This is a genomic window from Streptomyces wedmorensis (assembly GCF_000716445.1).
GTDB lineage: Bacteria > Actinomycetota > Actinomycetes > Streptomycetales > Streptomycetaceae > Streptomyces > Streptomyces wedmorensis.
Genome location: NZ_JNWK01000027.1, coordinates 1 through 57,671 on the forward strand (window position 1 = coordinate 1; position 57,671 = coordinate 57,671).

The window sequence follows — 57,671 nt, forward strand, 5'->3', positions numbered from 1 at the left end:
TGCCCACAACGGGCGGGGTGCAGGCCCACACGGGCGGGGCGCGGGCGCAGCCCACAACACCGGGGCGCAGCCCACAACAGCGGGGCGCAGGCCCACAACGCCGGGCCGCAGGCCCGCATCGGCAGGGGCGCAGCCCACAACACCGGGCCGCAGCCCAGGGCGTGGGCCCCGTACGCAACGCCCACCACCCCAGTAGGCTGCCGATCATGCTTGTCGCCGCAGCCGTCTGCCCCAGCCCCCCTCTCCTCGTCCCCGACGTCGCGACCGGCGCCGCCCGTGAACTGGACGCCGCACGGGCGGCCTGCGCGGACGCCGTCGGCCTGCTGGCCGCCGCCCGCCCTGACCGGCTGTACGTCGTCGGGGCGGCGCCCGAGGGAGGCCACGGCGTCTACCCGGCCGGTTCGCCAGGCTCGTTCGCGGGATTCGGCGTGGACCTCGGCGTCCGGCTCGGCGAGGGCCGGCCCGCCGACGGCGACGCCCGCCTCCTCCCGGCTTCCCTCGCCGTCGCCGCCTGGCTGCTCGACCGCGCCCGATGGGCGGCCGCGCCGGTCGAGGGGCTGGCGGTGGACGAGACGGCGACGCCTGACGTGTGTGCGGGGCTCGGCAGGGGGCTCGCCGACTCGGCGGAGCGTGTGGCGCTGCTGGTGATGGGCGACGGCAGTGCCTGCCGGACGGTGAAGGCGCCGGGGTACCTGGACGAGCGGGCGGAGGGTTTCGACGAGGCGGCGGCCCGTGCTCTCGGTACGGCGGACGTGGCCGCGCTGCTGGCCCTGGACCCGGAGCTCGCGTACGAGCTGAAGGCGGCGGGCCGTGCTCCGTGGCAGGTCCTCGCGGGGGCGGCCGAGGGCGCGGGTCTCGACGGCCGGCTGCTCTTCGAGGACGCCCCGTACGGCGTGGGGTACTTCGTCGCTGCCTGGTCCTGACGCTGCGGCCACGCAAACGGCGGACGGCCGCGGAGCGAGGTGCTCCGCGGCCGTCCGCCGTGCGAAGGGACGTGTCGCTCCGGGGTGGTGACGCCGGCCGTCAGGCGGCCGGCGGCGGGGTCGTACCGCCGGTTCCGGGCGTGCCGCCGGTCCCGGGGGTACCGCCGCTTCCGGATGTAGCGCCGGTCCCGGGTGTGCCGCCGGTCCCGGGTGTAGCGCTGGTGCCGGGCGTGCCGCCGGTCCCGGAGGTACCGCCGCTTCCGGATGTAGCGCCGGTCCCGGGTGTAGCGCTGGTCCCGGGTGTGCCGCCGGTCCCGGGCATGCCGTCGTCCTTGTGACTCATCCGGTCCAGGGCCTCCTTGGCCTTGCCCGTACCGGAGTGGATCTTGTCGCTGTACTTGCCCTTGGTCTTCTCGTCGACCAGCCGCGCGGCCTTGTCCAGACCGTGGTCGATCTTGTCCCCGTGCTGGTGCGCGAGGTCCGCGACCTTGTCCTTGGCCGGGCTGAGCTTGGCCTTCAGTGAATCCAGGAGACCCATGGGGCACCTTCCCTCCGCGGACCCCCCGGGGGGTCCGTGTTCCGTGTCCTGCCCCCAGGACCCCGGGGGCCTACTGACGGGCGCCTTCGCCCGCTTCGTTGTCCGCGGCGGCCTCGGCGGACTGCTGCTTCGGGATCTCCACGACGTCGGCGGCGGCGGCTTCCGCCGTCTCAGCCCCTGCCGCGTCGACGCCCTGGGCGCTCGCGGCCTCGTTCTCCGCCGGCGCCGTGACGGCCTCGGCGGTTTCGGACGTCCCGGTCCCGGAGTCCGCGTCCGTGGTCTCGTCCGCCACCGGAGCGACGGTCACGGTCTCCTTCGACGAGGTCTCGACCACATCCTGCTTCTTCCGGCGAAACATTGCCAAAAGGCTCATATTCACTCCATAGCGTACTCGGGTGGGCGCGGCTCCGTGATGATCGACGGCCGGAACCTCGCAACAGGCAACGGAGCCCGGAGGGGGCCCGTCACGTAGCTCGTTCGGGGACGGGGTGTGAGGTTTGCGAGACTGGGGCGGTGAGAAGCGCAGCTCCCGCCCCGCGGGTCATCGCCGTCGTCGGTCCGACAGCGGCCGGAAAGTCCGATCTGGGTGTATTCCTGGCCCAGCAGCTCGACGGCGAGGTCGTCAACGCCGACTCGATGCAGCTGTATCGGGGGATGGACATCGGGACCGCCAAACTGACGCCGGAGGAGCGTGGCGGCGTCCCGCACCACCTCCTCGACATCTGGGACGTGACCGAGGCCGCCAGCGTCGCCGAGTACCAGCGGCTCGCCCGCGCCGAGATCGACCGGCTGCTCGCCGCCGGCCGTACCCCTGTCCTCGTCGGCGGCTCCGGCCTTTACGTGCGGGGGGCCGTCGACGCCCTGGAGTTCCCCGGTACGGATCCCGCCGTACGCGCCCGCCTCGAGGCGGAGCTCGACGAGAGCGGCTCCGGTGTCCTGCACGCCCGGCTCGCCGCCGCCGACCCCGACGCGGCGCGCGCGATCCTGCCCAGCAACGGCCGCCGGATCGTCCGGGCCCTCGAGGTGATCGAGATCACCGGCAAGCCGTTCACCGCCAACCTGCCGGGCCCCGACTCCGTCTACGACACGGTCCAGATCGGCGTCGACGTGGCCCGCCCCGAGCTGGACGAGCGGATCGCCACACGGGTGGACCGGATGTGGGAGGCCGGCCTCGTCGACGAGGTGCGCGACCTGGAGGCGCGGGGTCTGCGCGAGGGCCGCACCGCCGCCCGCGCCCTCGGCTACCAGCAGGTACTCGCCGCGCTCGCGGGGGAGTGCACCGAGGACGAGGCCCGGGCCGAGACGGTCCGCGCGACGAAGCGCTTCGCCCGCCGGCAGGACTCGTGGTTCCGCCGCGACCCCCGGGTCCACTGGCTCAGCGGGGCCGCCGATCACCGCGGGGAACTCCCGCGGGAGGCGCTGTCGTTGGTCGAACGAGCGGTTACAGCCTGATCACGTGATGGCATCGGGACGCCCTGCCCGTCATTCCGGCGGTCAGGAGCGTGCCATCATCGAGCATCGATCGACCAAGTGGAGTCCGAGTGGGGAGGGCGCGTGGCGATGGAGGCCGGCCCTCGCGACAGAGAACAGCACGACGCGGCCCTGGACGACCCGATGGCGGACGTCACGGGTGACGCGCCGGGGCACCCGACGGACGACACGTCGATCGTCGCCTCGGGCCTGAGCCCCGACGGCCCCGACGACGCCGTGGGCAGTTCCGTCGAGGTCGACGCCGACGAGGTCGAGGTCGAGCTGCGCCCCCAGCGCCGACTGCGGATCTGGCAGCTCGCCCCCATCGTCGCCCTGGCCGCCCTCGGCTCGCTCATGTTCGCCTTCCCGCTCGCCTTCGGCTCGGGCGACGGCGGCGCCGTCGTCGCCATGCTCGGACTGCTCATCAGTTCCTGCGCGGCGGGCTGGGGCATGATGGCCGCCCGCAAGGTCGGCTACACCTGGCCGGGCCTCCCGCAGCGCGGCTCGGGCGAGCGCCCCGACTGGCGTGTCCTCGCCCTCTACGTGACGACCATCGCCGCCCTCGTCGCCCTCGCCGTCTGGCGCGTGGCCCGCCTCCGCTGACCTCCCAGCGGCCCGCCTCCAGACCGCCCCGCTGACCTCCCAGCGGCCCGCCTCCGCCGGCAGCCCCGGTGACCGTCCCGCGGCCCGCCCCGCTGACCGTCCCCCGGCCCGCCTCCGCTGACCGGCCCGCGGCCCACCCCCCGGACGCCCGAGTCGCCCCGTGGGCCCGCCCCGTACAGTTGATCGCGTGACCAGCACGCAGACCCCGCAGCTCCCCGCCCTCCGGTTCCTCAAGGGCCATGGCACCGAGAACGACTTCGTGATCGTCCCCGACGCGGAGAACGCCGTCGACCTGCCGCCGGCCGCCGTCGCGCGGCTCTGCGACCGGCGGGCCGGCATCGGCGCGGACGGCGTGCTGCACGTCGTGCGCAGCGCCGCCCACCCCGAGGCGCGCCACCTGGCCGAGGAGGCCGAGTGGTTCATGGACTACCGCAACGCCGACGGCTCGGTCGCCGAGATGTGCGGCAACGGCGTGCGGGTCTTCGCCCGCTACCTGGAGCACGCCGGCCTCGTCACCGCCGGCGAGGTGGCCGTCGCCACCCGCGGCGGGATCAAGCGCGTCCACCTCGACAAGGACGGCTCCGTCACCGTCGCCATGGGCCGGGCGACCCTGCCCGACGCCGGGGTCACGGTCACCGTCGACGGCCGCAGCTGGCCCGCGCGGAACGTGAACATGGGCAACCCGCACGCGGTCGCGTTCGTCGAGGACCTCGGCCACGCGGGCAACCTCTACACCGAGCCGCCGTACGAGCCGGCCGCCGTCTACCCGGACGGCGTGAACATCGAGTTCGTCGTCGACCGCGGCCCCCGCCACGTCGCCATGCGCGTCCACGAGCGCGGCGCCGCCGAGACCCGCTCCTGCGGCACCGGCGCGTGCGCCGTCGCCGTCGCCACCGCCCGCCGGGACGGCACCGACCCCGCGGAGACCGGCACCCCCGTCACGTACACCGTCGACGTCCTCGGCGGGACCCTGGTCATCACCGAGCACCCCGACGGCGGCGTCGACATGACGGGCCCCGCCGTCATCGTCGCCGAGGGCGTCCTCGACCCGACGTGGTGGGCCGCGGCCCGCGGAATCGAAACTGTCAACGACTGATTCGTCGCTCGAATGGGTGATCCGATTCACGCTGAGCGAGAGCGTGACTGCGCCACGTGGTGGGGTCGGTAGCATCAAGCACCGGCCCCCAGGGCACGCCTGGCCCGCCCCCCGCCGGTCCACGTCGCCGGAGGTGCCCCATGAGCGCAGAGGCCACCAACCCCGTGAGCGCGGCGGACGCCGCCGTCACCGACCCGGCCGTCCGCAGACGCGGACGGGCCAGGATCGACCTGCGCAGGATCGGCCGGGCCGCCCTGCTCGGCGCGACCGCGGGACCGGCACCCCGTGACCGGCTGCCCGACGCCATCAGCCATGTGGCGGAGGCGCACCGCGCCCACCATCCCGACGCCGACCTCTCCGTGCTGCGCCGGGCGTACGTCCTCGCGGAGTCCTCGCACCGCGGCCAGTTCCGCAAGAGCGGCGAGCCGTACATCACCCACCCGCTCGCGGTGACGCTGATCCTCGCCGAACTCGGCGCGGAGACCACCACCCTGACCGCCTCCCTCCTCCACGACACCGTCGAGGACACCGACGTGACACTGGACCAGGTGCGCCGGGAGTTCGGCGACGAGGTCGCGTACCTCGTCGACGGCGTCACCAAGGTGGAGAAGATCGACTACGGCGCCGCCGCCGAACCGGAGACCTTCCGGAAGATGCTCGTGGCCACGGGCAACGACGTCCGTGTCATGTCGATCAAGCTCGCCGACCGTCTCCACAACATGCGCACCCTCGGGGTGATGCGGCCCGAGAAACAGGCCAGGATCGCCAAGGTCACCCGGGACGTGCTCATCCCGCTGGCCGAACGGCTCGGGGTGCAGGCCCTCAAGACCGAGCTGGAGGACCTCGTCTTCGCCATCCTCCACCCCGAGGAGTACGAGACCACCCGCGCGCTCATCGCCGGCAACCCGCAGGCCGGTGACGCCCTCGGCGCCGTCGCAGAGCAGGTCTCCGCCGTCCTGCGCGAGGCCGGGGTCGGTGCGGAAGTCCTCGTCCGGCCGCGGCACTTCGTCTCCGTGCACCGGGTCCGTCTCAAGCGCGGCGAGCTGCGGGGCTGCGACTTCGGGCGGCTCCTCGTCCTCGTCTCCGAGGACGCCGACTGCTACGCGGTCCTCGGCGAGCTCCACACCTGTTTCACCCCGGTGATCTCCGAGTTCAAGGACTTCATCGCGGCCCCCAAGTTCAACCTGTACCAGTCCCTGCACACCGCGATCGCCGCCCCCGACGGCGCCGTGGCCGAGGTCCTGATCCGGACCCACCGGATGCACAAGGTCGCGGAGGCCGGGGTCGTCGCCCTCGGCAACCCGCACGTCGGCCAGGACACGGCCGAGCAGCCGGACGCCGCCGACCGGCAGGGCGCCACCGCCCAGCCGGCCGCCGTCACCGCCGCCCCGTCGCCGGACGCCACCGCCGGGCCGGACGCCACCGCGTCCCGGGCCGACGACGGCGAGCGCGTCGACCCCACCCGCCCCGGCTGGCTCTCCCGGCTCCTCGACTGGCAGCAGGCCGCGCCCGACCCCGACACCTTCTGGTCCTCGCTCCGCGCTGACCTCGCCGAGGACGACGAGATCACCGTCTTCCGCGCCGACGGCGGCACCCTGAAGCTCCCCGCCGGGGCCAGCTGCGTCGACGCCGCCTACGCACAGCACGGCGAGGCCGCGCACGGCTGCCTCGGCGCCCGCGTCAACGGCCGCCTCGCCCCGCTCGGCACCGTGCTCGGCGACGGGGACACCGTCCAGCCGCTGCTCGCCCAGGACACCGTCTCCGGACCGTCCCCCGAGTGGCTCGACCACGCCCGTACGCCCGCCGCGCGGATCGCGATCACCGGCTGGCTCCGGGCCCACCCCGAGTCCGCCGCGCCCCCCGCCGAGACCGATCCCCGGCCACTGGTCAACGTCACCGCCGACCGCCGCACCGGTGCGGAGCTCCACGCCGACCTGGAGGGCGAGCCGGCGGCCGTCCGCCCCGCCGGCTGCTGCACCCCCGTACCGCCCGACGAGATCACCGGCTTCCGGGTCCGCGGCGGATCCGTCACCGCCCACCGCGCGCGCTGCACGGCCGTCGAGGCCATGCGCAGGCTGGGCCGCGAGCCGGTCGCCGTCCGCTGGGGCGACACCGCCCAGGGCCGGGTCACCCTCGTCGCCGAGTCCTTCGGCCGGCCCGGACTGCTCGCCGACCTCACCGAGGCCATCGCCACCGCGGGCGCCGCCGTCGTCTCCGCGACCGTCGAGCCGCCCAGCGAGCAGCGGGTCCGCCACACCTACACGCTCCACCTCCCCGACGCCGCCGGACTCCCCGCCCTCATGCGGGCCATGCGGGACGTGCCCGGGGTGTACGACGTGCACCGCGCCCGCCGGGGCACGTCGGAGTCGCGCCGGGCCTGACGCGCGCTGCCCACCCGCCGACGCCGGGCCTGACGCGCGCTGCCCACCCGCCGACGCCGGGCCTGACGCGCGCTGCCCACCCGTCGCGCCGGGCCTGACGCGCACTACCCGCCCGCCGCGCCGCGCCTGACGCCCGCGCATCCCGCCCGCCGCGCCGCGCCTGACGCACGTGCGTCCCACCCGCCGGCGCCGGGTCCGGCGCGACCGCGTGACCCCTTCGGGTGGCGGGCGAGCGCGCCGCCCGGGGGAGCGGGGAATCCCCTGGTAGCCGTAGGGCCAGTCCTCCGGAAAGGCCTGGCCCATGCCGCTCGTCCGAACGCCCCTGCCCCGCGCGCGGTGGCTCCGCTCCGCCGTCCTGGTCGCCGCCTCCGCCGGGCTCGTCGCCGCCGCGCTGCCCGCCCCGCCGCCGCTCGGCATCGGCGACCGGCTCTTCCCGCACCTCGGGAACCCCGGGTACGACGTGCTCGCGTACCACCTGGACCTCACCTACCCCGGGGTGAACACGAAGCCCCTCGCCGCCGTGACCAGGATCGACGCGCTCGCCACCGACGACCTGGAGCGAATCAACCTCGACTTCACCCACGGCGAGGTCTCCGCCGTCACCGTCGACGGCCTCCCCGCCGCCCACACGAGCAGCGGGGAGGACCTGGTCGTCACCCCCACCGTCGCGATCGACGCCGGCGAGACGATCGAGATCACCGTCACCCACACCAGCGACCCGACCGGCCCCGCCGACACCGGCGGCTGGGTCCGTACCGGCGACGGCCTCGCCATGGCCAACCAGGCCGACGCCGCCCACCGCGTCTTCCCCTCCAACGACCACCCCGCGGACAAGGCGTACTTCACCTTCCGGGTCACCGCCCCCGACGACCTCACCGTCGTCGCCAACGGACTCCCCGAAGGCCGCGCCCGCCACGGCGCCACCACCACCTGGACGTACCGCACCCGCCACCCCATGGCCACGGAGCTCGCCCAGATCTCCATCGGCCGCTCCACCGTCGTGCACCGCGACGGGCCGCACGGACTGCCCGTCCGGGACGTGGTGCCCACCGCGGACCGGAAACTGATGGAGCCCTGGCTGCGCAAGACCCCGGGACACCTGGAGTGGATGGAACGGCAGGTCGGCGCGTACCCCTTCGAGACGTACGGGGTCCTCGTCGCCGACGCCGACACGGGCTTCGAACTGGAGACGCAGACCCTCTCGCTCTTCGAACGCGGCCTCTTCACCGAACCGGGCTACCCGGCGTGGTACGTCGACTCGATCATGGTCCACGAGCTGGCCCACCAGTGGTTCGGCGACAGCGTCTCCCCCCGGACCTGGTCCGACCTGTGGCTCAACGAGGGACACGCCAGCTGGTACGAGGCGCTGTACGCCGAGGAGACCGCGGGCAAGTCCCTGGAACGGCGGATGAAGGCGGCCTACGCGGCCTCCGACGGCTGGCGCGCCGACGGCGGCCCGCCCGCCGCCCCCGAGGCCCCCTCGCCCGACCACAAGATCAGCCTCTTCCGCCCCGTCGTCTACGACGGCAGCGCCCTCGTCCTGTACGCGCTCCGCCAGGAGATCGGCACCGACGCGTTCCGGCGCCTGGAGCGTCGCTGGGTCGCCGACCACCGCGACCGCACCGCCACCACCGCCGACTTCACCGCGCTCGCCGGCGAGATCGCCGGCCGGGACCTCACCGCCTTCTTCCAGGGCTGGCTGTACGCGGCGAAGACCCCGCCGATGCCCGGGCACCCGGACTGGCGCAGCCGCCCGGCCGAAGCCGTCAGGACCGCCGCGAAACCCGGGTGACGGGCTTGGCCGGGCCGTGCCACCATCTTCAGGTCGGCGACGCCGCCGGCCCCGGGAATCTTCCGGCGGCCCCACGCGTTGCCAAGGACACAGACCCATCGCTTCATTCGACGTAAGGATCCAATGACCTCCTCTTCTTCCCCTTCCCAGGACGAGCAGAGCTTCGCGGAGACAAGCCGTACCGAGAGCCTTCGGGCCGATGCCCTGATGGAAGAGGACGTCGCCTGGAGCCACGAGATCGACGGAGCGCGGGACGGCGACCAGCTCGACCGCTCCGAGCGCGCGGCCCTGCGCCGTGTCGCCGGCCTCTCCACCGAGCTCGAGGACGTCACCGAGGTCGAGTACCGCCAGCTGCGCCTGGAGCGCGTCGTGCTGGTCGGTGTGTGGACCTCGGGGACGGTGCAGGACGCGGAGAACTCCCTCGCGGAGCTCGCCGCTCTCGCCGAGACGGCGGGCGCCCTCGTGCTCGACGGCGTGATCCAGCGCCGCGACAAGCCGGACCCGGCCACCTTCATCGGCTCGGGCAAGGCGCGCGAGCTGCGCGACATCGTGATCGAGACCGGTGCCGACACCGTCGTCTGCGACGGCGAGCTCAGCCCCGGCCAGCTCATCGCCCTCGAAGACGTCGTCAAGGTGAAGGTGGTCGACCGGACCGCCCTCATCCTCGACATCTTCGCCCAGCACGCCAAGTCCCGAGAGGGCAAGGCCCAGGTCGCGCTCGCGCAGATGCAGTACATGCTGCCGCGACTGCGCGGCTGGGGTCAGTCGCTCTCCCGGCAGATGGGTGGCGGCGGCGGTGGCGGCATGGCCACCCGTGGTCCCGGTGAGACCAAGATCGAGACCGACCGGCGCCGCATCCGCGAGAAGATGGCGAAGATGCGCCGGGAGATCGCGGAGATGAAGACCGGCCGCGACATCAAGCGGCAGGAGCGGCGCCGGAACAAGGTGCCGTCGGTCGCCATCGCCGGATACACGAACGCCGGCAAGTCCTCCCTGCTCAACCGGCTCACCGGCGCGGGCGTGCTGGTGGAGAACGCGCTGTTCGCCACCCTCGACCCGACCGTCCGCCGGGCCGAGACGCCCACCGGCCGGGTCTACACCCTGGCCGACACGGTCGGCTTCGTCCGGCACCTGCCGCACCACCTGGTCGAGGCGTTCCGCTCCACCATGGAGGAGGTCGCCGAGTCCGACCTCATCCTGCACGTGGTGGACGGTTCGCACCCGGCGCCCGAGGAGCAGCTGGCCGCCGTGCGCGAGGTCTTCCGGGACGTCGGCGCCGTGGACGTGCCGGAGATCGTCATCATCAACAAGGCGGACGCGGCCGACCCGCTGGTGCTCCAGCGGCTGCTGCGGATGGAGAAGCACTCCCTGGTCGTCTCGGCCCGTTCGGGCCAGGGCATCGAGGAGCTGCTCGCACTCATCGACGCCGAGCTGCCGCGCCCGCAGGTCGAGCTCGAGGTCCTCGTGCCGTACACGCACGGCGGTCTCGTCTCCCGGGTGCACGCCGAGGGCGAGGTCGAGTCCGAGGAGCACACCCCGGAGGGCACCCTGCTCAAGGCCCGGGTGCACGAGGAGCTGGGGGCGCTGCTCGCGCCGTTCGTTCCCGCCGCGCACTGACCGGCCGCGACACGCGGAGGGCGCTGTCCTCCTCCCCGCGAGGGGAGGAGGACAGCGCCCTCCGTCGTGATGCCGTCGGTCGGGTCAGCGGGCGAACTTCTTGCTGACCATCTCGTGGGCGGCCTTGGCGCCCTTGCCGAGGAGCGGGCCCGCGAGCCAGCCGTTGCCGCCGGCCGGGCCGATCGAGGTGTTCGACACCAGCGCCGTCTTGCCGTTCGGCAGCACGCGGAACCAGCCGCCACCCGAGGAACCGCCGGTCATCGTGCAGCCGATGCGGTACATCGTCGGCGTGGCCGGGGCGGTGGTGAGCCGCGTCGCCCGGTCCAGGCACTTGTGCATGATCATGCCGTTGTACGGGGGAGCGGCCGGGTAGCCCCAGGCGCCCACCGTGCCGGACTGCGCGGGCGTGGGCGCCGAGAAGTCCACGGGCAGCGCGACGCCGACCGTCTCCTCCAGGGACTTACGACCCCGCTCGGGCTGTACGTGCAGCACGGCGTAGTCGTACGGCCAGGCCTGGTTCGTGCCGCCGCGCTGGAGCCACTCGCCCGAGGTCACGGCCCAGTCGGCCCAGTACTGGCCGTACGGGTACACCTCGTGCGGCTGCGCGTTGTTGAGCGCGGCGGGGGACTTGCCCAGGTCGTTGAAGGCCGGGACGAAGGTGATGTTGCGGTACCAGCCGCCCTTCTGGCCCGCGTGGACGCAGTGGCCGGCCGTCCAGACCAGGTTCGACTTCCCGGGCCGGCGCGGGTCCTTCACGATGGTGCCGGAGCAGACCATGTGGCCCTGCGGCGAGTCGAAGAAGATCTTCCCGACCGGCGCCGCGTTGCGGTGGTACGGCGTCTTCTCGCGCTGGGCCTTGACGGGCCGCGGGGTCGGGTCGCTGCCACTGGCACCGGCCTGCGCGGTGATCGTCGGGTCCGGGCTCTTCGCCGACTGCATGCGCGCCGGGTCCCAGAGGCCCTCGATCACCGGGTTGACGAAGTCCTCGGCCTCACGGAGCCAGGTCTCCTGGTCCCAGTTCTTCCACTCGCCGTCCTTCCACTTGTCCAGGTCGACGCCGTGCTTCTTGAGCTTGTCGGCGAGGTCCTTGGCCAGGTCGGCGCCGGCGTCGTCCCCGGCCGGTGCCGAACTGCTCGTCTCGGCGGCCGGCTTGTCGGCTGCGGGAGTCTCGGTGGGGCCGCAGGCCGTGGCGGTCAGCGCGAGCGCGACGGCCAGGCCGAGGGCGGCGGGTAGGGCTCGTACAGGACGCATGAATGAATTCCCCGTTGGTCTCGCCATGTCAGTTTTGCCATGGACGTGTCATGAGCGGTGCACAGTATGCCGGTCGGCCCGGACAAGAGGGAGGCGGGACCCGAGGGCCCCGCCTCCGTGCCGTGCTCAGCGGCCGGCGTACTTCTTGCTGACCTCGTCGAAGATGGCCTTGGCCTCGGGGCCGAGGCGCGGACCCGCGAGCCAACCGGCCGACGACGGGCCGATCGAGGTGTTCGACACCAGCGCCGGCTTGCCGTCGGCGCCCTGGGCGACCCAGCCACCGCCGGACGAACCGCCGGTCATCGAGCAGCCGATCCGGTACATCGTCGGCTGCTCGGCCTTCAGGGACAGCCGGCCCGGCTTGTCCTGGCACTGGAACATCTTCTGGCCGTCGAACGGCGGCGCCGCCGGGTAACCGGTCGCCGTCAGGCTCGCGATCTTCGGCACCGCCGGCGCGTTGAACTCGACCGGAAGGGCCGAACCCACCGTCTCCTCCAGGGACTTGCCCGAGGAGCCCTTCTCCGGCGTCACCTGGATGACCGCGAAGTCGTACGGAGCGCCCGCGCCACCCGTGGACGCGCCCTGGGAGATCCACTGGTCGGAGGTCTTGACCCAGTCCGCCCACCACACGCCGTACGGGGCGATCTGCTCCCGCGTCGCCTTCTCGAGGTCCGACGTCGGCAGCGCGGAGTCGTTGTACGAGGGGACGAAGGCGATGTTGCGGTACCAGCCGCCCTGCTTGCCCTTGTGCACGCAGTGGCCGGCCGTCCACACCATGTTGGACTTGCCCGGGTGCGCCGGGTCCTTCACGACCGTGGCCGAGCAGACCATCGAGCCCTCGGGACCGTCGAAGAAGACCTTCCCGGACTCGGGGGCGTTGGCGTGGTACTTGGCGTCCACGGCCCTCGCCCGGACCGGGGCCGGCGTCGGGTCGGTGACACCCTTGTCACCCGAGATGTCCTCCTCCTCGACCGGCTTGTCGGGGCGCTCGGCCTCCCGCATCCGGTCCGGGTCCCAGAGGTCCTCGATGATCGGGTTGACGAAGTCCTTGGCCTCACGGAGCCACTTGTCGCGGTCCCAGTTCTTCCACTCGCCGTTGCGCCACTTGTCGAGGTCGATCCCGTGTTCCTTCAGACGGTCCTTCAGGTCCTCCGGAATCTTGATCTTGTCGGCCGGGTTCAGGCTCGCGGGCGCGCTGGGCTTGTCTCCCGCGTTCTCCTCGCTCGGCCCGCAGGCCGTGGCGGTGAGCGTCAGCGCCGCGACGGCGGAAGCCGCCATCAGCAGCGGGCGAATCGATCGCATCTCGTGATCCCCCTGGGACTACGTCAACTTGTCCTACATGTGCGTGGTGAGGGCGGCCGTGCCCTCCCGGGCGCGACCGACGGCCCCCACTATGCCGGTGCCGGAGGGGACGGTACGCGCCCCTTGATCGGTTCCGGGCATGGTCCGGCCGTTGCCGTGCCGTGATCCGGGACACGCCAAGAACTTGCCTCCGGCCCGTGATCCCCGGCAGTTCCCGTCGTTGGTACGTACGGGGGACACAACGGTGGCGTTCAGGACGGCCCTTACGGGCGGCTCCACTCCGCTCCGATGTGCAACGCAACTGTTACCGCGGGAGGACACCGAGCCGTGGCCGTGACCGAATCAGCTCCGGCCGTACCACCGGCCGCCCGGGCGCACACCCCGACGACGGACCAAGGGGGCGGGTACGAAGGCATTCTGGGCCGCCAGTCCCAGCGCGAGTCCGCCGCGCGCACCTACGCCCGCTCGCTGCCGATCGTCCCGGTGCGGGCCAGGGGGCTGACCATCGAGGGCGCGGACGGCCGCCGTTACCTGGACTGCCTCTCCGGCGCGGGGACGCTGGCCCTCGGCCACAACCACCCCGTGGTGCTCGAAGCCGTCAAGAAGGTCCTCGACTCGGGCGCACCGCTCCACGTCCTCGACCTCGCCACCCCGGTGAAGGACGCCTTCACCTCGGAACTGTTCGCCACCCTGCCCGGCGAACTCGCCGACGACGCCCGCATCCAGTTCTGCGGACCGGCCGGCACCGACGCCGTCGAGGCGGCCCTCAAACTCGTCCGCACCGCCACCGGCCGGCGCGGCCTCCTCGCCTTCACCGGCGCCTACCACGGCATGACGGCCGGCGCCCTCGCCGCGTCCGGCGGCGCCGACGACGTCCGGGTGACCCGGCTGCCCTACCCGCAGCGCTACCGCTGCCCCTTCGGCGTCGGCGGCGAGCGCGGCGCGGAACTCTCCGCGACCTGGACCGAGAACCTCCTCGACGACCCCAAGAGCGGTGTCCCCGTTCCCGCCGGAATGATCGTCGAGGCCGTCCAGGGCGAAGGCGGCGTGATCCCCGCCCCCGACGACTGGATGCGCCGGATGCGCGTGATCACCGCCGACCGCTCCATCCCCCTCGTCGTCGACGAGGTCCAGACCGGCGTCGGTCGCACCGGCGCCTTCTGGGCCGTCGAGCACAGCGGTGTCGTGCCCGACGTCATGGTCCTCTCCAAGGCCATCGGCGGCTCCCTCCCGCTCGCCGTCATCGTCTACAGGTCCGAACTCGACGCCTGGGAACCGGGCGCCCATGCGGGCACCTTCCGCGGCAACCAGCTCGCCATGGCGGCCGGCACGGCCACCCTCAGGTACGTCCGCGAGAACAAGCTCGCCGAGCGCGCCGGCACCCTCGGCGCCCGCATCCTCGGCCGACTCCAGGGCCTCGCCGCCGCCCACCCCTGCGTCGGCGACGTCCGCGGGCGGGGCCTGATGATCGGCGTCGAGGTCGTCGACCCCGACGCGGCCGGACCGGACGACTCCGTCCCACCCGCCGCACCCGCCCTGGCCCGTGCCGTCCAGCAGGAGTGCCTCGCCCGCGGCCTCATCGTCGAACTCGGCGGCCGCCACTCCGCGGTCGTCCGGCTGCTGCCCCCGCTCACCCTCACCGACGAGCAGGCCACCGCCGTCCTCGACCGCTTCGCCGACGCCATGGCCGCGGCCGAACGGGCCCACACCCCCCACCCGCCCGCCTCCCGCCGGGCCCCGGCCCCCCGGACCGCCCCCAGGCTGTCCCACTGACCCGGACCGCCCCCGGCCCCACCCTTAGGAAGCCCCCGTGAACGCCACGCCCACCTCCCCGGCTCCCGAGACCGAGGCGCCCCTCGACATCGAGGCACTCACCTCCACAGCCCCCACCCCCACAACCCCCGCCTCCGCGACCTTCGCCGCCACGGCGCCGGCCCCCGCGTCCCTCGCAGCCGCCACCGCGCTCGCCTCCGCAGCTCCCCTCCCGGCCACGGCCGCCGGAACGGCCACCGCCACGGGCGCTGCCACTGCCACGGCCACAGGCGCCGGCCCCGCCGAGGAGCCCACGGTCCCGCGCCAGCACTCGGGACCGTACGACTCCAGGACGCCCCGCCCGGCGGTCTCGGCCGACCCCCTCGACGACCCCGACCCGCGGCGCGCCGCCGACACGGCCGCCGTCGAGAACCTCCTCCGCTGCTGGGTCCGGGAGAAGAACCTCCCCGCACCCGCCTCCACGACCCTGCGCATCCCCCTCGACGCCAGTGGCACCGCCCTCCTCGTCCCCGTCCGCTACTGGTCGCTCACCGGCTGGCACCGCTTCGGCGCCCCCACCCTCGAAGGCCTCCCGTCCACCGCGCCGACCGCCGACGCCGTCACCGTCGCCGCCCTCCTGAGCAGGGAGACCGACCGCCCCGAGGGCACCGAACTCGTCGGCCGGGTCGCCGACTCCGCACGCCGCACCGCCGACTTCCTCACCGAGCGCCGCCATCGGCCGCAGCCGCACCCGGACGCCGACCTCTTCCTCGCGGCCGAGCAGTCCCTGCTGCTCGGCCACCCGCTCCACCCCACCCCCAAGAGCCGCGAAGGCCTCTCCGAGGCCGAGGGCCGGATCTACTCACCCGAACTGCAGGGCGCCTTCCCGCTCCACTGGATGGCCGTCGACTCCTCCCTCCTCGCCTCCGACTCCGCCTGGACCGAACAGGGCCGTCCCGTCACCGCGGAGCAACTCGCCGCCGCCCTCGCCGAAGGGCTCGCGTTCCCCGCCGGGACCGCGCCCCTGCCCCTGCACCCCTGGCAGGCCCGCGAGCTCCTGCACCGCCCCGACGTCCAGGCCCTCCTCGACTCCGGCCTCCTCCACGACCTCGGCCTCCACGGCAGCCCCTGGCACCCCACCTCCTCCGTCCGTACCGTGCACCGCCCCGGCGCCCGGGCCATGCTCAAGCTCTCCCTCGGACTGCGGATCACCAACTCCCGCCGCGAGAACCTCCGCAAGGAGCTCCACCGCGGCGTCGAGGTACACCGGCTGCTCCGCACCGGCCTCGTCGACGAGTGGCAGGCGGTGCACCCGGGCTTCGACATCGTCCGCGACCCCGCCTGGCTCGCCGTCGACGCCCCGGACGGGACCCCCGTCCCCGGACTCGACGTCATGATCCGCCACAACCCCTTCGGCCACGGTGACGACGCCGTCTGCATCGCCTCGCTCACCACCCCCCGTCCCTGGTCCGGGAGCACCGCCATGCGCTCCCGGCTCGCCGACCTCGTCGGCCGGCTCTCCGCCCGCACCGGCCGCCCCGTCACGGCCGTCGCCGCGGAGTGGTTCCTCCGCTACCTCGACCAGGTCGTCCGCCCCATCCTCTGGCTCGACGGACACGCCGGCATCGCCCTGGAAGCGCACCAACAGAACACCCTGGTCCTCCTCGACCCGGACGGCTGGCCGGTCGGCGGCCGCTATCGGGACAACCAGGGCTACTACTTCCGGGAGTCCCACCGCGGCGAGCTGGAGAGCCGCCTCCCCGGCATCGGCGCCGACAGCGACACCTTCGTCTCCGACCAGGTCACCGACGAACGCTTCGCCTACTACCTCGGCATCAACAACGTCCTCGGCCTGATCGGCGCCTTCGGCTCCCAGCGCCTCGCCGACGAGCGGGTCCTGCTCGCGGCCTTCCGCAGCTTCCTCGCCTCCGCCACCGGCCTGGGCTCACCCCTGCCGCACCGGCTCCTGGAGGCCGCCACCCTGCGCAGCAAGGCCAACCTCCTCACCCGCCTGCACGGCCTGGACGAACTCGTCGGCCCGGTCGACACCCAGTCCGTCTACGTCACCGTCACCAACCCCCTCCGCACCACCTGAACGCTCCATTTGGTCGCACCACCGGACCACACCACCGGCCCGCCCCGCCGGCCCGCACCGCCGGACCGCCCACGCCCGGACCACACCGCCGAGAGGAGAGCGACACCGTGTCACCCACCCGCCCACCGGTCGACCCGCCCGGGGACGACACCCTCGACCTGAGGGTCGACGACCTCGTCGCCCTCCTCGACGGCGACCTCCTGGACTCCGTCGCCGACTGGGGCCCGACCACGACCCCAGTCGGCTCCTTCCAACTGGTCCCCGTGCGCATCGAACGCGACCTGCCGCTCCTGACGCGGTGGATGAACGATCCAGCCGTCGCAGCCTTCTGGGAGCTGGCCGGCCCCGAGGCCGTGACCGCGGAGCACCTCCGTGCCCAACTCGAGGGCGACGGCCGGAGCGTCCCCTGCCTCGGCGTGCTCGACGCCACCCCCATGAGCTACTTCGAGCTCTACCGCGCCGATCTTGACCCGCTCGCCCGGCACTACCCGGCGCGGCCCCATGACACCGGTATCCATCTGCTGGTCGGAGGCGTCACCGACCGCGGTCGCGGCGTCGGCACGACGCTCCTGCGCGCCGTCGCCGATCTCGTCCTCGACCACCGTCCCCGCTGCACCCGTGTCGTCGCCGAACCCGACATCCGCAACACCCCCTCCGTCTCCGCCTTCCTCAGCGGCGGCTTCCGCTACGCGGCGGAAGTCGACCTCCCCGACAAGCGAGCGGCGCTCATGATCCGTGACCGCGCGCTCCGTCACGTTCTGTGAACAACCCTCTGTCTTTCATACACCGCTCGGCCCACAGCGGTTCCCACCCCGAGGAGTCCTCGTGTCGACGTCCCCTGCACCCCACGACTCCGCGCAGCCCACGCCGCCCGCCCCGTCCCCCTCGGACGCACCGGACCCCGTCCCCGGGCTGCTCGCACCCCCGGAGCTGACCGCCACCGCCTGGACCCGGGCCTCCTCCCGCCTGCTCGCCAAGGCCCTGGCGGAGTTCGCCTATGAGGAGATCCTGGAGCCCGCGCCCCAGGAGGACGGCGCCCCCGACGGCCACGCGCTCCGGCTCGACGACGGCACCCTGCTCACCTTCCGTGCCCGCCGGGGCGCCTACGGCAGCTGGCGGGTCGCCGCCGACTCGATCACCCACGACGGCCGGCCCATGACCGACCCCCTCGACTTCCTGGTCCGGGCCCGCCGGCTCCTGCGGCTCGACGGCGCCACCCTCGGCCACCTCATCCGCGAGCTCTCCGCCACCCTCGCCGCCGACACCCGCCTCGACCACACCGCCCTCACCGCCGCCCGGCTCGCCGACCTCCCGTACGCCGAACTCGAAGGCCACCAGACGGGCCACCCCTGGCTCGTCCTCAACAAGGGACGCATCGGCTTCTCCGCCGGCGACGCCGCCCAGTGGGCCCCCGAGGCCCGGCGCGCCACCCGGCTGCCGTGGATCGCCGTCAGCAACCGCCTCGCCGCCTACCGAGGCGTGTCAGGCCTCGACACCCCCGACCGCCTCTACGCCCAGGAGCTCGACCCCGAGGTCCACGCCGCCTTCCGCGCCGAGCTCACGGCCCGCGGCCACGAACCCGACGGCTACCTCCTGCTGCCCGTGCACCCCTGGCAGTGGGACGAGGTCCTGCTCCCGCTCTACGCCCCGGCCGTCGCCGCCGGGACCGTCGTACCCCTCACCGCCGACGCCGACCTCCGTCTGCCGCAGCAGTCCGTGCGCACCTTCCTCAACGCCAGCCGACCCGACCGCCACACGGTCAAGCTCCCGCTCTCGGTGCTCAACACCCTCGTCTGGCGCGGGCTGCCCACGGAGCGCACCCTCGCCGCGCCCGCCGTCACCGCCTGGGTCCACGGCCTGCGCGAAGCCGACCCCTTCCTGAGGGACGAGTGCGGGGTGATCCTCCTCGGCGAAGTAGCCTCCGTCACCGTCGAGCACCCCCTCTACGACCGGCTGCCCGAAGTCCCGTACCAGTACAAGGAACTGCTCGGCGCGATCTGGCGCGAGCCGCTGAGGCTGCCCCCGGGGGAGCGGGCCCGCACCCTCGCCTCCCTGCTCCACACGGACCCGGACGGGCGGGCGTTCGTCGCCGAACTCGTCGCGCGCTCCGGCCTCGACCCGGCGGTCTGGCTCCGGCACCTCTTCGGCGCGCTGCTCCCGCCGCTGCTGCACTTCCTCTACCGCTACGGCACCGTCTTCTCCCCGCACGGCGAGAACGCGATCGTCGTCTACGACGGCGACGACGTCCCCGTACGCCTGGCGATCAAGGACTTCGTCGACGACGTGAACATCAGCGCCCAGCCCCTCCCCGAGCACGAGACGATGCCGGACGACGTTCGCGAGGTCCTCCTCACAGAGGAGCCCGACTTCCTCGTGCAGTTCATCCATTCGGGGCTCTTCGTCGGCGTCTTCCGCTACCTGGCGCCGCTGTGCGAGGAACAACTCGGCGTGTCCGAGACGGACTTCTGGTCGCTCGTCCGTGCGGAGATCCTCCGCCACCAGGCGCGCTTCCCCGAGCTGAAGGAACGGTTCGAGCTCTTCGACCTCCTCACGCCGCGCATCGAGCGACTCTGTCTCAACCGCAACCGTCTGCACCTGGACGGCTACCGCGACCGGCCCGAGCGCCCCCACGCGGCCGTCCACGGCACCGTCCCCAACCCCCTCGCGTGACGCGCACGCGTGATCGACGTGATCGAGCTGTCAGTGGTGCCCCGTAGGCTGGGAGGGCTATGACGAAGCCATCCCTCCCCGACCTCCTCCACGCCGCCGTCTCCGCCGTCGGCGGCACGGAGCGGCCCGGCCAGGTCACCATGGCCACGGCCGTCGCCGAGGCCATCGACGACAACTCCCACCTCCTCGTCCAGGCCGGCACCGGCACCGGCAAGTCGCTCGGCTACCTCGTGCCGGCACTGGCCCAGGGGGAGCGCGTGGTGGTGGCCACGGCCACCCTGGCGCTGCAGCGCCAGCTCGTCGAGCGCGACCTGCCCCGCACGGTCGACGCGCTGCACCCGCAGCTGCGCCGCCGCCCGCAGTTCGCCATGCTCAAGGGCCGGTCGAACTACCTCTGCCTGCACCGGCTCCACGAGGGGGTCCCGCAGGACGAGGAGGACGGCCTCTTCGACCCCTTCGAGGCGGCGGCGCCCACCAGCAAGCTGGGCCAGGACCTGCTGCGGCTGCGGGACTGGTCGGACGACACGGAGACCGGCGACCGGGACGACCTGACGCCCGGCGTCTCCGACAAGGCCTGGGCGCAGGTCTCGGTCTCCTCCCGGGAGTGCCTCGGCGCGAGCAAGTGCGCGTACGGAGCGGAGTGCTTCGCCGAGGCGGCACGTGAGCGCGCCAAGCTCGCCGACGTCGTCGTCACCAACCACGCACTGCTCGCCATCGACGCGATCGAGGGCGCTCCGGTGCTCCCGCAGCACGAGGTGCTCATCGTCGACGAGGCCCACGAGCTGGTCTCCCGGGTCACCGGCGTGGCCACGGGGGAGCTCACCCCGGGCCAGGTCAACCGGGCCGTGCGCCGGTCGGCGAAGCTCGTCGACGAGAAGGTCGCGGACCAGCTGCAGACCGCGGCCGAGGGCTTCGAGCGGGTCATGGAGCTGGCGCTGCCGGGCCGTCTGGAGGAGATCCCGGAGGACCTGGCGTACGCCCTGATGGCGTTGCGCGACGCGGCGCGCGCCGTGATCTCGGCGCTGGGCTCGACCCGGGACCGGTCCGTGCAGGACGAGGACGCGGTGCGCAAGCAGGCCATGGCCTCGGTGGAGACCGTCCACGGCGTCGCGGAGCGGATCACCCAGGGTTCGGAGTACGACGTCGTCTGGTACGAGCGTCACGACCGCTTCGGAGCCTCGCTGCGGGTCGCCCCTCTCACCGTCTCGGGCCTGCTCAGGGAGAAGCTCTTCACGGAGCGGTCCGTGGTCCTGGCCTCGGCCACGCTCAAGCTCGGCGGCGACTTCAACGGTGTCGGAGCCTCCCTCGGTCTCGCCCCCGAGGGCACGACCGGCGACGACCTGCCCGTCTGGAAGGGCATCGACGTCGGCTCCCCGTTCGACTACCCGAAGCAGGGCATCCTGTACGTCGCCAAGCACCTCTCCCGCCCCGCGCGGGACGGGGAGCGCGGCGACATGCTCGACGAGCTCACCGAACTGATGCAGGCGGCCGGCGGCCGGACCCTCGGCCTGTTCTCGTCCATGCGCGCGGCGCAGCAGGCCGCGGAGGAGCTGCGGACCCGGATCCCGGAGCTGCCGATCCTGCTCCAGGGCGAGGACACCCTGGGTGAGCTGATCAAGAACTTCGCCGCCGACCCGAAGACCTGTCTCTTCGGCACGCTGTCGTTGTGGCAGGGCGTGGACGTGCCGGGGCCCAGCTGTCAGCTGGTCGTCATGGACAAGATTCCCTTCCCGCGCCCGGACGACCCGCTGATGAGCGCGCGCCAGAAGGCCGTCGAGGAGGCCGGCGGGAACGGCTTCATGGCGGTCGCGGCGACCCACGCCGCCCTGCTGATGGCACAGGGTGCGGGCCGGCTGGTGCGCGCCACGGGCGACCGGGGTGTCGTCGCGATCCTCGATCCCCGGCTGGCCACGGCCCGGTACGGCAGCTATCTCAAGGCTTCACTGCCCGACTTCTGGTACACCACGGACCGCAACCAGGTGCGCAAGTCTCTGTCGGCGATCGACGCGGCCTCGAAGACGGCGGGCGGCTGAACCCCTGCCCGGGGGCTCGGGGCCCTTCGGGCACGGCAGGGCCCCGGGACCGGCGCAGTTGGTCCCGGGGCCCGGTCAGAGCCGACGGGGAGCGTCACACCCGCCGCAGCACCGCCACGACCTTGCCGAGGATGGTGGCCTCGTCACCGGGGATGGGCTGGTACGCCGCGTTGTGCGGGAGCAGCCAGACGTGGCCGTCCTCGCGCTTGAAGCGCTTGACGGTGGCCTCGCCGTCGAGCATGGCGGCGACGATGTCGCCGTTCTCCGCGACGGGCTGGCGGCGGACGGTTACCCAGTCGCCGTCACAGATCGCGGCCTCGATCATCGAGTCGCCGACGACCTTCAGGACGAAGAGCTCGCCGTCGCCGACCAGCTGCCGCGGGAGCGGGAAGACGTCCTCGACGGACTCCTCGGCCAGGATGGGGCCACCGGCGGCGATCCGGCCGACCAGCGGAACGTACGACGCGGCGGGCTTGCCGGTGGTGTCCGTCGGCTGGGTGTTCGGCTGGTCCGAACCGCGCACCTCGTACGCGCGGGGGCGGTGCGGGTCGCGGCGGAGGAAGCCCTTGCGCTCCAGTGCCATGAGCTGGTGGGCCACCGAGGACGTGCTGGAAAGGCCCACCGCCTGCCCGATCTCACGCATCGACGGCGGGTAGCCGCGCCGCTGGACGGAGTCACGGATGACTTCGATGACCCGGCGCTGCCGGTCGGTGAGGCCGGAGCTGTCGGCCCTGATGCCTGGAGGTCGCCCGGGAAGGGCGCGGGCGGGGCGCCCGGGCTCCTCGCCGTTCATGCTTGCGTCATTCATGGCGTGCACCGGCTCGAGTCGGCCCTGGGAGCGGTCCTGGGCGGTGATGGTGGCACTGTCTGCGGTGGTGGTCACGTCGTCGGCCCCTCTCGAATGGTCTCCCTCGCTGGCACAACGGTAGTAGCTTTCGAAAGGTTGCGCCAAACACACGTTCGAGTGAAAAATCGCAGATTGCCTTACGCCTCTATGTGTGGGGGTGTATGAGCGCTCTCCCGCCACCGTCGCCCCGTGGTGGCGGGCAGCCCCGCGGTCACGGCACCGGCGTTCGTCGCGCCTCCCAGTGTCGCATCCGGGGAGCCGGAAACCCGGCAGCGGGGGTGCTGCGACACGCGCAGGGCACGGAATCGCCCGCAACCCAAGATCTAGTGGTTATATGGCACCGGCCGCCCAGGGGTTGTGGTCCTCGGTCTGTCGAGGGTGCGCACATCGCCTATGCTGGTGGTCGCTTCGAAGGGCCTTGACGGGCCGGTGAGGCTCATCAGTCGTGCCGTGAGGAAGGGTCGGAACCTTGCATTGCCCCTTCTGCAGGCACCCTGACAGCCGTGTCGTCGACAGTCGCACCACCGACGACGGGACGTCGATCCGTCGCCGTCGCCAGTGCCCCGACTGCTCCCGTCGTTTCACGACGGTCGAGACGTGCTCGCTCATGGTGGTGAAGCGCTCCGGCGTCACCGAACCCTTCAGCCGCACCAAGGTCATCTCCGGCGTCCGCAAGGCGTGCCAGGGGCGACCGGTCACCGAGGACGCCCTCGCCAAGCTCGGCCAGCGGGTCGAGGAGGCGGTGCGCGCCACCGGGAGCGCCGAGCTGACCACCCACGACGTGGGTCTGGCCATCCTCGGCCCGTTGCAGGAGCTCGACCTCGTCGCGTACCTGCGCTTCGCGTCCGTTTACAAGGCCTTCGACAGCCTCGAAGACTTCGAGGCCGCCATCGCGGAGCTCCGCGTGCGGCCTCCCGCTGAGAACAGCGGGACCGGTGTGGCCCCCGAGGTCCCCGTTCCCGCCACCGCCGCCGACTGATCGGCGGTCCGGGCCGACAGGGCCCGGCGACCGGCCGCCGTGCGGCCCGGCAGACGTGCCCCGAGCGACCCGCGCGGTCCTCGTGGCAGCAGTACAGAAGTGCGTACAGAAGACGGTGCCCTGGGACTATCTGGGCGCCAAAGTGTGTTTTGCCCGTATATGGGAGGCGGCATGACAGAGACGGCGAGCGGCCCGGCACGTGGTTCCCGCACCAAGGGAGCCAAGTCGGCGAGCAAGGGCCTGCGTATCGAGCGCATCCACACCACCCCCGGCGTGCATCCGTACGACGAGGTGGCCTGGGAGCGCCGTGACGTCGTCATGACCAACTGGCGCGACGGCTCGATCAACTTCGAGCAGCGTGGCGTCGAGTTCCCCGACTTCTGGTCGGTGAACGCGGTCAACATCGTCACCAGCAAGTACTTCCGCGGGGCCGTCGGTTCCCCGCAGCGCGAGACCGGTCTCAAGCAGCTCATCGACCGCATCGTGAAGACGTACACGAAGGCCGGCGAGGAGTACGGCTACTTCGCCTCGCCCGCCGACGCCGAGATCTTCGAGCACGAGCTGGCCTACGCCCTCCTGCACCAGATCTTCAGCTTCAACTCGCCGGTCTGGTTCAACGTCGGCACCCCGCAGCCCCAGCAGGTCTCCGCCTGCTTCATCCTGTCCGTCGACGACTCCATGGAGTCCATCCTCGACTGGTACAAGGAAGAGGGCATGATCTTCAAGGGCGGCTCCGGCGCCGGCCTGAACCTCTCCCGCATCCGCTCCTCCAAGGAGCTGCTCTCCTCCGGCGGCAACGCCTCCGGCCCGGTCTCCTTCATGCGCGGCGCCGACGCCTCCGCAGGAACGATCAAGTCGGGCGGCGCCACCCGCCGCGCGGCCAAGATGGTCATCCTGGACGTCGACCACCCCGACATCGAGGACTTCATCGAGACCAAGGTCAAGGAGGAGGAGAAGATCCGCGCCCTTCGCGACGCGGGCTTCGACATGGACCTGGGCGGCGACGACATCACGTCCGTCCAGTACCAGAACGCCAACAACTCCGTCCGCGTGAACGACACGTTCATGAAGGCCGTCGAGTCCGGCGGGAAGTTCGGCCTCACCTCGCGCATGACCGGCGAGGTCATCGAGGAGGTCGACGCCAAGTCGCTCTTCCGCAAGATGGCCGAGGCCGCGTGGGCCTGTGCCGACCCGGGCATCCAGTACGACGACACGATCAACCACTGGCACACCTGCCCCGAGTCCGGCCGCATCAACGGCTCGAACCCGTGCAGCGAGTACATGCACCTGGACAACACGTCCTGCAACCTCGCCTCGTTGAACCTCATGAAGTTCCTCAAGGACGACGGCAAGGGCAACCAGTCCTTCGACGTCGAGCGCTTCGCCAAGGTCGTCGAGCTCGTCATCACCGCGATGGACATCTCCATCTGCTTCGCCGACTTCCCCACCCAGAAGATCGGCGAGAACACCCGCGCCTACCGCCAGCTCGGCATCGGCTACGCCAACCTCGGCGCCCTGCTGATGGCGACCGGCCACGCGTACGACTCCGACGGCGGCCGCGCCCTCGCCGGTGCCATCACCTCCCTGATGACCGGCACCTCGTACAAGCGCTCCGCCGAACTCGCCGCGGTCGTCGGCGCGTACGACGGCTACGCCCGCAACGCCGAGCCGCACCAGCGCGTCATGCAGCAGCACGCCGACGAGAACACCAAGGCCGTCCGCATGGACGACCTGGACTCGCCGATCTGGGCCGCCGCCACGGAGGCCTGGCAGGACGTGATCCGCCTCGGCGCCAAGAACGGCTTCCGCAACGCCCAGGCCTCGGTCATCGCCCCCACCGGCACCATCGGTCTCGCGATGTCCTGCGACACCACCGGCCTCGAGCCCGACCTCGCCCTGGTCAAGTTCAAGAAGCTCGTCGGCGGCGGCTCGATGCAGATCGTCAACGGCACCGTCCCGCAGGCACTGCGCCGCCTGGGTTACCAGGAGGAGCAGATCGAGGCGATCGTCGCCCACATCGCCGAGCACGGCAACGTGATCGACGCCCCCGGCCTCAAGGCCGAGCACTACGAGGTCTTCGACTGCGCCATGGGCGAGCGCTCCATCTCCGCGATGGGCCACGTCCGCATGATGGCCGCCATCCAGCCGTGGATCTCCGGCGCCCTCTCCAAGACCGTGAACCTGCCGGAGACGGCCACGGTCGAGGACGTCGAGGAGGTCTACTTCGAGGCGTGGAAGATGGGCGTCAAGGCGCTCGCGATCTACCGCGACAACTGCAAGGTCGGCCAGCCGCTCTCCGCCAAGAAGAAGGAGGACGAGAAGGCCGAGGTCACCGCGAAGTCCGAGGCGACGATCCGCGAGGCCGTCGAGAAGGTCGTCGAGTACCGTCCGGTCCGCAAGCGCCTGCCGAAGGGCCGCCCGGGGATCACCACCTCCTTCACCGTCGGTGGCGCCGAGGGCTACATGACCGCCAACTCCTACCCGGACGACGGTCTCGGCGAGGTCTTCCTGAAGATGTCCAAGCAGGGTTCGACCCTCGCCGGCATGATGGACGCCTTCTCCATCGCCGTCTCCGTCGGTCTGCAGTACGGCGTCCCGCTGGAGACGTACGTCTCGAAGTTCACCAACATGCGCTTCGAGCCGGCCGGCATGACGGACGACCCGGACGTGCGGATGGCGCAGTCGATCGTCGACTACATCTTCCGTCGCCTGGCGCTCGACTTCCTGCCCTTCGAGACCCGCTCCGCCCTCGGCATCCACTCGGCCGAGGAGCGTCAGCGTCACCTCGACACCGGCTCGTACGAGCAGGCCGAGGACGAGGTCGACGTCGAGGCGCTCGCGCAGTCCGCCCCCCGCGCCCAGGAGCTGAAGGCCGTCGCGGTCCCGGCCCTGACCGAGGTCCCGGCCCCCAAGCAGGCCCACACCTCCGCGGAGCTCGTCGAGATGCAGCTCGGCATCAGCGCCGACGCCCCGCTCTGCTTCTCCTGCGGCACCAAGATGCAGCGCGCCGGCTCCTGCTACATCTGCGAGGGCTGCGGCTCGACCAGCGGCTGCAGCTGACGCCGACGGCAGCGCGTCGGACGGGCGTCCGGTGTAGCGCGTAGGCTCCGCTGACCAGCGGTTCACGAAGGGGATCGGCCCAGTGCCGGTCCCCTTCGTCGTGCCCGGGGCGCTTCGCCCGGCCGAGCCGGACCGCGCCGACGTCCGTATGCACGGCTGTGGGCGGGGGCGGATCTTCGTGGGTTCCGACAGTACGAGGGCGTGGCGGGGGGCGGGAAGACTGGCGCCGGAGGCCGAGGCGTGTCCCAGGGTGGGAGCCGGGCCGGAAGATCCGATGGCGTACCGGGGAGGGCGGCGCGGTGAGCGTGCAGCAGTATGACGAGATCGGTGAGGCGTTCGAGGGGTTCAAGGCGCTTCCGGCGGTGAGGTACGGGGAGGTGCCGAGCTTCCTGGGCATGGTCGGGGACGTGCGGGGGAAGGCGGTTCTGGACCTGGCCTCCGGAACCGGTTTCTACAGCAGGGAGTTCAAGCGGCGCGGCGCCGCGGAGGTCTTCGGGTACGACATCTCCGGCGAGATGGTCGCCGTCGCGGAGGCCCTGGAGAAGCACGATCCGCTGGGGGTGGGCTACGCGGTGGCCGACGCGGCCGAACCGAGCTCGCTCGGGCGGAGCTTCGACGTCGCCGTGGCGGTGCAGCTGCTCAACTACGCGGAGGACGTCGCCGCCATGGAGCGGATGTGCCGCAACGCGCACGGCAACCTGAGGCCCGGCGGCGAGCTCTTCCTCTTCAACCAGTCGCCGGACTACGACTTCGCCGGGCCTTCGCTGGCCAAGTACGGCTTCGTCACCGAACTGACCGGCGAGGAGGCCGAGGCCGGACCGCGCGTCCGGACCACCGCGCTGCTCGAACCGCCGGTCACCATCGTCAGCACCTTCCCGCGCCGCGAGGTGTACGAGAAGTGTCTGCGGGCGGCCGGATTCAGCGAGCTGACCTGGGTCCCGCTGGAGGTGTCCGCCGAGGGAGTCGCCGAGTTCGGCGAGGACTTCTGGGCGGACTTCCGTGCCAACCCGCCCCTGGAGATGCTGCGCTGCCGCGCCTGAGGTCCGGCTGGGAGGCGTCGACCGTCGGTCGGCGCCTCCCTCCGTGCGTGAGGAGAAGGGTCAGACCCGTGCGGTACCCAGCAGGGTCCCGAAGGTCTGCGGGTCGGCGTCGAAGCCGTGGCTGATCGGACGGTAGGACCAGCCGGTTCCGGCGCGGGTGAACTCCACGACCGTCGCCGACAGGGCGTCCGGCACGTCCGTGAAGTCGTGCGTCAGGAGGTCGTCGTACCCCTCGCGGACCCGTATGCCCGTGTTGGCTATGCCGCCGAACGCCAGTCGTCCGCCGTTCTGCTGTATCGCGACGCCCACCACCACGCGCGCGTACTCCGGGGCCAGCCGGTTCAGCTCCAGGGTCATGGCCTCGTCGTAGCCGAAGCCCTGTCCCGTACGGCTGTCGCGGTGGAGCGTGATCGTGCCGTCGGGGGAGCGGCTGCCGAAGTGCACCAGGTAGACGGGCGCCCCGTGCGGGTCCGCCGCGGAGAAGACGCCCGCGACGATGTCCAGGTCGTGGGCCGGCGAGCCGGCCGGCGCGGGGTCCCACCTGAGCGTCACCTCGACCCGGCCCACCCCTTTGTTGAGTCCGCTCATCGCGCTTCCCTTCTTCCCGTGCGCCCCCGCGCACGCTCGCCGCGTACCGTCCAGTCGCCGAAAAGCCCGTGGTCGTGGGCTGATTGCTCATGGTGTCATGGGGCTACGACAGTGGACCCGGCGCTTGAGGGGGAGAGCGGTTTGTGGAGCGGTGACGAGCTGGATCTCGACGCATATCTGGCTCGAATCGGATACGACGTCGACCGCGACGGGGAACTCGCCATCGATCTCAGGACCCTGACGGTCCTTCACCGGGCGCACGTCCGGGCCATTCCGTTCGAGAACCTCGACGTCGCCCTCGGGAGGAAGGTTCCCCTCGACCTGAAGACCCTCCAGGGCAAGCTCGTCGAGCGCCGCCGAGGAGGCTACTGCTACGAGCAGAACTCCCTGTTCGCCGCGGTGCTCGAACGGATCGGGTTCCCGGTGGCCGCCCGCGGAGCCCGCAACCGCTCGCGGGGCACGGCACTGACACCCGTCACGCACGCCCTCCTCGTCGTCACGGTGGACGGCGGGCAGTGGCTCGCCGACGTGGGGTTCGGCTGGCAGGGGCCGCTGGAACCGGTGCCGCTGCGGGACGGGGCACGCGTCGAGCAGGGCGGCTGGACCTTCGGGGTCGACGTGGAGGACGAGGGCATCCACGTCCTGCGCTCCCTGCGGCCGCAAGGCTGGACGGACCTGTACGCGTTCGCTCCGCAGTCCCTCTACCCGGGCGACTTCACCGTCATGAACCACTACAGCTCCAGTCACCCCCTGTCGCGCTTCATCGGCCAGGTCGTGGCCCAGCGGCCAGGCGCGGACGTGCGCAGGGCCCTGGTGCGCGACACGCTGTCGACCGTCCGGACGGACGGTACCGCCGAGGAACGGAAGGTGACCGTCGGCGAATTGGCCGGACTGCTGGAGACCGATTTCGGGATCGAACTGGATGACGAGGAACGCGCGGGACTGGAACGCCTGCACCCGACGGGCGCCTGAGAGGGTCTGCCGGGGCGCAGCCCCGCCCCGTACGATGGCGCGGTGCTGGTCAAGTGGATTCGCTGCACCGTGACGGACCGTCGAGGGTTCGAGCGGGGGCAGCGGAAATGGGCGGGGCTGCTCGGTGAGCCGGGATTCCGGGGACAGGGCGGCGGGTGGAGCCGGGCTCGACCGGACGTCGCCCACATCTTCGCGTTCTGGGAGAGCCGGGCCTTCTACGACTCCTTCATGGCGCGGTCGCACGATCGTCTGGCGGCCTCGCAGGTGGGCACGTTCAAGGACGTCCAGGTCAAGCTGTTCGACCACCGCTTCGACGTGAAGACGGGGTTCGAGCCGCGGTTCGCCGACGCCGACGTGGCACGGGTGGCGCACTGCCGTGTCCACGAGGACCGCGCCGAGCACTTCGCGCTCATGCAGGAGAAGGTGTGGAACCCGGCGATGGCCGGGTCCCCCGGCATGCTGCGGGGGCTCTTCGGAGAGGCGCCCGGCAGCGAGTTCCTGGTGCTCTCGATGTGGCACTCCGCCGCCGAGCACGGCAAGTACCGGGTGGAGCGCATCGAGCGGCTCGGTCTGCGCGCCCGCACGGCGGCCGACGTGGCGGCGCTCTCCGGTGACGTGGTGCAGCTCGAATCGGTGTGGACGGTGTGAACGGGGCCGGCAGCCGCGATCGCGCGCTCGTACACCGTATGGAGGCCGGGGGCGGGCCCGGCCGAGCCGGTCGGGGAGCCGCGATCTAGGGTCGGGGTATGGCACGACCGCGGCGCATCGTCCTCGTACGGCACGGAGAGTCCGAGGGCAATGTCGATGACACGGTGTACGAACGCGAGCCCGACCATGCGCTGAGGCTCACCGAGACCGGCCACCGGCAGGCGGAGGCGACGGGGGTACGGCTCCGGGAGACCTTCGGCGACGAACCGGTCAGTGTCTACGTCTCGCCGTACCGCCGCACCCATGAGACCCTCCGGGCCTTCCGGCTGCCTCCCGGGCAGGTCCGGGTACGGGAGGAGCCCCGGCTCCGGGAGCAGGACTGGGGCAACTGGCAGGAGCGGGAGGACGTGCGCCTGCAGAAGGCGTACCGGGACGCGTACGGGCACTTCTTCTACCGCTTCGCCCAGGGCGAGTCGGGGGCGGACGTCTACGACCGGGTCGGCGCGTTCCTGGAGAGCCTCTACCGCAGCTTCGAGGCGCCCGACCACCCGCCGAACGTCCTGATCGTCACCCACGGACTGACCATGCGGCTGTTCTGCATGCGCTGGTTCCACTGGACGGTCGCCGAATTCGAGTCGCTGTCGAACCCCGGCAACGCCGACACCCGCACCCTGCTGCTCGGCGAGGACGGGCGGTACCGCCTGGACAGGCCGTTCGAACGCTGGCGTACCCCGGAACCGTACGGCTACACCGGATAGAGTGGCAGGGCGATGACCGCTGACTCCTCACTCGACCGGCGCTTCGACCGCGCCCTGGCCAGCCTGCGCGGGCTGTCCGTGGGAGACGCCCTGGGCTCCCAGTTCTTCGTACCCGCCCACTACCCCCTGCTGAAGCGGCGTGAACTGCCCGCCGGCCCTTGGCAGTGGACCGACGACACCGAGATGGCCTGCTCCGTCCTGGCCGTGCTCGTGCAGCACGACCGGATCGACCAGGACGCCCTCGCCCTGTCCTTCGCCCGGCACCACGACTTCGACCGCGGCTACGGCCCGGCGGTCAACCGGATGCTCCGGCTCATCAGGGAGGGCGGCGACTGGCGGGAGCTGGCCGCCGCGCTCTTCAACGGCCAGGGCTCCTGGGGGAACGGCGCCGCCATGCGGATCGCCCCGCTCGGAGCCTGGTACGCGGACGACCCGGAGCAGGCGACGCACCAGGCCGAGATCTCCGCGTACACGACGCATCAGCACCGGGAGGCCGTGGTCGGCGCCATGGCCGTCGCCGCAGCGGCCGCGCTGGCCGCCGACCCCGCCGGACCGCCCACGCCCGAGGCGCTCCTCGACGGGGTCATCGCCCTGGTGCCGCGCAGCGCGGTGGGCGCGGGCCTGCGCAGGGCCCGCGACATGCTCGACTACGGCGACGCGGGAACCGTCGCCGCCGTGCTCGGCAGCGGCCGGCGGACGAGCGCCCACGACACGGTGCCGTTCGCGCTCTGGTCGGCGGCCCGGGGCCTCGGCGACTTCGAGCGGGTGTTCTGGACGACCGCGCAGGTCGGCGGCGACGTCGACACGACCTGCGCCATCGCCGGGGGCGTGGTGGCCGGCACGGCGGCAGGTGCGCCGCCGGCCGACTGGCTGCGGCAGACCGAAGCGCTGCCCGACTGGGTCCCGGACGCGGCGACCGCCTGAGGCCGCGGTGCGTCCGGCGCGGCCGTGGAGGGTGCTGAACGACGCACGAGGTCCCTCGCGCCCTTTCGGGGTACGAGGGACCTCGGCGTTTCCGGCGGCGGGGATCCCTGCCGTGCCCCCGGGCTCAGGCCACCGGGCCCGCCGCCTCCGCGCGGCCGCTCAGCGCCTCCAGGTCGCTCTTGCGGACCCGGATCATCAGGACGGCCGTGACCAGCGCGATCAGCGCCATCACCGCGGCCGCCATGAAGGCCGAGGCGATGCCCGAGGTCAGGACCTCGTGTGCCCAGGGAGCGGGCAGCTGCCCGGTCTTCGCGAACTCGGCCTTCTGCTCCGGGGGCGCGGTCGCGAAGAAGGCCTGGCCCTGCCGGGCGCCCTCCTCGCGGCTCGCCGTGCCGAAGACCGTGACCAGGATGGACAGACCGAGCGAACCGCCGACCTGCTGGGTGGCGTTGAGCAGACCCGACGCGGCGCCCGCCTCGTGCTGGGCGACCCCGGAGACGGCCGTGAGCGTGAGCGTCACGAAGTTGAGGCCCATGCCGAAGCCGAAGAGGAGCATCGGGCCCAGGACGCCGTCGGCGTAGCTGCTGTCCGAGGTGATGAACATCTGCCAGAAGAGGCCGGCGGCGGTGATCGCCGAACCCGCCACCATGAACGGCTTGGGGCCGAAGGACGGGAGGAACCGCTGCGCGAGTCCCGCCCCGACGGCGATCGCGACGGTCACGGGAAGGAATGCGAGGCCGGACTGGATCGGGCTGTAGCCGAGGACGTCCTGGACCCACAGCACGATGAAGAAGAACATGCCGAACATCGCGGCCGCCAGGCTGAGCATGATGACGTACGTGCCCGAGCGGTTGCGGTCCGCGAACATCCGGAGCGGAGTGATCGGTTCCTTGGCGCGCTGTTCCACGAGGACGAAGGCCACCAGGAGGACCACGGCCGCGACGAAGGAGCCGATCGTCAGCCCGTCCTTCCAGCCCTCCTCGGAGGCCCGGATGAACCCGTACACCAGCGCCGCCATGCCGAGCGTCGAGGTGGCGGCGCCCGCGATGTCGAACCGGCCCGGATGGCGCTCGGACTCTCCGATGTAGCGCGGGGTGAGGAAGGCGATCAGCAGGCCGATCGGCACGTTGACGAAGAGGACCCAGCGCCAGTCGAGCCATTCGGTCAGCATGCCGCCGGCGAGCAGGCCGATGGCGCCGCCGCCCGCGGAGACCGCGGCGAAGACGCCGAACGCCCGGTTGCGTTCCGGACCTTCGGGGAACGTCGTGGTGATCAGCGCGAGCGAGGTGGGCGAGGCGATGGCGCCGCCCACCCCCTGCAGGGCCCGCGCGACGAGCAGCTGCCAGGGCTCCTGGGCGAAGCCGCCGAGCAGGGAGGCGAAGGTGAAGAGCAGGATGCCGGCCAGGAAGACCCGGCGGCGCCCCAGGATGTCGCCGGCGCGCCCGCCGAGCAGCAGGAGACCGCCGAAGGTGAGCGTGTAGGCGCTGAGCACCCACGACAGGTCGGTCGTCGAGAAGGAGAGCGCGTCCTGGATGTGCGGCAGGGCGATGTTCACGATGGTCGCGTCGAGGACGACCATCAGCTGGCAGGCGGCGATGACGGCGAGGGCGATGCCCGGCCGGTCTGCGGCGCGAGCGGGGCCGTCCTTGGTCTGGGTGTCCAGCGGAGAAGTTGTCACTATGGATCCCCCACGGAAGAATTAGTGAACGCACCCGTTCACTGTCCACCACGGTAGTGAGTCCCCCTCAGTGAACGCAACCGTTCACTGAGCGCTGCCGACGACCCGCATCGCCACAACGGAGAGATCCTGATGGTTACTTCGCGCTCCGCGGCCGCCGCTCGGCCGGAAGGGGTGTCGCCGCGACGCCGCGGTCCCGTACTCGAACGGGCCATTCTCGAGGCCGCGCTCGACCAGCTCGGCAGCGTCGGCTGGAACGGTCTGACGATGGAGGGTGTCGCGGTCGGCGCGCAGACCGGCAAGGCCGCCGTGTACCGGCGCTGGCCGTCGAAGGAGGACCTCGTCGCGGACGCCCTCCAGGCCGGACTGCCCACACTCGACGAGGCCCCCGACCGCGGCGGCGTGCGCGAGGACCTGTACGAGCTCTGCCTCCGGGTCAGGGACGTCATGTATTCCAAGCCCGGCTTCGCCCTGCGAGCAGTGCTTCACGAATGCGACGCGGACTCCGCGGAACGGTTCCACGGGCTCATCGTCACCGGCGTGGTCGAGCCGTCAACCCGGCTCTTCAAGGAGGTTCTGCAGCGCGGAATCATGCGGGGTGAGGTGCGTGCCGACGCGATGGACGATCTCGTTCTGGACGTGATCCCCGCGATGATGATGTACCGATCCAAGGTGTGCGGCAGCGAATGGTCGAACGACGAGATCGCCGCCGTGATCGACCGCGTCATGGTGCCGCTGGTGCGCGCGGGACGAGGCTGAGGAGGGCCCGCGGACACGATCCCCACGGTCCCCGCGGCCGGGCGGGAAGGCCCCCCGGGGGCTCCTAGGGGAATCCGGGTATCGCGCGCGGCACCGGGCGGCGTAACCTGGCTTGCGCCATGCCGTACGAACCTCCCACTCACACTGTCGAGCGATCGCTCCGCGCCACCAGCGGCGCCAAGGTCGTCGCCGGAGTCGACGAAGTCGGGCGCGGGGCGTGGGCCGGCCCCGTCACGGTGTGCGCGGCCGTCACCGGTCTGCGCCGGCCCCCCGAAGGCCTCACCGACTCCAAACTGCTCACCCCCAAGCGCCGGACCGCGCTCGCCGCGGAACTGGAGCGGTGGGTCACGGCGTACGCGCTGGGCGACGCCTCCCCCGAGGAGATCGACGAACTCGGGATGACCGCGGCCCTGCGCCTCGCGGCGATCCGGGCACTCGAAGGCCTTCCCCTACGCCCCGACGCGGTGATCCTCGACGGCAAGCACGACTACCTCGGCAGCCCCTGGCAGGTCCGCACGGTGATCAAGGGCGACCAGTCCTGCATCGCCGTCGCCGCGGCCTCCGTCATCGCGAAGGTCCGCCGCGACGCCCTCATGGCGGAGCTGGAGGCCGACGCCGAGCCGTACGCGGCCTACGGCTTCGGCGCCAACGCGGGCTACCCTTCCCCGGTCCACAAAGCGGCACTCGAAGAGCTGGGACCCACCCCGTACCACCGGCTCTCCTGGTCGTACCTGGACGCGCTGCCCCAGTGGCGCCACCTCAAAAAGGTCCGCCTCTCCGCCGAGGCGGCCGCGCTGGAAAGCGGGGGCCAACTCGGCTTCGACTTCTGATCTTCCGGTCGCCGGGACCCGCCGCAGGGTGGCCCCATCACGCGCCCGGGGTGCACATGCGTGCCCACCCGCCGGTGCTCCGCGCAGCGGTGTTCGACCTCCATCCACCCTCCCTCCCGAGGAGCCTCAGATTCACGAGAGCGCCCAGGGTCCCCGCGCCACCGCGTCGACCCCTCGTCCCGTACCCGGTCCGCGTTCCGCGGCCACTCCGCGCCCCGGACGCCCCGGACCCGGTCCGGCCGGGCCCGCGGCGCCGGCGCCGCGCCCCGGACAGACCCCGGCCAGCCGGTCGGAGAATCGTTCCGACCAGCGATCCACGCCGCAGCTCCAGCTGATCCCGGCCCCCCTCGACGGCGCGCTCGACGCCGCCGAGGAGGCGCTCGACCTGCTCCTGGAGAACGGCCGGGCACCTGGCGACGTCCTGGTGCTGACCACCGGCGACCAGCACCCGTGGGCGGCGCACGAGCTGTCCTTCGGCGAGGCCGCCTACTGGGCCCAGCAGGACACCGGTGACGACGTGTTCTTCGCGGACGCCTCCGCCGTGGAGCGGGCCAAGACCCGACCCGTGGTGATCGTCGCCCTCAACGGCGGCGACGACGAGACGACCGCCCGCGCGCTGCCGTCGGCGATGGCCCGCGCGGGCGTGCTGCTCGTCGTCTGCGGTGATCCGCAGCGCGTCACGTCGCTTCTCGGCGCCGGCGTCTGACGACCGTCTTCGCCTGGTCTGATCCGGTCGAACCTGCGCCGGCCCGGAGCCTGCCGGGTCGGGCCGGCGCAGGGCCGGAACTGTGCGGGTCGGGCCGATGCCGGGTCGGGCCCTGGCGTCGGGTCGGAGCCTGCCGGGGCAGGACGGCTCGGATCGGTTCGGCTCGGTTCGGCACCGGCTTCGGCCGGGCGAGGGTTGTCGGGTCCTGACGTGTCGTGCCGTTGCGTACGCGGGATCGGCGTGCGGTGTGCGTGGGTCAGCGTGCGGCGGCCCGGCGCAGTGGCTCGATCGCGCCGCCGGCCGTTCTCGGTGCGAGCCCGCCACGCTCGGCGGGCTCGTCGCCGAGCGGCAGGGGGGACGAGTCGGAGCTCGGCCGCCGGCCTCCCCGGCCCTCGCCGAGCACCTGCCAGCCGCCTCTGGTCAGCGTGATGTACGCGCCGCAGCGGAGCCCGTGCAGGGTGCAGGCGTCGCGGAGCCCCCACATCCAGGCCCCGTCCTCCTCCGTCCAGCGCTCGTCTCCGTCGCGGCAGTACAGCAGGACCGCGGTCCTGACGGGGGTGCGCCTCCGGAGGTCGTGCGGAATGACACGACGCAGATGCGCCAGGAGCGCGTTGCGGAACTCCCAGCCGTCCGCGGGGACGGGACGGCGGACGAAGGAGGCACTGGCGGCGAGGCGTTCCTCGTGGTCCAGGATCGCCAGGACCGCCGTCGTGGGCGTGGGTGTGTGACGTGAGTGCAGGCCGCTGACGACCTCACGCGGATTGCGCAGCAAGGGGATTCCGGCCGCGGCCCACTCGGCGGGTGCGAGCATCCGAGCGAGGCGGCTGGCGGACTCGGACGACGATCTGAGCGAGGTGGCTGTGGGCGGAGCGAATCCGAGGGTCACGGGCCTCCCTTCGGATACGCGCCCGCGAGGCGGGCAAGGTCGGGTGAGGGCGCACCACGGCACAGTCCTTCCGGACCGCTGACGGGCCGAGTGGGGCGGTTTCCCAATTCTTGCGGGCCCGTGCGCGAGCGGCAACGAGCAATTGAGGCCGCTGACGGGAATGAGTCGGTATGCCACTCATATCCCTGCCCAGTTGCCCATTGTTCACTCCCCGTTTCCCCTCCTGTTTCACCCCTGGACGGCGAGCACCAGCGGAAACACCCCTTCCGCTCCTGCCCGCCGCAGCAGCCGGGCCGCCACAGCCAACGTCCAGCCCGTGTCCGACAGGTCGTCCACGAGCAGAATCGGCCCCCCGGCGGCGGCCAGTCGCCCCGCGAGTTCGGCGGAGACCGTCAGCGTCCGCTGCAGCCCGACCACTCGCTGCGCGCTGTTGGTCCGGGAGAGCCGAAGGTCCTCTGCCTCCGGGGCGTACTCCACGACGCCGAGGAAGGGCATTCTGCCGATCTCGGCGATCCGCTCTCCCAGGGAGCCCACCAGTCTCGGCTTGCTGTGGGAGGCGACGGTGACCACGCCGGCGGGCCTGGCCGGTGCGTCCGGTGCCCCGGAGGCCCAACCGCCGGGCCCCTTCGCCCAGTCGGCGAGCACATGGACGACGGCCTGCACGACGTCGTCCGGCACGGGCCCGTCGTGCGTACCGTCCGCGAGCAGCGGACGCAGCCGGTTCCCCCAGCCGATGTCCGAGAGCCGCCCCAGGGCCCGGCCGGCGAACGCCTGCTCGGCCGGCGGGATACGGCCCTTCAGATCGACGCCGACCGCGGCGAGTCCCGTCGGCCACATCTTGCGGGGCTCGACCTCCACGCCGGGCCGCCCCAGCTCGCCCTTGGCCGCGTCCAGCGCCGCGTCCGAGACCTTCGGGTCGAAGCGGCTGCCCGCGCAGTTGTCGCAACGGCCGCACGGAGCGGCCTCCTCGTCGTCCAACTGGCGACGCAGGAACTCCATCCGACAACCCGTCGACGCGGCGTAGTCGCGCATCGCCTGCTGCTCGGTCTCCCGCTGCCGCGCCACCCACGCGTACCGCTCCGTGTCGTACGCCCAGGGGCGGCCCGTGCTCTCCCAACCGCCCTTCACCCGCCGGACCGCTCCGTCCACGTCGAGGACCTTGAGCATCGTCTCCAGCCGCGTCCGGCGCAGCTCGACCAGCGGCTCCAGGGCGGGCAGGGACAGCGGGCGGCCCGCCTGCGCGAGCACGTCGATCGTGCGCCGCACCTGCTCCTCGGGCGGGAAGGCCACCGAGGCGAAGTAGCGCCAGATCGCCTCGTCCTCCTGTCCGGGCAGCAGCAGCACCTCCGCGTGCTCCACCCCTCGGCCGGCCCGGCCGACCTGCTGGTAGTAGGCGATCGGGGAGGAGGGCGACCCGAGGTGCACCACGAAACCCAGGTCAGGCTTGTCGAACCCCATGCCGAGGGCCGAGGTCGCCACCAGGGCCTTGACCCGGTTGGCCTGCAGATCGTCCTCCGCCTGCTGCCGGTCCGCGTTCTCCGTCCGGCCCGTGTACGACGAGACGACGTGCCCGCACTGGCGAAGATATGCCGTCACCTCGTCGGCGGCGGCGACCGTCAGCGTGTAGATGATCCCGGAACCCGGGAGCTCGCCCAGGTGGTCGGCGAGCCAGGCCAGCCGGTGGGCGGCGTCGGGCAGCCGGACGACGCCCAGGCTCAGGCTCTCCCGGTCCAGCGCCCCGCGCAGCACCAGGGCGTCCGTGCCCGCGCCCGTGCCCAGCTGCTCGGCCACGTCCGCCGTCACCCGTGCGTTCGCCGTCGCCGTCGTGGCGAGCACCGGGACACCGGCCGGCAGATCGGCCAGCATGGTGCGCAGCCTGCGGTAGTCGGGCCGGAAGTCGTGACCCCAGTCCGAGATGCAGTGCGCCTCGTCGACCACGAGCAGACCGGTGGCTGCCGCGAGGCGGGGGAGCACCTGGTCACGGAAGTCGGGGTTGTTGAGCCGCTCGGGGCTCACCAGAAGCACGTCCACCTCGCCCGCGGCCACCTCCTGCTGGACCGTCTCCCACTCCTCCGTGTTCGACGAGTTGATCGTCCGGGCACGGATGCCCGCCCGGGCGGCCGCCTCGACCTGGTTGCGCATCAGTGCCAGCAGCGGGGAGACGATCACGGTCGGGCCGCTGCCGCGCTCACGCAGCAGCGAGGTCGCCACGAAATAGACGGCGGACTTGCCCCAGCCCGTCCGCTGCACCACCAGGGCCCGGCGCCGGTCGGCGACCAGCGCCTCGATGGCCCGCCACTGGTCCTCGCGCAGTCTGGCCTCGCCGGTCGGGTCCGAGACGAGACGGGCGAGCACGGTGTCGGCGGCGGTCCGGAGCGAGGCGCGGTCTTCCAGCGGGTCTGAGTGGGTCATGCCTCCATGCAACCCGATGCCTCGGACATCGCGCGAACCAGCCGCCGAACCTGTGGACAACTCGACCGGCCGGCGGATACCCCGATTCGGGAGTTATCCACAGGGGTTTCGGAATTCGGGAGATCACGAGACCGTCCTGACCATGAACGCGAATCACCACGAAACCAGCGGACTCTCCCGTACCCAGCAGATCACCCTGCGCGGCCCGGCGGAACTGGCCGACGCCCTTCCGTTCATGCTGGGCTTCCACCCCACCGACTCCGTCGTCCTGGTCGCCCTGCACGGCGAGCACGGCCGCTTCGGCGGCCGGGTCAGGCTCGGCATCCCGGGCTCGCCCCGTGAATGGGCGTCGACCGCGGACCACCTCGCCGAATGCCTCGTCGAGGGAGGCAGCCGCCACGGCACCCGACCGGACGGCATCGTGGTCTTCCTCTGCCAGGACCCCGCGCCGGGCGAGACGGCCCGCCGGGTCATGGAACGACTGCGCCCGTTCGCGCAGCGGCTGCGCACCGCCTGCGGCTCCCTCGACATCCCCGTCTACGAGGCCCTGTGCATCTCCGACGGCCTCTACTTCTCCTACTGCTGCCCCGACGCCCGGTGCTGTCCGCCGGACGGCACCCCGCTCGCCCTCAGTGGCACGTCCGTGATGGCCGCGACGGCCACGTACTCCGGAGTGCAGGTGCGCGGGTCCCTGCGGGACATGAAGGCCCGGCTCAAGCCGTCCGGCAGGCCGGGAGAGGACAAGCAGCGTGCCGCCCTCGACGCGGCCGCCGCCGCGATCGTCCCGAGGATCCTCGAAGGCGCCGAGGGGAAGGGGCGGTACGAGGTGCGGGAGACGACACTGCGGCTCGCCCGCGAGACCATGCGCCGGTTCGTCGACCCCAAGAGTCCCGCGAGTCCGGCCGGCCCGGCGCGGCCGGCGAGGCCCGCCGGCGCGACGGCGGAGGGAGACGCGGCGGACGACGCCCTGATCGGCACCGAGGAGGCGGCCGCCCTGATCCTCGGCCTCCAGGACCGGGTCACCCGCGACCGAGCCGCCGAGTGGATGGAGGGCTGGGAGGGCACCGCGGCCCTGCGGCTCTGGCGCGTACTGGCCCGGCGCTGCGTCACGCCGTACCAGGAGCACGCCGCCGCGCCCCTGACCCTCGCCGGGTGGACGGCCTGGTCCACCGGCGACGAGCCGACCGCTCGCGTCGCCCTCGGGCTGGCGCTCGAAGCCGACCCCGACTACGTCTTCGCCCAGCTGCTGCACCAGGCGTGCAACGAAGGACTCGACCCCGAATCCCTGCGCTCCTGCCTCAGGGTCGAACGGGACGCCCGTGCCGCCTCCGAGCAGACCGGGCCATCGGAGTCCAGGCGGGTCACGACCCGCGCCACCCGCCCGCAAGGCAGCCGGCAGACGCTCAGGAAGGCCGGACGGAGCGGCCGGCGGGAGCGCGGCCCGGCGGCCGGAGTGCGACCCGGTGGACGCGCCACGGGGAGGCCCGTGAACAGGGCTCCCCGGCGCGACGGGCAGCGCGGCACCAGGAGCGGGCGATGACGGCCGTGACCCTGCCGCCCGCCGACGCGTTCAGCTCTCTGGCGGAGTCGTCCGAACCGTGCCGCCGACATCCCGCCGGCCGCCCGGTTCGCACAGAGAGCATCCCGTACCCGCCATGGCCTCCAGCCCCGTCCCGGCCCCCGGCCGCCCCAGCGGCCCTCCGATCGCCCACTCGCCCGCGCATCCGCTCGGGCATCCGTCCGGGCGCGCCTCCGGACACACGTACGGTGCCGGTGTCGCACTCCCGCGCGCGGCCCGCCCCATGGAACTCCCGTCGGTCCACGGCGCACTCCTCTGCGTCGCCCTGCCCGCCCTCGCCGTCTGTGCCGAGCACGGCCAGCTCACCGGGGAGGGACCCGAGGGCGTGTACTCGGCCGGGAGACGGCTCCTGTCCCGATGTGTCCTGCGGGTGGCGGGGCGTGAACCCGTCGCCCTCCAGGGCCGCATGGCGGCGGCCGACCGGGCGGTCTTCCTCGGCGCGCTGCGCGTGCCGGGGGACACGGGGCCCGACCCCGGGCTCGCCGTCGAACGCACGCGGAGTGCCGACGGAACCGAGCGGATCACCCTGCGCAGCGCCGCCACCCGTGCCCTCCGGCTCCCCGTCGAAATCTCCCTGGGCACGGATCTCGCGGACCTGGGCGCAGTGGCGTCGGGCAGGCCGGGACCGGAGCTCACCGCCAGTGTCCACGGCACCGGACTCCGCTGGACCGGGAGCGACGGCCGATCCGTCGCCGTCACGGCCGACCCGCCGCCGATGGATTCCCTGGCGGCGGCCGGCGTCCTGCGCTGGGAGGCCGAGCTGGCGCCCGGAGCCGCGTTCACGCTCCACCTGCGGGTGCGGGGCGAATCCGCCGTCCGCCCCGCCGCCTCGCCGGGCGTGGGAGCCGGACGGCCCGGCGGCCACCTGCTGTCCGAGGCCCGTGCCGAAGGCGACGACCCTCGCCCCGGCGAACTGCTGCGCCGCTGCGTCGAGGATCTCCGGGCGCTTCTCCAGCGAGACCCGGCGCACCCCGCGGATGTCCACCTCGCCGCCGGTGTCCCCTGGCGCTGCGGACCGGTCACCGCCGAGGCGCTCTGGGCGGCCCGCATGGCCCTGCCCCTCGGCACCAGGCTCGCCGCCACCACCCTGCGCGCCCTCGGCCGCACCCAACTCTCCGGCAGCGGGCCCGAGTCCGGCCGCATCCCAGGACCGCTCAGGGACGCGGGCCCATATCTCCCTCCCCGCTGCACGGGCGTCGAGGCCACCCTCGCCTTCCCGGTCGTGCTCGCGGAGGCCCGCCGCTGGGGACTGCCGTCGGCGGACCTGGAGGAGCTGCTTCCGATGGCGGAGCGGTGCCTCGGCTGGCTGCGCCGCGCCCTCACCGGCCCCGGCTTCGTGCCGGACCCGGGGCCCACCGGGCCCTGGCGGGCCGAGACCCAGGCACACGCGCACCGCGCGGCCCTGCTCGGCGCGGACCTGCTCGACGGCTGTGGGAGGCCCGGGGGGGACGCGCTGCGCGACGGTGCGCGGATCCTGCGCGAGCGGTTCCGGCGGGAGTTCTGGATCGAGGACCGCGCGGGGGGCCGCCCCGCCGTCGCCCGCACGCCCGACGGCCGCAGTCGGCCCGAGCTGGGCGGCTGGGCCGCGCACCTGCTCGACACCGGACTGCTGGGCGGCGGCCGGTACGCGCAGGGACTGCTCGACAAGACGGAATCCGAACAGGTGGCGAGGCTGCTCGGCGCCCCGGTCCTCGACTCCGGCTGGGGCCTGCGCAGCCTCGGCGCCAAGGAGCCCGGGTACAACCCCTTCGGTCACCGGGCCGGCGCGGTCCGCGTGCACGAGACCGCGGTCGCCGTGTCCGGTCTCGCCGCCGTCGGCCACGAGAGGGAGGCGGCTGCCCTGCTGCGAGGCCTGCTCGACGCGGCGGAGTCCTTCGCCCATCGCCTCCCCGAGATGTACGCGGGGGAGCAGCGGACGGCCGACGGGCGCCCGGTGCCCCACCCGGCCGCGTGCAGGCCGGCGGCCGTCGCGGCCGCGGGAGCGGTCCACTCGCTGCTCGCCCTCGCCGGGATCCGGCCCGACGTGCCGGGCGGGTCGGTCTCCGTGCACCCGCTGCCCTCGGCCCCGCTCGGCGCGATCCGGTTCTCGGGGCTCGTGGTCGGGGGCGAGCCCTTCGCCGTGCGAGTCGGCAGGCTCGGCCTCGGTATGGTCGAGGAGGCCGCAGAGGGCCTTCAGCTGGGGGTGTGACGGGATGCCGGGCGCAGACACGACGGAAGCTTCGCGGCAGGGGGAGGAAGGCGTGCTCGATGCTTCCGCGAGGAGTGTTTATCGTCAGGAAGACGACTATGATCGCGGCATGCCTCCCTACGACCCGTCGGCCTTTCCGCCCTTCGCCGTCACCGTCGATCTGGTCGTGCTGACCGTGCGGCGCCACGCGCTCTGCACCCTGGTGGTGCGGCGGGGAGAGGCGCCGTACCAGGGCCGTTGGGCGCTCCCCGGCGGCTTCGTCCGCGAGGAGGAGGACCTCGGCGCCGCGGCCGCGCGTGAACTCGTCGAGGAGACGGGCCTCTGCGCGCACGATCCGGCGGCCCCGACGCCGGTGCCGACCAACGGAGCGCACCTGGAGCAGCTGGCGACCTACGGGGCGCCCGACCGCGACCCTCGCATGCGGGTGGTCAGCGTCGCTCACCTCGCGCTCGCTCCTGACCTTCCGGCGCCGAGGGCCGGCGGCGACGCGAACAGCGCCCGCTGGGCCCCCGTCGAGGAACTGCTCGGGGAGGACGCAGCGGCCGGTGGCGGCGACGAGGGCGGGACGCTCGCCTTCGACCACGCCCGGATCCTGTCCGACGGAGTGGAGCGCGCCCGTTCCAAGATCGAGTACTCCTCCCTGGCCACGGCCTTCTGCCCGCCGGAGTTCACCGTCGGAGAGCTGCGCCGCGTGTACGAGGCCGTCTGGGGTGTCGCCCTGGACCCGCGCAACTTCCACCGCAAGGTGACCGGCACGCCCGGCTTCCTGGTCCCGGCCGGTGGCACCACGACCCGTCAGGGCGGGCGTCCCGCCCAGCTCTTCAGGGCAGGTGGGGCGACCCTTCTCAACCCGCCGATGCTGCGACCCGAGGTCTGACGGGCGCGGACATCCGGCACCTCGGGGACCCAACCCTGCGCCGAAAGTCCGAAATGTAGCGTTATCTTGCTGCGATAGCGCCGCCCTGCCGCGGAGCGGTGTGACCTACCGCGAGAGAAGCGATGCTCCAGGCAATCGGACTGACCAGCACGCCCCGCCGCGATCGCCCGCCCGCCGTGGACGATCTGACCTTCGAGGCCCGGCCGGGGGCCGTGACCGCCCTCCTCGGCGCGCCGGGCTCCGGAAAGACCACCGCCCTCCGGCTCATGCTCGAACTGGAGCCGGGTCGCGGGATCACCTACTTCCGAGGGCGGCCGCTGCACCGCATCGCCCACCCGCCCCGCGAGGTCGGCGTACTCCTCGGCGACATCCCCGGGCACCCCTCCCGCACCCTCCGGGGCCAGCTCCGGATGCTCTGCGCCGCCACGGGCGTACCCGCCTCGCGGTCCGACGAAATGGTGCGGACCGTGGGCCTCGCGGGCCTCGAGCGCCGGCGGATCGGCACCCTGCCGGTCGGCGCCGACCGGCGACTCGGCCTCGCCTCGGCTCTGTTGGGTGCCCCGCACACGCTGCTGCTCGACGAGCCGGGCGCCGGTCTCTCCGCGCCCGAGGGCGCCTGGCTGTACGAGCTCCTGCGCGCTCACGCGGCCGACGGCGGAACCGTGCTCTACACCACGGACGATCCCAAGGACGCCGCCCGCAACGCCGACCGGGTCGTCACGCTCGACGGAGGGCGGCTCGTCGCCGACCAGGAGGCGGCCGAGTTCGCCCGCACCCGGCTGCGCCCCCGGGTCTCCGTCCGTACCCCGCACGCCGCGCGGCTCGCCGCCGTCGTCGCCCAAGAGGCCAGGGCGGCCCGTCGCGCGGTCGAGGTGGTCGCGGAAGACGGCAACCGCCTGTCCGTCTACGGCAGCGACTGCGCCGCCGTCGGCGACACGGCGTTCCGCCACGGCGTGCCGGTCCACCGTCTCGTCGACGAGACCGGCGACACCGGGCCCGCCCCGCGTACACCGGAGCGCGCCGCCGCGGGGGACCGGTCCGGAGAGTCACCGGAGGGCGGGCACGCGGCGGCACGCGAGGGGGAGGCCGGGCGGCGCGCCGCCGCCCGGAGGCCCGCACGCTCGCCCCTGCGGCCGCTGCGGTACGAGCTCCACCGGCTCCTGGGCGTGCCGAGTACCCCGCTCGTCGTGACGGGCGTCCTGCTCGTGTCGGTGACCCTCGCGCTGCTCCTCGGCCGCGGCGGCCGCGTTGCGCTGCCCGTGGTCATCGCCGGGTGGCCGGCGATCTCGCCGCTGCCGCCCGCGGCCCTCGGCGCGGGACTGCTGGGCGCCTTCTCCTTCGGCGAGGAGTACCGCTACCCCGCGCTCACCTCCGGACGCGGCGCGGTGCCGCGCAGACCCGGCCTGCTGCTGGCGAAGCTCGCCGTGGCGGCCTCCGTGGCGCTGCTCCTCGGAGCGCTCGTCGTGCTCGCCGACCTCGGGGCCCTCCGGCTCGTCTACGGCGGCGAGTTGATCCCCGTACCAAGGAACTGGCCCACCCTCTGCGCGAGTTGGCTGGGGCTGCTCGTCGGCTGCGCCTGGGCCGGGCTGCTCGGGGCCGGGGTGTTCCGGGCCGCGGCGGCCGGTGTGGCCGCGGTCCTCGCCGTACCGGTCGCCTTCGTCCCGCTGCTGCAGAAGGTGCTGACCGGGCCGTCGGTGCGCTCCGCCGCCGGCCTCCCCGGGCGGTTGAGGGAGTTCGCCGGCCCACGCTGGTCACCGGCGGTGGAGCACTGGCTGGCGGGGGCCCTGCGGGTGGTCGGGCAGCCCGCGGGGGTGGCGCTCTCGTTGATGTTGACAGGGTTGCTCTGCGCCTATGTGTTCACCGGCCTTCGCCGGAAGGCGCGTTGGTGATCACTTGCGGATCGAAAGGCTCCGCTTCGCCGTCAACTTCCTTGAAATATGCCCAATATGTCCGAATAATCGTCAATTGCGCAAGGGGTGCCGATCACCCTTTCGTGTGCTTTTCACCAAAGACCTCAAGGGTCACGGGGGCAACGCCGACAAAGGATGCGTGAGTACCCTTGCGCACACCATGATGACCGCCGCCCGCCCCGTCGACTCCAGCCTCGGCGCCCCGGGCGATCTCGACCGCTACCCCTACGCGGAGGCGCCCGCCGCCGGCCGCGTGGGTCCGCCCGCCTGGGAGGGGGTGGACACCGACCTGGGCCGCGTGGGTCGCCGGACCGCGGGCAACCGGGGCCGCGGGCTGCACGGGCAGCTCGTCCAGCAGCTCGGGCAGATGATCGTCTCCGGTGACCTCGGGGCCGACCGGCCGCTGGTCCCGGAGGAGATCGGTCAGCGGTTCGAGGTCTCCCGCACCGTCGTGCGCGAGTCGCTGCGCGTGCTGGAGGCCAAGGGTCTCGTCAGCGCCCGCCCGAACGTCGGCACCCGGGTCAGGCCGGTCAGTGACTGGAACCTCCTCGACCCCGACATCATCGAGTGGCGCGCCTTCGGCCCGCAGCGCGACGACCAGCGTCGCGAGCTGAACGAGTTGCGCTGGACGATCGAGCCCCTCGCGGCCCGCCTCGCCGCCGGACACGGCCGCGAGGACGTGCAGCAGCGCCTCGCCGACATGGTCGAGATCATGGGCCACGCGTTCGCCCAGGGAGACGGCATCACCTTCTCCCGGGCCGACACCGAGTTCCATTCCCTCCTCATCCAGCTCGCCGGGAACCGCATGCTGGAGCACCTCTCCGGCATCGTCTCCGCCGCGCTCCAGGTCTCCGGCGGTCCCGCCACCGGCTGTGACCGGCCGAGTGAGGCCTGCCTCGCGCACCACGGGCGTATCGTCGACGCGCTGGCCGCGGGGGACGCCCAGGGCGCCGAGACGGCCATGCGGCAGCTCCTCACGGTCCACCCTGAGGTGGAGCGCGTGGTCCCCGCCCCCCGCGAACACTGACCCGCGGGCCGTGGCCGGGAGTGCGGAGGCGTACACACGGCGTGCCGCCGGGTCCGAGCGCCACCCGGGGAGCCCGGCAGGGTCCCCCGGGCGACGCCAGGGCCCCGGCGGCACGAATGTGCATGGATCGACTACTCTGGCCGTTTCGCCGCAAATGAGGTGTGACTCGGGCCACGAAGATTGGGCGTAACACTCCTCCGAGCCGTGCGATGACCTAAGAGGTGACAGCCGAGGAAGGAATACAGCAGCCGTTGGAGGCGCTGTGCAGTTCCCCGGCCCAACCCGCGCCGTCGGCACATTCCCCGTCGACGGTCGTCGGCTCCAGCTCGATCCAGAGCGGGGCCGGAAGCCGTTTCCATCGTTCCGAGAGGTTGTTCGTGTCGGCCAGCACATCCCGTACGCTCCCGCCGGAGATCGCCGAGTCCGAGTCTGTGATGGCGCTCATCGAGCGGGGAAAGGCTGATGGGCAGATCGCCGGCGATGACGTGCGTCGTGCCTTCGAGGCCGACCAGATTCCGCCAACCCAGTGGAAGAATGTTCTGCGCAGCCTCAATCAGATCCTCGAGGAAGAGGGTGTGACGCTGATGGTCAGTGCAGCGGAGTCGCCGAAGCGCGCCCGCAAGAGCGTCGCAGCGAAGAGCCCGGCCAAGCGCACCGCCACCAAGACCGTCACCGCCAGGACGACGACCGTGACGAAGACCACCGTCTCGGCCGCCGCGGCCGAGGGCGGAGAGTCGGCCGAAGAGGCCGGATCGTCCGCCGCGAGGCCGGTGGCGAAGAAGGCCGTCGCCAAGAAGACGGTGGCCAAGAAGGCCGTCGCCAAGAAGACGGCGGCCAAGAAGGCCACGTCCAAGAAGGACGCCGACGAGCTCGTCGAGGGCGAGGAGCTCCTCGAGGACGTCGCACCCGGCAAGGGCGAGGAAGAGGAGACCGAGGGCGAGAGCAAGGGCTTCGTCCTGTCCGACGAGGACGAGGACGACGCTCCGGCGCAGCAGGTCGCCGTCGCCGGTGCCACCGCCGACCCGGTCAAGGACTACCTCAAGCAGATCGGCAAGGTCCCGCTGCTCAACGCCGAGCAGGAGGTCGAGCTCGCCAAGCGCATCGAGGCCGGTCTGTTCGCCGAGGACAAGCTCGCGAACTCGGACAAGCTCGCTCCGAAGCTCAAGCGTGAGCTGGAGATCATCGCCGAGGACGGCCGCCGGGCAAAGAACCACCTCCTGGAGGCCAACCTCCGCCTGGTGGTCTCGCTGGCCAAGCGCTACACCGGCCGCGGCATGCTCTTCCTGGACCTGATCCAGGAGGGCAACCTGGGTCTGATCCGCGCCGTCGAGAAGTTCGACTACACCAAGGGCTACAAGTTCTCCACGTACGCCACCTGGTGGATCCGTCAGGCGATCACCCGAGCCATGGCCGACCAGGCCCGCACCATCCGTATCCCGGTGCACATGGTCGAGGTCATCAACAAGCTCGCGCGCGTCCAGCGCCAGATGCTCCAGGATCTGGGCCGCGAGCCCACCCCGGAGGAGCTGGCCAAGGAGCTCGACATGACCCCTGAGAAGGTCATCGAGGTCCAGAAGTACGGCCGCGAGCCCATCTCCCTCCACACCCCGCTGGGTGAGGACGGCGACAGCGAGTTCGGCGACCTGATCGAGGACTCCGAGGCGGTCGTTCCGGCCGACGCGGTGAGCTTCACGCTCCTCCAGGAGCAGCTGCACTCCGTCCTCGACACGCTCTCCGAGCGCGAGGCCGGCGTCGTCTCGATGCGCTTCGGCCTCACCGACGGTCAGCCGAAGACGCTGGACGAGATCGGCAAGGTCTACGGCGTGACGCGAGAGCGGATCCGCCAGATCGAGTCGAAGACCATGTCGAAGCTCCGCCACCCGTCGCGCTCGCAGGTGCTGCGCGACTACCTCGACTGATCCGTACGAGGCGCAGAGCGGTACACGGAAGGGCCCGGTTCCCCGAAAGGGGGAGCCGGGCCCTTCCGGTGTGCGGGGGTGCAAGGCGAGGAGCTGTGCTGGACGCTGGGTGAACCGACATCACCGGAGAGTCAGGAGGCTCCATGCGTGGTTCCTTCGCCCGAGCATTGACGGGTGCCCTGGGCTTGATCACCGCGGCGGCCGGGCACGTCGTCACCGCCGCCCCCGCGGCGGCCGACAGCGTTGTGGTGGGCGGCCACACGGCCCAGATCACGGACGCGCCGTGGGTGGTGGCCCTGTCCAGCCGTGACCGGTTCGGGGGTACGCGCGCGGGACAGTTCTGCGGAGGCGTGCTCGTCGCGCCGACCAAGGTGCTCACAGCGGCCCACTGCCTGGGTCGGGAGGTGCTCGGCGGCGAGCCGTGGGAGCTGCGCGACTTCTCCGTCATCGCCGGGCGCGCCGCGCTGCGCGGGCAGGGCGGCCAGGAGGTCCGGATCTCGGACACCTGGGTCAATCCCGACTACGACCCGACGAGCAACTCGGGAGACCTCGCGGTGCTGACGCTGGTGAGCGCGCTGCCGCAGTCGTACGTCATCGGTGTCGCCCGGCCGGGAGACGCCGCGTACACGCCCGGGACGGAGGCGGACGTCTACGGCTGGGGTGACACGACCGGCAACGGGACCTACGCCTCCACGCTGCGGACGGCGCGCGTGCAGGTGCTTCCGGACGCGTCGTGCGAGCGGGCGTACCCCGGCGGCTTCGGCGTCCGGTACCAGCGCGAGACGATGCTGTGCGCGGGCGACCCGCAGGGCGGCAAGGACGCGTGCCAAGGGGACAGCGGAGGTCCGCTCGTGGCCAAGGGGCTGCTGGTGGGCCTGGTGTCCTGGGGCAGCGGCTGCGGGCAGGCGGAGAACCCGGGCGTCTACACGCGGGTCTCGGCGGTGCTGCCGGCGCGCTTCTGACCCGGTGGCCCCGTGACGGGCCGGGGCCCGCTTCCTGCGGTTCCGGCTCCCGTCGGTGTACGAGAACGGGCGGCCACCCCCTTGAGTGGGGGTGGCCGCCCGCCGTCCGGTCGGGGTCAGCGACCGGCCCTGAGCTCGTCGTGGATGGCGTCAGGCGTGGTCTTCGCCCTGCGTGCGGGCCGGCACGTCCGTGAGCCGGTCCGTCTCATCCTGTATCTCAACGGCGATCTTCTTGAGTTCCGGCTCGAACTTGCGTCCGTGGTGGGCGCAGAAGAGCAAGTCACCTCCGCTGGTCAGAACGACGCGCAGGTATGCCTGGGCGCCGCAGCGGTCGCAACGGTCAGCGGCCGTCAGGGGGCTCGCGGGGGTCAGAACAGTAGTCACGTCGCCTCTTCTCTAGCTCGACGAGCTGTCGTACCAGGGTCAACATCCAACCAGGCCGAAAACGTTCCCGCTCGTGGCTTTTCCTTGAAACTTCTTCCCAAGGTGGCTGTCTGCTGCCGGTTGGCGGCGAATGAGCCGTATTGCGTCGCACTACGGATTTCGCGTTGCTTGTGTCGGTTCGTCCTCCCGGCGTGGTTGCCGGTTATTGATGAGGACGTGCCCGGAGCCTAAATGGTTCATGCCTGGAAGGGAACGTGATGTGCGCGTCACCCCATCGAGGGATCGAACATCCATGCGAGTCTGGACTAGCATGAGGAATCGGGGTGGGTGGCGTGACAACGGCTCTACCAGGCATCGGTACCCTCTGAACCGGTGACCGACGCCGGGCCTTACCCCACGGGGCCACATTTCAAATTCAGCGAGGAGCGAACCGCGTGACCGCCGAGACGTCCGTGCCGTCCAGTGCGCTGCTGACCGCAGACCGTGACGGTTCCAACTACACCGCGCGGCACCTGCTCGTACTCGAAGGGCTCGAAGCGGTCCGCAAGCGCCCCGGTATGTACATCGGGTCCACCGACAGCCGCGGTCTGATGCACTGCATCTGGGAGATCATCGACAACTCGGTCGACGAGGCCCTCGGGGGCTACTGCGACCACATCGAGGTCATCCTCCACGACGACGGTTCCGTCGAGGTCCGGGACAACGGCCGTGGCATCCCGGTCGACGTCGAGCCGAAGACCGGCCTCTCCGGCGTCGAGGTCGTCATGACCAAGCTGCACGCCGGCGGCAAGTTCGGCGGCGGCTCGTACGCCGCGTCCGGCGGTCTGCACGGCGTCGGCGCCTCCGTGGTCAACGCGCTGTCGGCCCGCCTCGACGTCGAGGTCGACCGCAACAGCGCCACCCACACGATCAGCTTCCGCCGCGGCGTCCCGGGCATCTTCACCGAGCAGGGCCCCGACAGCCCCTTCGACCCGGCCAACGGCCTCCTCAAGGGCAAGCGCGTCCCCAAGACCCGCACCGGCACGCGCGTCCGCTACTGGGCGGACCGGCAGATCTTCCTCAAGGACGCCAAGCTCTCCCTGGAGACGCTCCACCAGCGCGCCCGGCAGACCGCCTTCCTCGTGCCCGGCCTCACCATCGTCGTCCGCGACGAGCGGGACCTGGCGGGGATCGGCAAGAGCGAGGAGACTTTCCGCTTCGACGGCGGCATCAGCGAGTTCTGCGAGTACCTCGCGCAAGACAAGGCCGTCTGCGACATCCAGCGGCTCACCGGACAGGGCACCTTCAAGGAGACCGTCCCCGTCCTCGACGAGCGTGGCCACATGACCCCGACGGAGGTCACCCGTGAGCTCGCCGTCGACATCGCACTGCGCTGGGGCACCGGCTACGACACCGCGGTCAAGTCCTTCGTCAACATCATCGCCACCCCCAAGGGCGGCACCCACGTGTCGGGCTTCGAGACGGCCGTCACCAAGACGGTGAACGAGGTGCTGCGCTCGGCGAAGATGCTGCGCGTCGCTGAGGACGACATCGTCAAGGACGACGCCCTCGAGGGCCTCACGGCCGTCGTCACGGTCCGCCTCGCCGAGCCGCAGTTCGAGGGGCAGACGAAGGAGGTCCTCGGCACCTCCGCCGCCCGCCGGATCGTGGCGAACGTGGTCGCCAAGGAGCTCAAGACCTTCCTCACCTCCACCACGCGGGACGCCAAGGCGCAGGCCAGGGCCGTCCTGGAGAAGGCCGTCGCGGCGGCCCGCACCCGGATCGCGGCCCGGCAGCACAAGGAGGCGCAGCGCAGGAAGACCGCGCTCGAGACCTCCTCGCTGCCGGCCAAGCTGGCCGACTGCCGCAGCGACGACGTCGAGCGCAGCGAGCTCTTCATCGTCGAGGGGGACTCGGCCCTCGGTACGGCCAAGCTCGCCCGCAACAGCGAGTTCCAGGCCCTGCTGCCGATCCGCGGCAAGATCCTCAACGTCCAGAAGTCGTCCGTCTCGGACATGCTCAAGAACGCCGAGTGCGGGGCGATCATCCAGGTCATAGGAGCGGGCTCGGGCCGCACCTTCGACATCGACGCCGCCCGGTACGGGAAGATCGTCCTCCTCGTCGACGCCGACGTCGACGGCGCCCACATCCGCTGCCTGCTGCTCACGCTCTTCCAGCGCTACATGCGGCCGATGGTCGAGGCGGGCCGGGTCTTCGCCGCCGTGCCCCCGCTGCACCGGATCGAGCTCGTCCAGCCCAAGAAGGGCCAGGACAAGTACGTCTACACGTACTCGGACAGCGAGCTGCGGCAGACCCTCCTGGAGTTCCAGCGCAAGGGGGTCCGCTACAAGGACGCCATCCAGCGCTACAAGGGTCTGGGCGAGATGGACGCCGACCAGCTCGCGGAGACCACGATGGACCCGCGCCACCGCACCCTGCGCCGGATCAACATCGGCGACCTGGACGCGGCGGAGCAGGTCTTCGACCTCCTGATGGGCAACGACGTGGCGCCCCGCAAGGAGTTCATCACCGGCTCGGCGGCGACGCTCGACCGCTCGCGCATCGACGCCTGACCCACTCCACCCGTGGGTGGAGCCACACGCTCCACCCACGGGCCGATCACACGGCCGCCGACTCTCCGTAGCATCGAGACGACGGAGGGGGACGGTCATGGACGAGAAGCGCGACCGAGGGCGGACGGAGAGCGGCGGGGGCGGCGGCGGGGCCTGGTGCACCTGGCCTTCGCGGGAAGCGCTCACCCGGGTCGGAGTGCCCCGGGGGCGCGTGGTCCTCGACTACAGCATGATCGCGGGCCTGAGCGTCTGGGTGCTGAGCGGGTGTTACACCTCGGGGGCCTTCGACGGCGGGTACGCGCTGGTGCCGCCCTTCGGGTTCGGGCTGTGCGTGGCGGCCGCGCTGGGTTTCCACCACACGACCCTCGACCACCGGGCGGCCGCTTCGCTGGGGCTCCTCGGGGTGATGGCGCTCTGTGGTCTCGGGGCCTACGCCGCCGGCGCTCCGACGGCCGCGACCGTGATGTGGATCGTCGTCTCGGTCATGGCGATGCAGCGGTTGCCGCTCGCCGTCGGGCTGGCGACGGTGGCGGTGCTCGTCCCCGGATTCGTGGAGGCCGACGAGACGGGGATCTTCGGGGCCGCCGTCACCACGGCCGCCGTGCTGCTCGCCGGCTACTCGCTCCGGCTGGACGCCGAGGCCCGGGGCGCGGGGTTCCAGCTGCTCGCCCAGGAGCGGCTTGCCAGGGAGGCGGAGGCGGCGTCGGCGGCGCTCGCCGAGCGGGCCAGGATCGCCCGGGAGATACACGACGTGCTGGCCCACAGCCTGTCCGCCCAGATGGTGCACCTGGAGGTCGCCCGGCTCCAGATCGAGGCGGGGGCCGAGCGGGCGGAGATCCTCAAGCTCGTGACCTCGGCCCGCTCCATGGCGAGGGAAGGGCTCGCCGAGACCCGCCACGCACTCTCCGCGCTCCGCGGGGACATGGCGCCCGTCGAGGACTATCTGCGGGAGCTGGCGAGGGAGGACCGGGCGGAGGTCGACGTCACCGGCGAGCGCCGGGACCTGACCGCCGAGGCGTCCCAGGCGGTGCGGCGGGTCGCCCAGGAGGCGCTGACCAATGTCCGCAAGCACGCCCCGGGTGCCCGGACCCGGATCCGGTTCGCCTACGGGACGCACGACGTCTCCCTGGAGATACGCGACTCCGGACCGCCTCGAACGCCCGATGGCACGGGCCCGGGACAGGGGCTGGGCTCCTCCGGCTCCGGGTACGGGCTGCTCGGCATGCGGGAGCGGGCCGAGCTGCTGGGCGGCAGCCTGGACGCGGGGCCCGAGGGGCCCGGGTTCACCGTGCGGCTGCGGGTGCCGGCATGAGCGGGCAGGAGGGTTCGCGCGCGGCCGAGGGGCCCCGGGTGGTGCGGGTGGTCGTCGCCGATGACCAGGCCGTCGTGCGCGAGGGGATCGTGATGCTGCTGGGGCTGCTGCCCGGGATCGAGGTCGTGGGATCGGCCAGGGACGGGGAGGAGGCCGTCGCGCTGACCGGCGCGCACGAGCCCGACGTGGTGCTGATGGATCTGCGGATGCCCCGCTGCGACGGGGTCGAGGCCACCCGCAGGATCCGTGAGCGGTTCCCCGGGACGGAGGTCGTCGTGCTCACCACGTACGCCGACGACGACTCGCTGTTTCCGGCGCTGCGGGCCGGAGCACGCGGGTACCTGACCAAGGACGCCGACGGGGCTGAGATCGCACGGGCGCTGCGGGACGTGGTCGACGGGCGGGCCGGGCTGTCGCCCTCCGTGCAGCGGCGCCTGCTCGAGCAGCTGATGGAGCGGCCGGAGCCGTCGGGACGGACGGGGGCGTCCGGACCAGCGGGGGCGCCCGGTGACCCTGATGGGTTCGGGGAGCTCAGGGACGGGCGAGGGTCGCCGGGTGGCTCGGGTGGCTCGGGTGGCTCGGGTGGCTCGGGTGGCTTGGGTGGTCCCGTGGTGCCGGGGGCCGACGGTCTGACGGAGCGGGAGACGGAGGTGCTCGTGCTCGTCGCGGACGGGCTCTCCAACCAGGAGATCGCCGGCCGGCTGCGGATCTCCACGGCGACCGTGAAGACCCACATCAACAACCTGTTCGCCAAGACCGGGGTACGGGACCGCGCCCAGGCCGTGCGATACGCATATCAGCACGGTCTGGTCAGGACACCTGGGAGAAGAGTCACCTGATGGGGTGAAGTGGGAGGGGAGAAGAGTCCGGGATCTTCCCGCTCTGTCCATCCTTGGGCACGCGGCCGAAACGGTTCGCTGACAAGGAGAGTTGACCGGTGAAGCAGGTGGACGAGCAGGAGGGGCGCGGCGCTTCGGCGGTGCCGGTCGACGACCCCTGGGACGAGGCGACGGGCTCCGAGTGGGGTGAGCGGTCGGGCGCCGAGGGTGCCGGTGACGGCCACCCCGACACGGTGCCGGAGCAGCGGGTCCACAGTGCGGCGGAGGTCTATCTGGAGGTCCAGCGGAGCCCCGCGTTCCAGGAAGTGCGCAGTCGTTACCGCCGGTTCGTCTTCCCTGCCGCCCTCGCGTTCCTGCTCTGGTACCTCGCCTATGTCGTGGCGGCGACCGCCGCGCCCGGGTTCATGGCCCGGCCGGTCGCCGGAGTGGTGAACGTGGCGATGGTCGCGGGGCTGGGGCAGTTCCTCACCACCTTCCTGCTCACCTGGGCCTACGCGCGGCACGCGCGGTTGCGCCGGGACCGGGCGGCGCTCGAGCTGCGCTGGGACACCCAGGAGATGACACGAGGGGCGGGGCAGCGATGACCGGAGACCATCAGACGCTGGCGCTCCTGCTGTTCAGCGTCTTCATCGCGGTCACCCTGGGGATCACCACGTGGGTGAGCCGCAACCGGCACGGTTCGGCGGAGGAGTTCTACGCCGGGGGCCGGCTGTTCTCGCCCCTGGAGAACGGCTTCGCCATCGCCGGCGACTACATGTCGGCGGCCTCGTTCCTCGGCATCTCCGGGCTGATCGCGCTCTACGGCTACGACGGCATGCTGTACTCGGTCGGATTCCTCGTCGCCTGGCTGGTCGTGCTCCTGCTGGTCGCCGAACTGGTCCGCAACTGCGGCCGGTTCACCCTCGCCGACGTCGTCGCCGCGCGGATGGCCGAGCGGCCGGTGCGCATCGCCGCCGGGACGTCCTCGGTGGCGGTCTCCGTGCTGTACCTCGTTGCCCAGATGGTGGGGGCCGGGAGCCTGGTCGCCCTGCTGCTCGGCGGCACCAGCGAGGCGGCCCGCTCGTGGACGGTGATCGGGGTGGGCGCCCTGATGGTGATCTACGTGTCGCTCGGCGGCATGCGGGCGACCACCTGGATCCAGATCGTCAAAGCGGTCCTGCTCATGGCGGGCACGATCGCGCTCACCGTCCTCGTCCTGCTCCGGTTCCACGGCGACGTGAACGGTCTGCTCTCGACCGCGGCCCGACGCAGCGGCCACGGCATGGACTTCCTCGCGCCGGGACTCCGCTACGGCGGGGACTGGACCTCACGCCTGGACTTCATCAGCCTCGGCATCGCGCTGGTCCTGGGCACCGCGGGACTGCCGCACATCCTGTCGCGCTTCTACACCGTGCCGACCGCCCGCGCCGCCCGCCGCTCCGTCGTCTGGTCCATCGGGCTCATCGGCAGCTTCTACCTGATGACCATCGTGCTGGGCTTCGGCGCGGCCGCCCTGATCGGCCCGGACGAGGTCCGCGCCTCGAACGCGTCCGGGAACACCGCCGTGCCGCTGCTCGCCCTCGACCTGGGCGGGGGAGCGGGTTCCACCGGTGGCACGGTGCTCTTCGCGATCGTCGCCGCCGTCGCCTTCGCGACCATCCTCGCCGTCGTCGCGGGCATCACGCTCGCCTCCTCGGCCTCCGTCGCCCACGACCTGTACAGCTCGCTGCGCCGGCGCCACGCGAAGCAGTACAGCGAGGTGACCGTGGCCCGGGTCGCCGCCGCGGTGATCGGTGCGGCCGCCATCGGACTCGGGCTGCTCGCCCGCGATCTCAACGTGGCGTTCCTCGTCGGCCTGGCCTTCGCGGTCGCCGCCTCGGCCAATCTGCCGGTGCTGCTGTACTCGCTGTTCTGGCGGAAGTTCACCACCCGGGGCGCGGTCTGGTCCGTGTACGGAGGGCTGGTCCCCGCCGTCTTCCTCGTGCTGGTCTCGCCGGTCGTCTCCGGCAGCCCGGAGGCGCTCTTCCCCGGCGTCGACTTCCACCTCTTCCCGTTGCAGAACCCCGGTGTGATCTCCATCCCGCTCGGCTTCCTCGCCGGCTGGATCGGCACGGTCACCTCGCCCGAGCCGCCCGACGAGGCACGTCACGCCGAGACCGAGGTCCGCGCGCTGACCGGCGCGGGCGCCGCCTGACCGAGCCCGGACCGCCCCTCACGCGGGGGGCGGCGAGGCGGCCCAGGCGTACCGGTGCTCGGGGCGGCCGGTCTCGCCGTACCGGAGCGAGAGGCGCACACGGCCGGTGCGTTCGAGGAGCTTCAGATAGCGCTGCGCGGTCTGTCGGCTGACGCCGGCCCGCTCGGCGATCTCCTGGGTGGAGAGCGGCCCGGCGGCGGCGAGCAGTACCTGCCGGACCAGCTCGGCCGTGGTGGGGGAGTGCCCCTTGGGCAGGTCGGGGGCGACGGAACCGGCCGCGAGGACGCCGAAGATCCGGTCCACCTCGGACTGTTCGGCCTCGCCGCCGTTCTCCAGGGTGCGGCGGAGGGTCGCGTACGCCTCCAGCTTGGCGCGGAGTCCGGCGAAGTTGAACGGCTTCACGAGGTACTGGAGGGCACCGTGCCGCATGGCCGCCTGGACGGTCGTCACGTCCCTGGCGGCCGTCACCATGATCACGTCGCATTGGTGGCCGCGCGCGCGGAGCTCCCGTACGGCCGCGAGACCGTTCTCGTCGGGCAGGTAGTGGTCCAGGAGGATCAGGTCCACCGGCTGCCGGTCCAGGGCGGCGAGCGCCTCGGCGGTCGAGTGCGCGGTGGCGACGACCCGGAAGCCCGGCATCTTGGCGACGTAGGCGGCGTTGATCCCCGCGACCCGTACGTCGTCGTCCACCACGAGCACGTCGATCATCGCGCCTCCTCGGCCAAGGCGGGTCCCGGGTCGGGCAGGGCGGGGTCCGGGTCGGGCAGGGTGGGGTCGGTCAGGGCATCGGGGAGGACGACGGTGAACTCGGCGCCTCCGTCCGGACCGGGGGCCACCAGGGCGGTGCCGCCCCGGCGCTCGGCGAGCCGGCGTACGAGGGCGAGGCCGAGACCGCGCTTCCCGTGCGACGGGAGTTCCTTGGTCGTCCAGCCCTCGGTGAAGATCAGCTCGCGGCGCTCCTCCGGGACGCCCGGGCCGCTGTCCGAGACCCGCAGCACGACCGTACGGTCCTCGGCGCGGAAGGCGACGCCGATCCGGGCGCCGGGGGTGCCGGCGACGGCGTCCAGGGCGTTGTCGACGAGGTTACCGACGACGGTCACCAGCTCGCGCGGGTCGACCAGCCGGTCCGGCAGCAGCGAGTCGGGCGCGAGGCGCAGCTCCACCGCGCGCTCGGCGGCGACGGTGGCCTTGCCGACCAGGAGGGCGGCGAGGAGCGGATCGTGGATCTTCTCCGTGACCTGCTCGGCGGTGGCCCGGTGCACCCCGACCACCTCGGTGACGAACTCGACCGCCTCGTCGTGCATCTCCAGCTCCAGGAGACCCAGGAGCGTGTGCAGCC

Annotated in this window: 46 protein-coding genes (1 of these 46 running past the window's edge); 34 read left to right on the plus strand and 12 right to left on the minus strand. The window is 72.4% G+C overall.

The features are described from left to right. Positions 1–206: 206 nt before the first annotated feature. Positions 207–923: a class III extradiol dioxygenase subunit B-like domain-containing protein gene (locus OO54_RS21430; RefSeq protein WP_033205319.1), complete on the plus strand. Its 717-nt coding sequence runs from the start codon at positions 207–209 to the stop codon at positions 921–923. A 100-nt stretch (positions 924–1,023) separates the two neighbouring features. Here the strand turns inward: OO54_RS21430 and OO54_RS21435 are convergent, their stop codons facing one another. Then, entirely contained in the window at positions 1,024–1,461 is a 438-nt protein-coding gene (locus OO54_RS21435) for an antitoxin (RefSeq protein WP_033205322.1), read from the minus strand. 70 nt (positions 1,462–1,531) lie between these two features. After that, a complete protein-coding gene (locus OO54_RS21440; RefSeq protein ID WP_033205324.1) occupies positions 1,532–1,834 on the minus strand; it encodes a hypothetical protein in 303 nt (100 codons plus the stop codon). A 140-nt stretch (positions 1,835–1,974) separates the two neighbouring features. Between OO54_RS21440 and miaA the strand changes: the two genes are divergently transcribed. The 6 genes from miaA (at position 1,975) to hflX (ending at position 10,420) form a co-directional block, all read left to right on the plus strand. Next, entirely contained in the window at positions 1,975–2,913 is a 939-nt protein-coding gene (gene miaA / locus OO54_RS21445) for a tRNA (adenosine(37)-N6)-dimethylallyltransferase MiaA (RefSeq protein ID WP_033205327.1), read from the plus strand. A 108-nt stretch (positions 2,914–3,021) separates the two neighbouring features. After that, complete coding sequence (locus tag OO54_RS21450; protein ID WP_033205445.1) at positions 3,022–3,534, plus strand: membrane protein; 513 nt, start codon at positions 3,022–3,024, stop codon at positions 3,532–3,534. A 187-nt stretch (positions 3,535–3,721) separates the two neighbouring features. Further along, a complete protein-coding gene (gene dapF / locus OO54_RS21455; RefSeq protein ID WP_033205330.1) occupies positions 3,722–4,630 on the plus strand; it encodes a diaminopimelate epimerase in 909 nt (302 codons plus the stop codon). Positions 4,631–4,770: 140 nt separating this feature from the next. Further along, entirely contained in the window at positions 4,771–7,011 is a 2,241-nt protein-coding gene (locus tag OO54_RS21460; RefSeq protein WP_033205333.1) for a RelA/SpoT family protein, read from the plus strand. A 301-nt stretch (positions 7,012–7,312) separates the two neighbouring features. Then, positions 7,313–8,803 (plus strand): M1 family metallopeptidase, encoded by a 1,491-nt coding sequence (locus tag OO54_RS21465; RefSeq protein ID WP_033205335.1) that lies wholly within the window; start codon positions 7,313–7,315, stop codon positions 8,801–8,803. Positions 8,804–8,926: 123 nt separating this feature from the next. Then, positions 8,927–10,420, plus strand: coding sequence for a GTPase HflX (hflX, locus tag OO54_RS21470; protein WP_017237798.1), 1,494 nt, complete (start codon positions 8,927–8,929; stop codon positions 10,418–10,420). A gap of 84 nt (positions 10,421–10,504) precedes the next feature. Here the strand turns inward: hflX and OO54_RS21475 are convergent, their stop codons facing one another. Then, a complete protein-coding gene (locus tag OO54_RS21475; protein WP_033205337.1) occupies positions 10,505–11,671 on the minus strand; it encodes a trypsin-like serine peptidase in 1,167 nt (388 codons plus the stop codon). Positions 11,672–11,797: 126 nt separating this feature from the next. Further along, a complete protein-coding gene (locus OO54_RS21480) occupies positions 11,798–12,973 on the minus strand; it encodes a trypsin-like serine peptidase (RefSeq protein WP_017237800.1) in 1,176 nt (391 codons plus the stop codon). Positions 12,974–13,300: 327 nt separating this feature from the next. Between OO54_RS21480 and OO54_RS21485 the strand changes: the two genes are divergently transcribed. The 5 genes from OO54_RS21485 to OO54_RS21505 all read left to right on the plus strand — a co-directional run bounded on the left by OO54_RS21485 (position 13,301) and on the right by OO54_RS21505 (position 21,523). Next, positions 13,301–14,746, plus strand: a complete 1,446-nt coding sequence (locus OO54_RS21485) for a diaminobutyrate--2-oxoglutarate transaminase family protein (protein ID WP_033205342.1) — start codon at positions 13,301–13,303, stop codon at positions 14,744–14,746. Positions 14,747–14,783: 37 nt separating this feature from the next. Continuing rightward, the gene (locus OO54_RS21490; RefSeq protein WP_033205343.1) at positions 14,784–16,820 is read left to right on the plus strand and encodes an IucA/IucC family protein; all 2,037 of its coding nucleotides are present in this window, start codon (positions 14,784–14,786) and stop codon (positions 16,818–16,820) included. 107 nt (positions 16,821–16,927) lie between these two features. Further along, positions 16,928–17,584, plus strand: coding sequence for a GNAT family N-acetyltransferase (locus OO54_RS21495; RefSeq protein WP_033205346.1), 657 nt, complete (start codon positions 16,928–16,930; stop codon positions 17,582–17,584). Positions 17,585–17,645: 61 nt separating this feature from the next. Continuing rightward, positions 17,646–19,490: an IucA/IucC family protein gene (locus OO54_RS21500; protein WP_033205348.1), complete on the plus strand. Its 1,845-nt coding sequence runs from the start codon at positions 17,646–17,648 to the stop codon at positions 19,488–19,490. A gap of 59 nt (positions 19,491–19,549) precedes the next feature. Continuing rightward, positions 19,550–21,523, plus strand: coding sequence for an ATP-dependent DNA helicase (locus OO54_RS21505; RefSeq protein ID WP_017237804.1), 1,974 nt, complete (start codon positions 19,550–19,552; stop codon positions 21,521–21,523). Between the two features lie 94 nt (positions 21,524–21,617). On the opposite strand, the gene lexA is transcribed toward OO54_RS21505, so the two are convergent. Then, positions 21,618–22,406 (minus strand): transcriptional repressor LexA, encoded by a 789-nt coding sequence (gene lexA, locus OO54_RS21510; RefSeq protein ID WP_017237805.1) that lies wholly within the window; start codon positions 22,404–22,406, stop codon positions 21,618–21,620. A gap of 433 nt (positions 22,407–22,839) precedes the next feature. Between lexA and nrdR the strand changes: the two genes are divergently transcribed. From nrdR to OO54_RS21525, 3 genes are all read left to right on the plus strand, one after another. Then, a complete protein-coding gene (gene nrdR, locus OO54_RS21515) occupies positions 22,840–23,349 on the plus strand; it encodes a transcriptional regulator NrdR (RefSeq protein WP_033205350.1) in 510 nt (169 codons plus the stop codon). 171 nt (positions 23,350–23,520) lie between these two features. Further along, complete coding sequence (locus OO54_RS21520; RefSeq protein ID WP_033205353.1) at positions 23,521–26,409, plus strand: vitamin B12-dependent ribonucleotide reductase; 2,889 nt, start codon at positions 23,521–23,523, stop codon at positions 26,407–26,409. A gap of 299 nt (positions 26,410–26,708) precedes the next feature. Next, positions 26,709–27,449 (plus strand): class I SAM-dependent methyltransferase, encoded by a 741-nt coding sequence (locus OO54_RS21525; protein ID WP_033205355.1) that lies wholly within the window; start codon positions 26,709–26,711, stop codon positions 27,447–27,449. 60 nt (positions 27,450–27,509) lie between these two features. Here OO54_RS21525 and OO54_RS21530 read toward each other — a convergent pair whose 3' ends face one another. Beyond that, entirely contained in the window at positions 27,510–28,037 is a 528-nt protein-coding gene (locus tag OO54_RS21530) for a TerD family protein (RefSeq protein ID WP_033205358.1), read from the minus strand. Between the two features lie 141 nt (positions 28,038–28,178). Between OO54_RS21530 and OO54_RS21535 the strand changes: the two genes are divergently transcribed. From OO54_RS21535 to OO54_RS21550, 4 genes are all read left to right on the plus strand, one after another. Then, positions 28,179–29,009: an arylamine N-acetyltransferase family protein gene (locus OO54_RS21535; RefSeq protein ID WP_324611696.1), complete on the plus strand. Its 831-nt coding sequence runs from the start codon at positions 28,179–28,181 to the stop codon at positions 29,007–29,009. A gap of 42 nt (positions 29,010–29,051) precedes the next feature. Next, the gene (locus OO54_RS21540; RefSeq protein WP_033205364.1) at positions 29,052–29,657 is read left to right on the plus strand and encodes a YdbC family protein; all 606 of its coding nucleotides are present in this window, start codon (positions 29,052–29,054) and stop codon (positions 29,655–29,657) included. A 98-nt stretch (positions 29,658–29,755) separates the two neighbouring features. Then, the gene (locus OO54_RS21545; protein WP_017237812.1) at positions 29,756–30,415 is read left to right on the plus strand and encodes a histidine phosphatase family protein; all 660 of its coding nucleotides are present in this window, start codon (positions 29,756–29,758) and stop codon (positions 30,413–30,415) included. A 12-nt stretch (positions 30,416–30,427) separates the two neighbouring features. Further along, positions 30,428–31,339, plus strand: coding sequence for an ADP-ribosylglycohydrolase family protein (locus OO54_RS21550; RefSeq protein WP_033205367.1), 912 nt, complete (start codon positions 30,428–30,430; stop codon positions 31,337–31,339). 124 nt (positions 31,340–31,463) lie between these two features. Here the strand turns inward: OO54_RS21550 and OO54_RS21555 are convergent, their stop codons facing one another. Next, positions 31,464–33,017: an MFS transporter gene (locus OO54_RS21555; protein WP_033205369.1), complete on the minus strand. Its 1,554-nt coding sequence runs from the start codon at positions 33,015–33,017 to the stop codon at positions 31,464–31,466. Between the two features lie 132 nt (positions 33,018–33,149). Here OO54_RS21555 and OO54_RS21560 point away from each other — a divergent pair, with 132 nt between their 5' ends. The 3 genes from OO54_RS21560 to OO54_RS21570 all read left to right on the plus strand — a co-directional run bounded on the left by OO54_RS21560 (position 33,150) and on the right by OO54_RS21570 (position 35,312). Continuing rightward, positions 33,150–33,776 (plus strand): TetR/AcrR family transcriptional regulator, encoded by a 627-nt coding sequence (locus OO54_RS21560; protein ID WP_033205371.1) that lies wholly within the window; start codon positions 33,150–33,152, stop codon positions 33,774–33,776. 119 nt (positions 33,777–33,895) lie between these two features. Next, positions 33,896–34,606, plus strand: a complete 711-nt coding sequence (locus OO54_RS21565; RefSeq protein WP_033205374.1) for a ribonuclease HII — start codon at positions 33,896–33,898, stop codon at positions 34,604–34,606. Between the two features lie 130 nt (positions 34,607–34,736). Then, positions 34,737–35,312, plus strand: coding sequence for a hypothetical protein (locus tag OO54_RS21570; protein WP_078905290.1), 576 nt, complete (start codon positions 34,737–34,739; stop codon positions 35,310–35,312). Positions 35,313–35,568: 256 nt separating this feature from the next. Here OO54_RS21570 and OO54_RS21575 read toward each other — a convergent pair whose 3' ends face one another. Beyond that, positions 35,569–36,198 (minus strand): hypothetical protein, encoded by a 630-nt coding sequence (locus OO54_RS21575; RefSeq protein ID WP_033205379.1) that lies wholly within the window; start codon positions 36,196–36,198, stop codon positions 35,569–35,571. Positions 36,199–36,426: 228 nt separating this feature from the next. Further along, on the minus strand, positions 36,427–38,610 hold the full coding sequence (locus tag OO54_RS21580; RefSeq protein WP_033205382.1) for a RecQ family ATP-dependent DNA helicase: 2,184 nt from the start codon (positions 38,608–38,610) through the stop codon (positions 36,427–36,429). A gap of 142 nt (positions 38,611–38,752) precedes the next feature. Between OO54_RS21580 and OO54_RS21585 the strand changes: the two genes are divergently transcribed. The 7 genes from OO54_RS21585 (at position 38,753) to OO54_RS21615 (ending at position 49,072) form a co-directional block, all read left to right on the plus strand. Next, a complete protein-coding gene (locus tag OO54_RS21585; RefSeq protein ID WP_033205385.1) occupies positions 38,753–40,150 on the plus strand; it encodes a DUF4192 domain-containing protein in 1,398 nt (465 codons plus the stop codon). Between the two features lie 115 nt (positions 40,151–40,265). Further along, a complete protein-coding gene (locus tag OO54_RS21590; RefSeq protein ID WP_033205388.1) occupies positions 40,266–42,377 on the plus strand; it encodes an amylo-alpha-1,6-glucosidase in 2,112 nt (703 codons plus the stop codon). A gap of 109 nt (positions 42,378–42,486) precedes the next feature. After that, a complete protein-coding gene (locus OO54_RS21595) occupies positions 42,487–43,254 on the plus strand; it encodes an NUDIX hydrolase (protein ID WP_033205391.1) in 768 nt (255 codons plus the stop codon). A 122-nt stretch (positions 43,255–43,376) separates the two neighbouring features. Beyond that, the gene (locus OO54_RS21600; RefSeq protein ID WP_033205394.1) at positions 43,377–45,143 is read left to right on the plus strand and encodes an ABC transporter ATP-binding protein; all 1,767 of its coding nucleotides are present in this window, start codon (positions 43,377–43,379) and stop codon (positions 45,141–45,143) included. 160 nt (positions 45,144–45,303) lie between these two features. Then, on the plus strand, positions 45,304–46,191 hold the full coding sequence (locus OO54_RS21605; RefSeq protein ID WP_017237641.1) for a FadR/GntR family transcriptional regulator: 888 nt from the start codon (positions 45,304–45,306) through the stop codon (positions 46,189–46,191). 377 nt (positions 46,192–46,568) lie between these two features. Then, entirely contained in the window at positions 46,569–48,110 is a 1,542-nt protein-coding gene (locus OO54_RS21610) for an RNA polymerase sigma factor (RefSeq protein WP_033205448.1), read from the plus strand. Positions 48,111–48,253: 143 nt separating this feature from the next. Beyond that, positions 48,254–49,072 carry a S1 family serine peptidase gene (locus OO54_RS21615; protein WP_033205397.1) on the plus strand — a complete coding sequence of 273 codons (819 nt, stop codon included), beginning with the start codon at positions 48,254–48,256 and terminating at the stop codon, positions 49,070–49,072. Positions 49,073–49,222: 150 nt separating this feature from the next. On the opposite strand, the gene OO54_RS21620 is transcribed toward OO54_RS21615, so the two are convergent. Then, the gene (locus OO54_RS21620) at positions 49,223–49,456 is read right to left on the minus strand and encodes a DUF7455 domain-containing protein (protein ID WP_017237643.1); all 234 of its coding nucleotides are present in this window, start codon (positions 49,454–49,456) and stop codon (positions 49,223–49,225) included. Positions 49,457–49,890: 434 nt separating this feature from the next. Here OO54_RS21620 and OO54_RS21625 point away from each other — a divergent pair, with 434 nt between their 5' ends. The 5 genes from OO54_RS21625 to OO54_RS21645 all read left to right on the plus strand — a co-directional run bounded on the left by OO54_RS21625 (position 49,891) and on the right by OO54_RS21645 (position 56,332). After that, entirely contained in the window at positions 49,891–52,008 is a 2,118-nt protein-coding gene (locus tag OO54_RS21625) for a DNA gyrase/topoisomerase IV subunit B (protein ID WP_033205400.1), read from the plus strand. Between the two features lie 97 nt (positions 52,009–52,105). Then, positions 52,106–53,320: a sensor histidine kinase gene (locus tag OO54_RS21630; protein WP_033205402.1), complete on the plus strand. Its 1,215-nt coding sequence runs from the start codon at positions 52,106–52,108 to the stop codon at positions 53,318–53,320. Further along, positions 53,317–54,159, plus strand: a complete 843-nt coding sequence (locus OO54_RS21635; RefSeq protein ID WP_051787081.1) for a response regulator — start codon at positions 53,317–53,319, stop codon at positions 54,157–54,159. Before OO54_RS21630 ends, OO54_RS21635 begins: the two co-directional genes overlap by 4 nt. Before the next feature lie 98 nt (positions 54,160–54,257). Next, positions 54,258–54,743 (plus strand): DUF485 domain-containing protein, encoded by a 486-nt coding sequence (locus OO54_RS21640; RefSeq protein ID WP_106970070.1) that lies wholly within the window; start codon positions 54,258–54,260, stop codon positions 54,741–54,743. Beyond that, entirely contained in the window at positions 54,740–56,332 is a 1,593-nt protein-coding gene (locus OO54_RS21645; protein WP_033205405.1) for a solute symporter family protein, read from the plus strand. Before OO54_RS21640 ends, OO54_RS21645 begins: the two co-directional genes overlap by 4 nt. Before the next feature lie 18 nt (positions 56,333–56,350). Here OO54_RS21645 and OO54_RS21650 read toward each other — a convergent pair whose 3' ends face one another. Continuing rightward, entirely contained in the window at positions 56,351–57,040 is a 690-nt protein-coding gene (locus tag OO54_RS21650) for a DUF7342 family protein (protein ID WP_033205408.1), read from the minus strand. Then, a protein-coding gene (locus OO54_RS21655; protein ID WP_033205410.1) for a sensor histidine kinase crosses the window boundary here: on the minus strand, positions 57,037–57,671 show its final stretch. Its footprint extends 1,057 nt past the window's final position; 635 of the gene's 1,692 nt are visible here — the last part of the coding sequence; its start codon lies off the right edge, out of view — the gene reads right to left on this strand; the stop codon is at positions 57,037–57,039. The genes OO54_RS21650 and OO54_RS21655 overlap by 4 nt, the downstream gene beginning before the upstream one ends.

What these genes read in the sequence shown, in the direction of transcription:
- OO54_RS21585 (WP_033205385.1), top strand. Translation starts at nt 38,753, where the DNA reads ATGAACGCGAATCACCACGAAACCAGCGGACTCTCCCGTACCCAGCAG.
- OO54_RS21505 (WP_017237804.1), top strand. Translation starts at nt 19,550, where the DNA reads ATGACGAAGCCATCCCTCCCCGACCTCCTCCACGCCGCCGTCTCCGCC.
- OO54_RS21475 (WP_033205337.1), bottom strand. Translation starts at nt 11,671, where the DNA reads ATGCGTCCTGTACGAGCCCTACCCGCCGCCCTCGGCCTGGCCGTCGCG.
- OO54_RS21650 (WP_033205408.1), bottom strand. Translation starts at nt 57,040, where the DNA reads ATGATCGACGTGCTCGTGGTGGACGACGACGTACGGGTCGCGGGGATC.
- OO54_RS21635 (WP_051787081.1), top strand. Translation starts at nt 53,317, where the DNA reads ATGAGCGGGCAGGAGGGTTCGCGCGCGGCCGAGGGGCCCCGGGTGGTG.
- OO54_RS21580 (WP_033205382.1), bottom strand. Translation starts at nt 38,610, where the DNA reads ATGACCCACTCAGACCCGCTGGAAGACCGCGCCTCGCTCCGGACCGCC.
- OO54_RS21435 (WP_033205322.1), bottom strand. Translation starts at nt 1,461, where the DNA reads ATGGGTCTCCTGGATTCACTGAAGGCCAAGCTCAGCCCGGCCAAGGAC.
- OO54_RS21480 (WP_017237800.1), bottom strand. Translation starts at nt 12,973, where the DNA reads ATGCGATCGATTCGCCCGCTGCTGATGGCGGCTTCCGCCGTCGCGGCG.
- OO54_RS21520 (WP_033205353.1), top strand. Translation starts at nt 23,521, where the DNA reads ATGACAGAGACGGCGAGCGGCCCGGCACGTGGTTCCCGCACCAAGGGA.
- OO54_RS21645 (WP_033205405.1), top strand. Translation starts at nt 54,740, where the DNA reads ATGACCGGAGACCATCAGACGCTGGCGCTCCTGCTGTTCAGCGTCTTC.
- OO54_RS21565 (WP_033205374.1), top strand. Translation starts at nt 33,896, where the DNA reads ATGCCGTACGAACCTCCCACTCACACTGTCGAGCGATCGCTCCGCGCC.
- OO54_RS21530 (WP_033205358.1), bottom strand. Translation starts at nt 28,037, where the DNA reads ATGAGCGGACTCAACAAAGGGGTGGGCCGGGTCGAGGTGACGCTCAGG.
- OO54_RS21460 (WP_033205333.1), top strand. Translation starts at nt 4,771, where the DNA reads ATGAGCGCAGAGGCCACCAACCCCGTGAGCGCGGCGGACGCCGCCGTC.
- OO54_RS21545 (WP_017237812.1), top strand. Translation starts at nt 29,756, where the DNA reads ATGGCACGACCGCGGCGCATCGTCCTCGTACGGCACGGAGAGTCCGAG.
- OO54_RS21560 (WP_033205371.1), top strand. Translation starts at nt 33,150, where the DNA reads ATGGTTACTTCGCGCTCCGCGGCCGCCGCTCGGCCGGAAGGGGTGTCG.
- OO54_RS21430 (WP_033205319.1), top strand. Translation starts at nt 207, where the DNA reads ATGCTTGTCGCCGCAGCCGTCTGCCCCAGCCCCCCTCTCCTCGTCCCC.
- OO54_RS21600 (WP_033205394.1), top strand. Translation starts at nt 43,377, where the DNA reads ATGCTCCAGGCAATCGGACTGACCAGCACGCCCCGCCGCGATCGCCCG.
- hflX (WP_017237798.1), top strand. Translation starts at nt 8,927, where the DNA reads ATGACCTCCTCTTCTTCCCCTTCCCAGGACGAGCAGAGCTTCGCGGAG.
- OO54_RS21465 (WP_033205335.1), top strand. Translation starts at nt 7,313, where the DNA reads ATGCCGCTCGTCCGAACGCCCCTGCCCCGCGCGCGGTGGCTCCGCTCC.
- OO54_RS21595 (WP_033205391.1), top strand. Translation starts at nt 42,487, where the DNA reads ATGCCTCCCTACGACCCGTCGGCCTTTCCGCCCTTCGCCGTCACCGTC.
- OO54_RS21440 (WP_033205324.1), bottom strand. Translation starts at nt 1,834, where the DNA reads ATGAGCCTTTTGGCAATGTTTCGCCGGAAGAAGCAGGATGTGGTCGAG.
- OO54_RS21615 (WP_033205397.1), top strand. Translation starts at nt 48,254, where the DNA reads ATGCGTGGTTCCTTCGCCCGAGCATTGACGGGTGCCCTGGGCTTGATC.
- OO54_RS21590 (WP_033205388.1), top strand. Translation starts at nt 40,266, where the DNA reads ATGGCCTCCAGCCCCGTCCCGGCCCCCGGCCGCCCCAGCGGCCCTCCG.
- OO54_RS21450 (WP_033205445.1), top strand. Translation starts at nt 3,022, where the DNA reads ATGGAGGCCGGCCCTCGCGACAGAGAACAGCACGACGCGGCCCTGGAC.
- OO54_RS21550 (WP_033205367.1), top strand. Translation starts at nt 30,428, where the DNA reads ATGACCGCTGACTCCTCACTCGACCGGCGCTTCGACCGCGCCCTGGCC.
- OO54_RS21630 (WP_033205402.1), top strand. Translation starts at nt 52,106, where the DNA reads ATGGACGAGAAGCGCGACCGAGGGCGGACGGAGAGCGGCGGGGGCGGC.